Consider the following 56902-nt stretch of genomic DNA (forward strand, 5'->3'; position numbering starts at 1 on the left):
CCCTCGGCGAGGGCGTCGAGATCGGTATTCGGTGGTGGCCGGTGCAGAGTACGCAGGGCGTCGGCCAGAGGGCCGAGCTGGTACTGCGCGATCATCTCGGCCGGCAGCCAGTCCGGCAAGCTGTGCGGCCCGAGGCGGCCCAGGGCCTGCTCGCTGAGCTGGCGCAGGCGCTGCTGGGTCAGACCTTCGGTGGTCGGGTAGATCGGCGTCAGGGTCTGCTCCACCGGCGCCGACTCGTCACCCTGCTGGGCGCGGTATTCCGGGTGATAGATTTCCAGGCCCGTCGCTCCGGGGCGCACTTCACCGTAGCAGCGCAGCGCCGTGCCGCGCTTGAGGCCGTCCTTCTGCGCCTGGCTGAAATGGAAGAAGCGCAGGCTGAGGGTGCCGCTGCCATCCTGCAGGCGCACCAGCAGGCTGCGCCGGCGGCCCATGACCACATCGGCGCCAGCCACGACCCCTTCGACCACGGCATCCTGGCCGGGACGCAAGGCGCCGATGGGCGTGATGCGGGTGCGGTCCTGATAACGCAGTGGCAGATGGAACAGCACGTCCTGCAGATTTTCCAGGCCCACGCGGGCCAGCTTCTCGGCCAGCGCTTCACCCACGCCCTTGAGTGCCGTCACCGGCACCTGCGCCAGTTCGGTCATGCGGAGGGCGCGCGCGCCACCGAACACAGGCGGATGGAGTCGGCGAGGATCTCGATCGCCTTCGGCCTCGGGAAGCTGGCACGCCAGGCAATGGCCACGGTACGGAAAGGCACCGGCCCGGCGAAGGGACGCACCTCGATCACGCCGGGCGCATAGTGGTGGCTGTCCACCGCAGAGAACGGCAGCACCGACACACCAAGCCCCGAGGCGACCATGTGGCGGATGGTTTCCAGCGAGCTGGATTCGACCGTGATGTGCTTGGCCTCATCCTTGCCACGGGTGGTCGGGCAAGCCTCCAGCACCTGGTCGCGGAAGCAGTGGCCTTCGCCGAGCAGAAGCAGGCTCTTGTCGTTGAGCAGCTCGTTCTCGATGGCCTTCTTGGCCGTCCACGGATGGTTGGCCGGCATCAGTACGTAGAAGGGTTCGTCGTACAGCGGCAGGGTCAGCACGTCGGCCTCCTGGAACGGAAGGGCGATGATCACCGCGTCCAGCTCACCGGTGCGCAGCTTGTCGCGCAGCACGTGGGTGAAGTTTTCCTCGATGTACAGCGGCATGTCGGGAGCAACCCGGTGCAGCTGCGGGATCAGATGGGGAAACAGGTAGGGGCCGATGGTGTAGATGGCACCGACCTTGAGCGGCGCAGCCAGCTGGTTCTTGCCGGCCTGGGCCAGCTCGCGGATGCCCTGAGCCTGCTCCAGCACCTTCTGCGCCTGGGCGACGATGCCCTCGCCGGTCGGTGTCAGGCGTACCGCCGTCTTGCTGCGTTCAAAGATCAGAACACCGAGCTCGTCTTCCAGCTTCTTCACCCCGACCGAGAGGGTGGGCTGGCTGACGTGGCAACGCTCGGCAGCACGGCCGAAGTGCTGCTCCTGGGCCAGAGTGACGATGTAGCGCAGCTCGGTGAGGGTCATAGTCAAATTCCATTGATTTGAGGCTAAGCATAGCCTCGCTCGTCAATGGAACCAACCCGGCAAGCGGGTGAAATCGCCCGAATTAGCCGCGTTTAAGCTCATAGACAATAGGCGCCACGATCTCCAGACGGCCATTGCTCAACAGCTCGCTGGGAGGAGGCGGCAACGGCTGAGCACGGCGAATCAGGTCCTGGGTGGCACGATCAAGCAGACGATTGCCCGACGGGCCGACCACGGCGTACTCCAGTACACGGCCCTGGGCATCGACGGTAAAGCGCAGCTTGCAGATGCGCACGCCCTCGCGCTCACGGCGCTTGGCCGCTTCCGGGTAACGCTTGTAGCGGCTGAGATGGCTGAACAGTTCGCTCTGCCAGGTCGGCACCGCCTTGCTCGGCGGGCTGGGCGGCGCGGTCTGGGCAGCCTTGGGCGCACTGGCCGGGCGCTGCTGAGCCATTGGCGGAGTGACGACCGGCGGCTGCGGTTTGGGTTGCACCTTGGGCGGCTGTGGCTTGGGTTTGGGCTTGTAGATAGCCAGCTTCGGCTTGGGCGCCTCCACCAGCTTGGGCTCGGGCGCCCTGACAACCGGCTGCGGCGGGGGCGGCGGTGCCACCACCGGCTGCGGCGCCAGCTCGACCATAATCGCGGCGGGCGGTAGCTCCATCGGCGGCAACGGGGCGTGCCAGAACCAGGCCCAGTAGCCCAGCCCCAGATGCAGGGCTAGGATCAGCAGCAGGCTGAATGCCCAGGTCGGCACCTGGCGCCACGCAAGGCTCACGACCGGCCTGCCGTTTCCAGGCCAACCAGGCCGATCTTCAGGTAGCCGGCGCCGCGCAGGGCGTCCATCACTTCCATCAGGCGCGCATAGTCGACGCCCTTGTCGCCGCGCACGAAGATGGTCTTGTCCTTGTCCTGCGCGGTGCGCTGGTCAAGCTGGGCACCCAGCTCAGCCTGCTCCACCGGGTCTTCACCGAGGAACAACTCGCCGTTGTCCTTGATGCTCAGGTAGATCGGTTTGTCCGGGCGTGGCTGCGGCTTGGCGGTGGAAGCCGGCAGGTCGATCTTCACGTCCACAGTCGCCAGGGGCGCGGCGACCATGAAGATGATCAGCAAAACCAGCATCACATCGATGAACGGCGTGACGTTGATCTCGTGGTTTTCCTGAAGGTCGTCGCCTTCGCTGAGGTGCAGGGCCATGCCGGGCTCAGCCTACCTTGACCACATGCGGCTGCACGCGTTCGGGCTGCTGCGGCTGGTCGAGGTCGCGGCTGACCAGCAGCAGCACCTGCGCCGAGGCATCGGCCACCTGCGCCTTGTAGGCGCTGATCGAGCGGGCAAACACGTTGTAGATGACCACTGCCGGAATCGCCGCCACCAGGCCGATGGCCGTGGCCAGCAGGGCTTCGGCGATGCCCGGCGCCACCACCGCGAGGTTGGTGGTCTGGGTTTTGGCGATACCGACGAAGCTGTTCATGATGCCCCAGACGGTGCCGAACAGGCCTACGAAGGGTGCCGTGGAACCAATGGTAGCCAGTACGCCGGTGCCCTGATTCATCTGCCTGCCACTGGCGGCGACCAGGCGCTCCAGACGGAAGGCCACTCGCTCCTTGATGCCATCCTTGGACTGGGTGCCAGCGGACAGACGCAGCTCTTCCTGAGCGTCAGCGATCAGCGTCTGGCTCAGGCTGCGGTCACCCAGGCCAAGTGCAGCAGCCTGATTCAGGCTGCGCAGGCCCTTGAGAGCAGCCAGCTCGCCACGAAGACGGCGACGCGCGAGAAGAATTTCCAGGCCCTTGGCCAGCCAGATGGTCCAGGTAATCACCGAGGCCAGGGCCAGGCCGATCATCACGCCCTTCACCACCACATCGGCGTTCTGGTACATGCCCCAGGGCGACAGGTCATGGGCAAGCACCTCGCCTTCGCTGAGGCTCTCCTCGCCGCCGGCGGCCGACACGTCCACCGAACCGCCAGCGTCCTCGCCAGTCGCCGGCGCACTAACCGGAGCGGCAGCTGCAGGGGCAGTTACCGGGCCAGTCTCGGCCTGAGCCGGCAAAACGCCCAGCAGCAAACCGCCGAGCAGGACGGACAAGGTGAAGCGACGGGCAATGGCGATAGTCATGAGGCGGCCCTGCGTTGGGTAAATGGCGACACATGGGTGTTGCTGAATATTATTGCAAATCCTTCTCATTAACAGAAGTGCTTTATTCGCAATCTGTACCTGACCTCGCCTGCGGGGTAGCCTGTTGGGGCATTCAACACTGGAGCCACTATGTCCCCGACCCTGTTGATCGCCGGCTGCGGCGATGTTGGCAACCGTCTGGCCGAGTCACCTATTTTGGCCGAGTGGACGCGTTACGGCTTGCGGCGAGATGCCTCGCGACTTTCTGTCGCAGCCCTCCCGGTGCCCGCAGACCTCCAGCAGAGCACGCGGCCGGCAGCCTGGCCAACCGGCGCCATCGACTACCTGGTGTACTGCGTGGCGGCCGGGCAGAGCGACGAAGCCGGTTATCGCGCCGCCTATGTGGACGGCCTGCAACGTGTGCTCGACTGGCTGGCGCAGAGCGGGCAGCGCCCTCGTCGCCTGCTGTTCGTCTCCAGCACCAGCGTCTACGGCCAGCAACAGGGCGAATGGGTCGATGAAACATCGCCGGCACTGGCCGAGGGGTTCTCCGGGCGCATTCTGCGTGAGGCCGAGCAGCTGGCACTGGGCAGCAGCATCCCGGCCAGCGTGGTGCGCCTAAGCGGCATCTACGGCCCCGGCCGGCAGTGGCTGCTCAATCAGGTACGCCAGGGCTACCGGGTCGCGACCGAACCACCGCTGTATGGCAATCGCATCCATGCCGACGATGCCGCCGGCCTACTGGCCTTCCTGCTGGATGCCGACTGGCGCGGGGTGGCGCTGGAAGACTGCTACATCGGCGTCGACGACGAGCCCGCTCCGCTACACGAAGTGGTCGAATGGCTGCGTGGCGAGCTGGGCGTCACCCAGTGGAGCGACACCGCCCAGGTACGTCGTGCCGGCAGCAAGCGCTGTCGCAACAGCCGTGCCCGGGCACTGGGCTGGGCGCCGCAGTATCCCAGCTATCGCGAAGGCTACCGGGCGCTGCTGCAAGGCTGAGGCCCGCGCCCCTCAGCCATCACGACGGCTGGAGGAGCGCACCAGGGCAGCGACCCGCTGCGGCTTGCAGTTGAGGTAGGCCGAGTTCTGCAACCAGCGCCGATCCGGGTACCAGGAAAACATGAACTGGCCGCCCTTGAGCTGGTCGACCACCATGCGCCCGACCTCAGGGCGCACCGCCGGACAACCCAGGCTGCGGCCGATGCGGCCCTGACTGCGCACCAGACGAGGATCAACGTAGCTGGCCGAGTGAATGACGATGGCCCGCTCGCGCGCGCGATCGTTGATACCCGGCTCCAGGCCATCCATGCGCAGCGAATAGCCATGCTTGCCCTGATAACTCTCCGCGGTGCGGAACAGGCCGAGGCTGGACTGGTGACTACCGTCGCTGTTGGAAAAGCGCGTGGCGAGATTCTCCCCGGACTGCCGGCCATGGGCGACGAAGTCGCGCAGCAGCACGCGCTGGCGCTTGAGGTCGAAAATCCACAGACGCCGTGCCGTGGACGGCAACGAGTAGTCGATTACGGCCAGACGCTGGGCCGGCTGGGCGCCGTTGTTGACGGCGCACTGCATGGCCGCCACGGCATGCCGCAGGGCCTCTTTATTGAGGCCGGGGGCCGCTCGCGACAGGCTGTCGAGCAAAGGCTGGTAGGCGGGGCTGCTACTCGCCAACACCGGCGAGGAAAACAGCCAAAGCCCTGCCGCGCACAGGCAGAGCTGGCGAATCAATCCGGACATGCGCAAAAAACCTCTGGTAACGCACTCCCGACTTCCTGTCTGAGTCCCTGGGCCAACCTATACTTTTTCTGGAAAGGCGGTCAGATTGAGCAACACGACCCTTCTGTGACCATGGACTGGAGCAGCACAGTTGTACAAAAAGTGGGCATCTTACCTGAGCATCGGCCTGCTGGCCCTGCCACTGGTCGCACGCAGCGAGAGCTCGACAGGCAGCGCAAGCGACGTCGACAACAACCTGCCCAGCCAGTTGAGCACAGTCTGCGCAACCCTGCCAACCAGCCTGGATACCTCAGCTCAGAGCCTTCTTGCGCAGTTCTACCGGCAACTGGGCGAGCCAACCCTGTGGCACGACGAAACCCGCCTGCAGACCCTGCGCGAGCAATTGCAACAGCTCGCCGATGACGGCCTCGACCCTGGCGACTACCCCCTGCCCACCCAGGGCGAGCCCGTCTGCCGCGAGCTACTGACCAGCCACAGCTTCCTGCGCGCCCTGCAGCACCTGCATTTCGGCCGCCTCCCCCCGGCCCAGCGGGAGCCGCTGTGGCGCCCCGCGGATCAGCCCGGCATCGACCCACAACTGGCGCTGCTGTCCATTGCGCCCTTTGCCGTTGACGACCCGGCCAATGCCTTCGACCTGGCCCGCCCGGCCCTGCCGGCCTATCAGAGCCTGCGCCAGGCCTACGCCAAACTGCGACTGGCAGACCTGCCCAGCTGGCAGCCGATTGCCGCCGGCCCGCTGCTCAAACCGGAGCGCAGCGATCCACGGGTACCGCAGCTGTATCAGCGTCTGCATGAGGCTGGCTATCTGCAGGCCCTGCCGGACCCGGTTGGCGAACGCTACGACAGCACGCTCTTGGCCGCTGTCGAACGCTTCCAGAATGAGCATGGCCTGCAGGCCGACGGCATTATCGGCCCGGCCACCCTGAGCGCACTGAACGTGAGTCCGCTGCAGCGACGCAGCCAGCTGCGGGTCAACCTAGAGCGCCTGCGCTGGCTGCACCGCGATATGCCCAGTGACGGCCTGCTGGTCAACATCGCCGCTGCCGAACTGCGCCTGTACAAGGCCGGCGAGCTGGTGTGGCAGACCCGCACCCAGGTCGGCCGCCCCGAGCGCCGCTCGCCGCAGCTGCTGTCTCAGGTCTCACGCATCACCCTCAACCCGACCTGGAGCGTGCCGCCGACCATCCTGCGCGAGGACAAGCTGCCGGAGATTCGCCGCGATATCGGCTTTCTCGCCAAACATGACATGCGCGTGCTCGACCGCGACGGCAACAGCCTCGATCCGGAGCAGATCGACTGGGACAACCCCGGCAACATTCAGCTGCGTCAGGACGCCGGACCGAACAATCCGCTGGGGCGCATGGCTCTGCGCTTTGCCAACCCTTATTCCGTCTACATGCACGACACCCCCAGCCAGGCGCTGTTCGCCAAGGCGCCGCGCGCCTTCAGCTCCGGCTGCGTGCGGGTCGAAGCCATCAGCGAGCTGGCCACCCTGCTGCTGGCACCGGACGAACTGCCCCAGGTCGAAACCCTCCTGGCCAGCGGCAAGACCCGCGACTACCGCCTGCGCCAGCCAGTGCCGCTACTGATGGCCTACTGGACTGTCGAGGTCGACGCCCAGGGCCAGCCGCGCTTCCTGCCCGATATCTACCAGCGCGACGACGCCCTGGCCGTCGCCCTGGACCGCGCGGCACCCTGACCCGCCTTGGGCTGCACGGCAGCGCGCGGCTGTGTTTAGATGACCCGCTACAGACAAGCGCAATACAACCAAGAGCAACACAACAGGAGTGGTGATTGATGGAAATCGGTGGCGTGCTGTTTCTCTTCGTTGGCCTGGCCGTGGCCATCGTCTTCATGGGCTTCAAGGTGGTGCCGCAGGGCAGCGAGTGGACGGTGGAACGCTTCGGCCGCTACACCAACACGCTCAAGCCGGGGCTGAACATCATCGTCCCGGTGATGGACAAGATCGGCCGCAAGCTCAACGTGATGGAAAGCGTGCTGGACATCCCGCCGCAGGAAGTCATCACCGCCGACAACGCCACCGTGCAGATCGACGCCATCTGCTTCTTCCAGATCATCAACTCGGCTCAGGCCGCCTACGAGGTCAACAACCTCGAGCACGCCATCCGCAACCTGGTGATGACCAACATCCGTACCGTGCTTGGCTCGATGGAGCTGGATGCCATGCTCGGCCAGCGTGACGCGATCAACGAGCGCCTGCTCAAGACCGTGGACGAAGCCACCGCGCCCTGGGGCATCAAGATCACCCGTATCGAGATCAAGGACATCAGTCCGCCCGCCGACCTGATGGCCGCCATGTCCGGGCAGATGAAGGCCGAGCGCATCAAGCGCGCGCAGATTCTCGAAGCCGAAGGCCAGCGGGCCGCGGCCATCCTCACCGCCGAAGGGCAGAAGCAGGGCGACATCCTCAAGGCCGAAGGTCAGCGCGCTGCCGCCTTCCTCGAAGCCGAGGCCCGCGAGCGCGCGGCCAAGGCCGAAGCCGAGGCTACCCGCATGGTGTCCGAGGCCATCGCTGCGGGTAACGTGCAGGCGGTCAACTACTTCGTCGCGCAGAAGTACATCGAAGCCCTGGGCCAGCTGGCCTCGGCCGACAACAGCAAGGTAATCCTCATGCCGCTGGAAGCCAGCCAGGTGATCGGCGCGGTGAGCGGCATCGGCGAAATCGTCAAGGCCACCTTCGACGGCCAGAAGAAGGGCTGACCCATGCTCGACTACCTGCAGCACCTGTCGTACTGGGATTGGCTGGGCCTGGGCACCCTGCTGCTGATCCTCGAGGTGTTCGGCGCCGGCGGCTACCTGCTGTGGGTCGGCATCGCCGCCGCCAGCGTCGGCGTGCTGACCTTCATCTTCCCCGGTCTGGACTGGACCTGGCAGTTCCTCCTGTTCGGCCTGTTCTCGGTGCTCAGCGCCGTGCTCTGGTGGCGGCGCCAGCGTGACAGCGCCAAGACCAGCGACCAGCCGGGACTGAACCAGCGCGGCAGCGAGCTGCTCGGGCGCCAGTTCAGCCTGCACGAGCCGATCATCGCCGGGCGCGGCAAGATCAAAGCCGGTGACACGCTGTGGCTGGTGATCGGTCCCGACCTGCCGGCGGGCAGCTCGGTGCGAGTGATCGGTCAGGAAGGTGTATTGCTCAAGGTGGAAGCCATCAGATAGCACCATCGTTCCAGCTCATGCATGATGTCGCCGCGACGCCCCATAAGAACAAGAGAGTCGACCATGCAGCATGAAATCCTCGCGCCCCTGCCCCTGCACCGCGCCGACGGTCAGCTCAACCAGCCGGGCTGGGCGCGCCTGGCCTACTGGCAATATCAGCGCAGCGCGGTGCCGGCGAGCAGTTGGCGGATCAAGGAGTGGGACTACTACGCGGTGGTTTCGCCCGAGGGTTTTGCCTTCAGCCTGACCGCCAGCAACCTCGGCTATGCCGGCCTCTATGCCCTCTGCGTGGTCGACCTGAATCAGGGCCGTTTCTGGCAGATTGATGCCCTGCAGGCCCTGCCCCTGAGGCGTCACGCCTTTCCGGAAAGCGCAGACAGCGGCAGCATCCGTTTTCGCAACAACAACCTCGACCTGCACATCCAGCGCATCGACGGCGAGCACCGCCTGCGTTTTGCCAGCCCGCGCATGGCCGGCCCGCACGGCAAGGGCATCGACGGTGAGCTGTATTTCCGCCAGCCTCCGCAGGAATCGCTCAACATCGCCACCGCCTGGCCGAACAGCAAGGCCTTCTACTACAACACCAAACTCAACTGCATGGCGGTGAGTGGCGAGTTCCGCCACGCTGGCAAGCATTACCAGTTGAGCCCGGTGCGCGATCTCGGCGTACTCGACTGGGGACGCGGTGTCTGGACCTACCGCAACACCTGGTACTGGGCCTCGGCCTCCGGCTTCGTCGATGGCGAAGCGTTCGGCTTCAACTTCGGCTACGGCTTCAGTGACCGCAGCCCGGCCAGCGAGAACCTGCTGCTGTACCGCGGCCGCGCGCACAAGCTTGACCAGATCATCTTTCACTTCGACCGCCGCAACTGGCTCAAGCCCTGGCGCATCAGCAGCAACGATGGTCGCGTCGAGCTGGAGTTCATTCCGCGGGTCGACCGCAATAGCCACTTCAATGCCCTGCTGATCGCCTCCGAACAGCATCAGGTGTTCGGCCACTACCGTGGCCACGTCACCCTGGACAACGGTCAGGTGCTGCAACTCGGCCACCTGCCCGGCTTCGCCGAGGAAGTGCGCAACCGCTGGTGAATGCCGCGAATGCGCAGCCGTACCCACTGCGGCGCGCCAGCGGCTGCTAGGCTGCGCGCTCCCTCATTTCGACAAGGAGCGTTGCATGCCCTCTTCCCTCTATCCGCTGCGCTGGGTGCTGATCCTACTGATCGCCTTCCAGGTGTTCTGGCTGGCCAGCGACCTGTTCGGCAGCCTGTTCAACCTGCCGCTCTACGAACTGATTCCCGATGCTGCCTGGAGCGCCCTGCGTCTGGGCAGCAACTGCCTGGAGCTGGTGTTCTACGTCATGCTGCTGGGACTGTTGGGCAAGCTGGCATTCAAGCCGGAAGCCTGAACCATATACTGAAACGACAAGGCCGCCCGAGGGCGGCCTTGTCATTGCTGCGGCAGGCTTACTGGTAGTCGGATACCGGTACGCAGGCGCAGAACAGGTTGCGGTCGCCATAGACGTTGTCGACCCGGTTCGCCGTCGGCCAGTACTTGTGCAGACGGGTATGAACGGTCGGGCTGACGGCCTGCTCGATGCTGTACGGACGCTCCCACACGCCGATCACGTCGGCCAGGGTGTGCGGTGCACGCTTGAGCGGATTGTCCTCGGCCGGCCACTCGCCGCCCTGGACCTTGGCGATCTCGGCACGGATGTTGAGCATCGCCTCGATGAAACGATCCAGCTCATGCTTGGACTCGCTCTCGGTCGGCTCGATCATCAGCGTGCCCGGTACCGGGAAGCTCATGGTCGGGGCGTGGAAGCCGTAGTCCATCAAGCGCTTGGCCACGTCTTCCTCGCTGATGCCGGTTTCCGCCTTGAGCGGGCGCAGGTCGAGGATGCACTCGTGCGCCACGCGGCCGTTACGCCCGGAGTAGAGCACCGGGAAGGCTTCGCCCAGGGCCTTGGCCAGGTAGTTGGCGTTGAGGATGGCGACCTCGGTAGCATCGGCCAGCTGCGGGCCCATCATGGCGATGTACATCCAGCTGATCGGCAGGATGCTGGCACTGCCCCAGGGCGCGGCGCTGACCGCGCCGTTGCCCGGGTTCGGGCCCTTGAGCGGCACCACCGGGTGGTTGGCGACGAAGGGCGCCAGGTGCGCCTTGACGCCGATCGGGCCCATGCCCGGGCCGCCACCGCCGTGCGGGATGCAGAAGGTCTTGTGCAGGTTCATGTGCGACACGTCGGCGCCGATATCGGCCGGACGGGTCAGACCGACCTGGGCGTTGAGGTTGGCGCCGTCCATGTAGACCTGGCCGCCGTGGGCATGGATGACCTCGCAGATTTCGCGGATGCCTTCCTCGTACACGCCGTGGGTAGACGGGTAGGTGGCCATCAGGCAGGACAGCTGGTCGCCGGCTTCGGCGGCCTTCTTCTTCAGGTCTTCCAGATCGACGTTGCCCTGCTCGTCACAGGCGACTATGACCACGCGCATGCTGGCCATCTGCGCCGATGCCGGGTTGGTGCCGTGGGCCGAGGCCGGGATCAGGCAGATGTTGCGGTGCGCATCGCCACGGCTCTCGTGGTACTTGCGGATGGCCAGCAGGCCCGCGTACTCGCCCTGGGCGCCGGAGTTCGGCTGCATGCAGATGGCGTCGAAGCCGGTGATGGTGCAGAGCCAGGCTTCCAGCTCCTCGATCATCAGGCGGTAGCCCTCGGCCTGCTCGCGCGGCACGAAGGGGTGCAGGTTGGCGAACTCCGGCCAGGTGATGGGGATCATCTCGCTGGTGGCGTTGAGCTTCATGGTGCAGGAACCGAGCGGGATCATGGCGGCGTTGAGCGCCAGGTCCTTGTTCTCCAGCTGCTTGAGGTAGCGCAGCATCTCGGTTTCGCTGTGGTGGGCGTTGAACACCGGATGGGTCAGGTAGGCGGAGCTGCGCTCCAGGCCAACCGGGATGCCGCTGGCCACACCGGCGGCGTCCAGCGCGGCGACGTCCAGGCCGTGGCCTTCACCGAGGAACACGTCGAACAGGGCCTGCACGGTCTCGGCGCTGCAGGTCTCGTCGAGGCTGACGCCGACCTTGTCGGTGTCCACCGCGCGCAGGTTGATCTGGCGGGCGCGGGCGCGCTCCAGCACGTCGAAGCGCTGCGAGCCGATGGTCACGGTCAGGGTGTCGAAGAACTGCGCGTTGACGCGCTTCAGGCCCTTCTGTTCCAGGCCGGCGGCCAGCAGGGCGGTCAGGCGCTGCACGCGCTGGGCGATGCGCTTCAGGCCCTGCGGGCCGTGGTACACGGCGTAGAAGCTGGCGATATTGGCCAGCAGTACCTGGGCGGTACAGATGTTGGAGTTGGCCTTCTCGCGGCGGATGTGCTGCTCGCGGGTCTGCAGGGCCAGGCGCAGGGCGCTGTTGCCACGGGCGTCCTTGGACACGCCGATGATGCGGCCCGGCATGGCGCGCTTGTAGTCGTCGCGGCAGGCGAAGAAGGCGGCGTGCGGGCCACCGTAGCCCATCGGCACGCCGAAGCGCTGGGCCGAACCGAACACCACGTCGGCACCCAGCTCGCCCGGCGGGGTCAGCAGGATCAGGCTGAGAATGTCGGCCGACACGCAGGCCAGCGCCTGCTGGGCGTGCAGCTGGTCGATCAGCGGCTTGAGGTCGCGGATCTCGCCGAGGGTATCGGGGTACTGCAGCAGGCCACCGAACACCTGATGGTTGCCGAGGTTCTCCACCGCATCCACCACCACATCAAAGCCGAAGGCTTCGGCGCGGGTCTGCACCACGGAGATGGTCTGCGGGTGGCAGTTCTGGTCGACGAAGAACAGGTTGCTCTTGCTCTTGGCCACACGCTTGGCCATGGCCATGGCTTCGGCTGCCGCAGTGGCCTCGTCCAGCAGCGAGGCACTGGCCAGGTCCAGACCGGTCAGGTCGATGGTCAGCTGCTGGAAGTTCAGCAGGGCTTCCAGACGACCCTGGGCGATTTCCGGCTGGTAAGGGGTGTAGGCGGTGTACCAGCCCGGGTTCTCCAGCACGTTGCGCAGGATGACAGTCGGGGTCAGGGTGCCGTGGTAGCCCATGCCGATCAGGCTGGTCCAAGTCTGGTTCTGTGCCGCATAGCCCTTGAGCTTGGCCAGCGCGCCCTGCTCGTCCAGCGCCGCCGGCAGCGCCAGCGGGCCGCCCAGGCGGATGGCCGGCGGCACGGTCTGGGCAATCAGCTCGGCGCGGGTGGCGACGCCGAGGGTGGCGAGCATCGTCTGCTGTTCGTTGGCATCCGGGCCAAGGTGGCGCTGGAGGAAGGCATCCGGCTGCTGCAGCTGGGTGAGGGTCGGGTTCTGCGACATGAAGGTGGACCTCGGAAAAAGACAAAGCCCCGACGAATCAGGGCTTTGCGGAGATAACGGTGATCAGGCGTTGCAGGCGGCAGCGTAGCCGTCGGCATCCAGCAGCTTGTCCAGTTCGGCGGCGTCGGCCGGCTTCACCTTGAAGAACCAGTTGGCGTAAGGATCGGCGTTGACCAGCTCGGGGCTGTCGACCAGCGCCTCGTTGACCGCGACGATCTCGCCGGCGATCGGGGTGTAGATGTCCGAAGCGGCCTTGACCGACTCGACCACACCGGCTTCCTGACCGGCGGCCAGCTCGGCGCCGACTTCCGGCAGCTCGACGAAGACCACGTCACCCAGGGCTTCCTGGGCATGGTCGGAAATACCGACGGTCACGGTGCCATCGGCTTCCAGGCGGGCCCATTCGTGGCTGGCGGCATAACGCAGATCGGCGGGGATATTGCTCATGGGATCATCCTCAAAAAAGTGTCCAACGGCGCGTAGCCGTCAAGAATAGGTCAAATCAGCGCTTTGCCGTGGCGAACGAAGTTGGCCTGCACCACGCGCACGGGGAACCACTTGCCACGGATTTCCACCTCGGCGCGGTCGCCGGTACCCGCCGGCACGCGGGCCAGGGCGATGGATTTGCCGAGGGTCGGGGAGAAGCTGCCACTGGTGATCTCGCCTTCACCGACGCCTTCAACGCGCACCACCTGGTGGGCGCGCAGCACGCCGCGCTCTTCCAACACCAGGCCGACCAGCTTGGGCTGATCACCGGCGGCACGCTGAGCTTCGAGCACGGCACGGCCGACGAACTGGCGCTCGGCCGGCTCCCAGGCGATGGTCCAGCCCATATTGGCCGCCAGCGGCGAGACTTCTTCGGTCATGTCCTGGCCATAGAGGTTCATCCCGGCTTCCAGGCGCAGGGTGTCGCGCGCACCGAGACCGGCCGGCGCGATGCCCGCACCCACCAGCTCGTTGAGGAAGCCCGGAGCCTGTTCGGCCGGCAGCATGATTTCCAGACCGTCCTCACCGGTGTAGCCGGTGCGGGCGATGAACCAGTCGCCTTCCGGCAGACCCTGGAACGGTTTCAATTCATGGATCAGCGCGGCGCGCGCGGCGGAGACCAACTCGGCGGTCTTGGCGCGGGCCTGAGGGCCCTGCACGGCGAGCATGGCCAGACCGGCCTGATGCTGCAGGGCAACGTCGAAGCCAGCGCTCTGCTGCTGCATCCAGGCCAGGTCCTTGTCGCGGGTGGAAGCGTTGACCACCACGCGGTAACCCTCGGCGGTGAGGTAGACGATCAGGTCGTCGATCACCCCGCCCTGTTCATTGAGCATGCCGCTGTAGAGCGCCTTGCCCAGCACCTGCAGGCGCTCGACATCGTTGGCCAGCAAGTGCTGCAGGTAGGCCTTGGCCTGGCTGCCAGTCACGTCGACCACGGTCATGTGGGACACGTCGAACACACCGCAGTCGCGACGCACCTGGTGGTGCTCCTCAACCTGCGAGCCGTAGTGCAACGGCATGTCCCAGCCGCCGAAATCGACGATCTTGGCGCCAAGGGCGACGTGCAGGTCATACAGGGGGGTACGCTGTCCCATGCAAAGCTCCGGAATATCGATCGGATGACGCTCGCCGGCGGACCGGCGAGAAGCGGCGCGCATTGTAGCCGCTGGCGGGGGGTTCGGTCACCCCAGGCGACGGGCGCGCTCCTGCAGACTCAGTGCCCGGGACGCCGCGCCGAGCGGCGGATCAGCAGGATCACCGGTAGAAGACCGACCAGCATCAGGCTCAACGCCGGCAGCGAGGCGCGTGCCCACTCCCCCTCGCTGGTCATCTCAAACACGCGCACGGCCAGGGTGTCCCAGCCGAAGGGGCGCATCAGCAGGGTGGCGGGCATTTCCTTGAGCACATCGACGAATACCAGCAGCGCGGCGCTAAGGACACCCGGCAACAGCAGCGGCAAATAGACGCGGCCAAACAGTCGTAGGCCGCCGGCGCCGAGGCTGCGCGAGGCCTCCGGCAGGGACGGACGAATCCGCGCCAGGCTGCCTTCGAGAGGACCGTAAGCCACCGCCATAAAGCGGATCACGTAGGCCAGCAACAGCGCTGCCAGGCTGCCCAGCAGCAGAGGCTTGCCGGCGCCGCCCAGGGCCTGGGACAACGGGATCACCAGCTGATTATCCAGATAACTGAAGGCCAGCATGATCGACACCGCCAGCATCGAACCGGGCAACGCATAGCCCAGGTTGGCCAGCCCCACCAGGCTGCGCATCGGGCGCGTCGGCGTCTGCCGCCGGGCAAAGGCCAGCAGCAGCGCCAGCGCCACGGTGAACAGGGCGGCCAGGGCGCCGAGGTAGAGGGTGTGGCCGATCAGGCCGAGGTAGCGCTCGTCGATATCGAAACGCCCGCGCTGCCAGAACCACACCAGCAGTTGCAGCAGAGGCACCACGAAGGCGCAGAGGAACACCAGCGCACACCAGCTGCTCGCGGCCAGCGCCTTCCAGCCGCGCAGGCGGTACAGCGCCTGACTGCGTGCGCGCTCCTGCACCGGACGGGTCGCGCCACGGGCACGACGCTCGCCATAGAGCACCAGCATCACCGCCAACAACAGCAGACTGGCCAGCTGGGTCGCGCTCTGCAGGCTGTAGAAGCTGTACCAGGTCTTGTAGATGGCCGTGGTGAAGGTATCGAAGTTGAAGGCCGCCACCGCGCCGAAGTCGGCCAGGGTCTCCATGATCGCCAGCGCCAGCCCGGCACCGATGGCCGGCCGCGCCATCGGCAGGGCCACCCGCCAGAAGGCCTGCCAGGGCGACAGCCCGAGCACCCTTGCCGCCTCCATCAGGCCGCGTCCCTGAGCCAGGAAGGCGCCGCGGGCGAGCAGGTAGACGTAGGGGTAAAACACCAGCACCAGCACCACGATCACACCGCCGGTGGAGCGCACCCGCGGCAGTCTGAGCCCGCTGCCGAACCACTCACGCAGCAGCGTCTGCACTGGCCCGGCAAAGTCCAGCAGACCAATAAAGACAAACGCCAGCACATAGGCCGGGATAGCAAAGGGCAGCATCAGCGCCCAGTCCAGCCAGCGCCGCCCCGGAAATTCGCACAGCGCCGTGAGCCAGGCCAGGCTCACACCGAGGACGACCACGCCGATGGCCACCCCCAACACCAAGGTCAGGGTGTTGCCCAGCAGGCGCGGCAGCTGGGTCTCCCACAGGTGCGCCCAGATCGCCGCATCCACCTCGTGCCAGGCCAGTAGCATGACCGACAGCGGCAGCAGCACCAGCAAGGCAATGGTGGCAGCGATGGGGTACCAGCGGCGCTGGGCGGGATGGGCCACGCAAGATCCTCAACTAGAAAACACGACGCCCCAGCTTGAGCCGGGGCGCCGAGTATAACGGGGAAGATTCAGGCTTGAGTGCGTCTCAGCCGGCGTTGATCAGTTCCAGCCGGCGCGATCCATCAGCATGGTCGCCTCGGCCTGACGCTTGCCGGCCACTTCCATCGGCACACTGTCGGCCTTGAAGCTGCCCCAGGCAGCGACTTCGGCAGACGGCTTGATCGCTGGGTTGGCCGGGTATTCCTGATTCACATCGGCGAACAGGCTCTGCGCCTCGGCGCTGGTCATCCACTCCAGCAGCTTCTGCGCCTCGGCGGCGTGCGGGGCATGGGCGGTGACGCCGGCGCCCGACATATTCACGTGCACGCCACGGTCGGCCTGGTTCGGCCAGAAGGGCTTCACTTTCAGCGACGGCTGCTGCTTGTGCAGACGGCCGTAGTAGTAGGTGTTGGCCATGCCCACGTCGCACTGACCGGCATCGATGGCCTGCAGCAGCGCGGTGTCATCGGCGAACACATCGGTGGCCAGATTGTTCATCCAGCCTTTGATGATTTCCTCGGTCTTGGCCGCACCATGGGCCTCGATCAGGGTGGCGGTCAGCGACTGGTTGTAGACCTTCTTGCTGGTGCGCAGGCACAGACGGCCTTCCCAGTTGCTGTCGGCCAGGGCTTCGTAGGTCGACAGTTCTTCCGGCTTCACGCGCTCGGTGGAGTAGAAGATGGTCCGCGCGCGCAGCGACAGGCCAGTCCAGGCGCCGGTGCTGGAACGGTACTGGGCCGGAATATTCGCCTCGATCACCTCGGACTTGAGCGGCTTGAGCACGCCCTCCTGCTCGGCCTGCCAGAGGTTGCCGGCATCGACGGTGATCAGCAGGTCGGCAGGCGTATTCGCACCCTCGGCTTTGAGGCGCGCCAGCAGCGGCGCTTCCTTGTCGGTGATGAACTTGATCGGCGTGCCGGTCTTGGCGGTATAGGCATCGAAGACCGGCTTGATCAGCTCGTCGATCCGCGCGGAATAAACCACCAGTTCATCGGCGGCCAGGGCCGGAGCGGCAAGGGCAGAAAGACTCAGGGCAGCAAACAGCGACTGGCGGATCGACATGGCAACAGCCTCGGCAGTTGGAAAAGTTGGCGAATGATAGTTACTCCTATTCGCCTTCTCAATCATCTTGCCAGTACAGGCGTTACCGGGTGTTGCGCGAAATCAAGATTGCGGCATGCGCAGAACTGAACTTAAGCGCGCGCCAGATCCGGCAGATCCCCCGACAACCCCAACGCCTGACGCACGAACAGGCTCTTGGCCTCGGGCAGGCCGTCGACCCAGTTGAGGCCGGCATTGCGCGCCCAGCGCAGCGGCAGAGGATCGGCCTGGAACAAACGCTCGAAGCCTTCCATCGCGGCCATCATGGCCAGGTTGTGCGGCATGCGCCGGCGCTCGAAGCGGCTCAGGGTCTTCTCGCTGGTCAGCGACTCGCCACGCTCCAGGGCATGCTGCAGCACCTCGGCCAGCACGGCGGCATCGAGGAAGCCGAGGTTGACGCCCTGCCCGGCCAGCGGGTGAATGGTGTGGGCGGCATCGCCGATCAGGGCCAGGCCAGGCTCGACATAACGCTTGGCATGCCGCTGACGCAGCGGCACGCAGACTCGTGGATCGGCCTGCTGCACTTCGCCCAGGCGCCATTCGAAGGCCTTGCCCAGCTCACGGCAGAAGGCCGCCTCGTCCAGCGCCATCAGGCGCTCCGCCTCGGCCGGTACTGTCGACCAGACGATCGAGCACCAGCGCTCGTCGCCCTCGCGGTTGAGCGGCAGGAAGGCCAGCGGACCGTCATCGGTGAAACGCTGCCAGGCAGTACGCTGGTGCGGCTGGGCACAGCGCACACTGGTGACGATGGCGTGGTGCAGGTAATCCCACTCGCGGGTGGCGCAACCGGCCAGACGGCGTACCGCCGAGTTGGCGCCATCGGCGGCCACCAGCAGTGGCGCGCGCAGTTCGCGGCCATCGCTGAGGGTCAGCAGCCAGTCATCGCCGCTACGGCGCAGCTGCTCCAGACGGGCATTGGGCAGCAGGCCGATGTCGCTGTCGAACAGCGCTTCGAGCAGGGCATCCTGCACCACGCGGTTCTCGACGATATGACCGAGCACCTCGGCATGTACGCTGGCCGCGGCAAAGTGCACCGAGCCGGTTCCCGAACCATCCCACACCTGCATCTCGCGGTAGGGCGAGGTGCGCCGGGCGACGATGCCCGGCCAGGCGCCGAGACGCAGCAGCACACGCCGGCTGGCTTCGGACAAGGCACTGACGCGCGGCTCGAAGGGCGCGCTGGCATCGAAAGGTTTCAGGCTGAGCGGGCCGCCATCCAGCAGCAGGATGCTCAGGCCACTGTCCTTGAGCGCCAGGGCCAGGGCACTGCCCACCATGCCGGCGCCAACGATGATCAGATCCGCACGCATTGCTGTTCCTTAGGCCGCTTGCCGCACGCGCGGCTTGAGCCGCACGTAGAGAGTCTTGTGCACCCGCGCTACCAGGGTGCCGTCGCCATCATGCACGTCGACGTGCAGTTGTGGCAGGTATTTGTCGCCGTCGGCGGTGTGCTGGCGAATCTCGTCAAGCAGTGCTTCGTCGATGCGGAAATCCGCATACACCGGGCCCTTGCCAGGCGCGATGAAGTCGATGCTGGCCGCCTTGTCCCAGACGATGTAATCGCTGCCCAGGTTTTCCATGACCATCAGCATGAAGAACGGATCGGTCATCGAATACAGCGAGCCGCCGAACTGGGTGCCAACATAGTTGCGGTTGTACCAGCCCAGCCCCATTTTCACCCGCACCTCGCGGAAGTCCCCAGCGATATGCTGGATGCGCACACCCGCGCCCAGGTAGGGCGGGTAGAAGTTCATTGCCCAGCGCAGCAGGCGCGCCTTGCGGGCCAGTTTGGCTTGTCTCATCACGTCTCTTCACGGGGCGCCAGCACGGCACCCGACAGCAGAATCATCTGCGACCGCATCATTATTAGAGCGGCCGCGTGCCCAGGCCCATGGCCTGGCGGGCAAACCAGTGTTTGGCCGGCGGCAGCAGGTCGAGGCCGAGCAGGCCCAGATTGCGCCCCGCCACCAGCAGCGGCTGAGCAGTGGAGAACAGCCTGGTCACCTGATCGGAAAAGCCCACGGTCAGTTGCTGGTCGAGGCGCTGACGCTGCAGGTAGTCCTGCAGCACGCTGAAATCGCCGGGAGTCGCCGGGCTGTCCAGCAGGGCTTCGGCCAGCGCCAGAGTATCGCGCAGCGACAGGTTGTACCCCTGTCCGGCGATGGGATGCAGGCTGTGCGCGGCATTGCCCAGCACCACCAGATGAGGCCGCACCTGCTCGCTGGCCTCGACCAGACTGAGCGGATAGAGATGCCGGGCGCCGACCTGAGTCAGGGCGCCCAGGCGATAGCCGAACACCTGTTGCAGCTCGGCGAGAAACTCGCGATCGGGCAACGCCGCCAGGCGCTGGGCGTCACCACCCTGACGTGTCCAGACCAGCGCGCTGCGGTTCTCCGACAGCGGCAACAGGGCCATCGGGCCTTCGTCGGTGAAACGCTCGAAGGCCTGCCCCTGATGGGCCTCGGCCGTGCTGATATTGGCGATCAGGGCGCTCTGCCCGTAAGGCGTGGCTTTCACCGCAATGCCCAGTTGCTCGCGCAGGCCGGAGCGGCCGCCATCGGCCAGCACGGCCAGGTCGCAGTCGAGCTGGCTGCCGTCATTCAGGGTCAGGCGATAACCGTCGCCGAGTGCCTGCAGGGCCGTGACTTCCGCCGGGCAGCGCCACTCGACCACCTCGGCATCCAGCGCCTGCCACAGGCACTGGCCGAGCCAGGCGTTCTCCACCACATAACCCAGCGCCGGCACGCCCTCGCTCTCGGCGCTGAGGCGGGTGGCGCCGAAGCGGCCACGGTCGGAGACGTGGATCTGGCGAATCGGCTCGGCACGGGCACTCAACGCTGGCCACAGGCCAAGGCGCTCGTAGATCTGCCGGGTACCGTAGGACAGCGCACTGGAGCGCGCGTCGTAACTGGGCTGGTAACTGTTGCCGGGGGCGAAGGGCTCGATCAGCACGATGCGCCAGCCACGCTGCCGGGCACCCTCCTGCAGAGCGAGAGCAAGGGAGGCGCCGACCAGACCGCCCCCGATAATCGCCAGCTGCACGCGGCTCATATCAGGCCGCCTGCTCGCGCGCGGCGGCCATCAGCGCTTCGATCTCGGCGACCGTCTTGGGCACACCGCCGGTAAGAATCTCGCAGCCAGTCTTGGTGACCACCACATCGTCCTCGATACGCACGCCGATACCGCGCCACTTCTTCGCCACGCGCTCGTCGTCAGCGGGGATATAGATGCCCGGTTCGACGGTCAGGGCCATGCCCGGCTCCAGCACGCGCCACTCGCCGCCGACCTTGTAGTCGCCGACATCGTGCACATCCATGCCCAGCCAGTGGCCGGCACGGTGCATGTAGTAGGCCTTGTAGCTTTCCGTTTCGATCACCTCGTCCAGCGTGCCGGCGAGCAGGCCCAGCTCCAGCAGCCCCTCGGCAATGACCCGCACGGTAGCCTCGTGGGCCTCGTTCCAGTGCTTGTCCGGGCCGATGGCGGCGAAAGCGGCTTCCTGGGCCTTGAGCACCAGCTCATAGATGGCCTTCTGCTCCGACGAGAAGGTGCCGTTGACCGGGAAGGTGCGGGTGATGTCGCTGGCGTAGCAGTCGATTTCGCAGCCGGCATCGATCAGGATCAGATCGCCATCCTTGAGCGGCGCATCGTTCTCGCGGTAGTGCAGGATGCAGGCGTTGCGGCCGCCGGCGACGATTGAGCCGTAGGCCGGCATCTTCGAGCCGTTCTTGCGGAAGATGTATTCCAGCTCGGCTTCCAGATGGTATTCGCTCAGGCCCGGGCGGGCCGTCTGCATGGCACGCACATGGGCCGCCGCGGAAATCTCGGCGGCCTCCTTCATCACCTTCACTTCGGCCGCGCTCTTGTACAGGCGCATGTCGTGCAGGAGATGGTCAAGGGCGACGAATTCGTTCGGCGGCTGCGCGCCCTGGCGGGCCTTGGAGCGGATCACGTTGATCCACTCCATCAAGCGGTGATCGAACTCCTGATTGCAGCCGATGGCGTAGTACACCCGCTCGCGCCCCTCGATCAGGCCGGGAAGGATGTCGTCGATATCGTTGATCGGGAAGGCATCGTCGGCGCCGAACTGGGCGATGGCGCCGTCCTGCCCGGCGCGCAGACCGTCCCACAGCTCGCGCTCGGGATCACGCTCGCGGCAGAACAGCACGTACTCGCCATGCTCGCGCCCGGGGATCAGCGCCAGCACCGCTTCCGGCTCGGGAAAACCGGTGAGGTACTGGAAATCGCTGTCCTGACGGTAGATGTGCTCGACATCGCGGTTGCGGATATAAACCGGCGCGGCCGGCAGGATGGCGATGCTGTTGGGCTCCATCTGCGCCATCAGCGCCTTGCGCCGGCGGGCATATTCAGCCTTGGGAATGCGCTGCATGGACAGGTGCTCGCTTAATGCAGAGAAGGTTTTTCGCTGGCCGCCGGCGCCGCCTTGGCGCACTCGGTGAACAGCAGCAACGGCGCCACGCGCAGGTACTCCATGACTTCCATGTAATCGTTCTCGCCGTCCTCGGTCTCATCCAGGTCGTTCTGTACCTGAGCGATGGAGGCCAGGTCCTGCAGCACTTCCATGGCCTCGGCCGACAGCGCGGCATCGCCGGCGGTCAGGCCGAAACCGCCGAGGAAGCCCTGGCACCACTGGCCCATGGCCACGGCACGCTCGGCCAACGGCGCGTCGTCGGACGGCAGCAACAGCACCACGGCCATCTCACTACCGGTCAATTCGGCCTTGACCATTTCCTGCAGGCCGATCAGCGCGGCGCGCACATTGTCCTGCGGTGCGCTGCCGAGCAGTTCGGCCGCATCCACCAGCCAGGGCTCGGACTCGAACCCGGCACCGGCACAGCTGCGACCGAGCAGCAGGCCGTGCAGTTCGGCGGGAGAAACAGCCTGGCCCTGGCTGGCCAGCAAGGCGGCGAAGGCGGCATAAGGGGTAGTGGCGGACATGACAGAACTCTTGGCAGATGACGCGCGATACAGGCAGCGAGACGGGTGCCCGCCGGCGTCGGAAAGAATCGGTAACCAGCCAGACGCGCCAATGGCGGCAAATGCCAATCAGCCCGTAGGCACCATCAGACGGCATGGCTAGAATGATGGCAGTATCCTAATCGACATAGCCCCCCACGCCTAGCGAGAGCCCATGGAAGACGCCGACCTGCACGCACTGACGGCGAAAGTCGAACTGCTGATTCAGCAGCTCGCTACCCTCAAGGCCCAGAACCGCCTGCTGCTGGCCGGCGAACGGGCGTGGCGCGAAGAGCGCTCCCAACTGATCGAAAAGAACGAAATGGCCCGGCACAAGGTCGAAGCGATGATCACCCGCCTGAAGGCCCTGGAGCAGGACTCATGAGCCAAGCCAACACCGTCACCCTGCAGATTCTCGACAAGGAATACCGCATCGCCTGTCCGGCGGAAGAGCGCGACAACCTGGAAAGCGCCGCCCGCTATCTGAATGACAAGATGCGCGAGATCCGCTCCAGCGGCAAAGTCATCGGTGCCGACCGCATCGCCGTGATGGCGGCGCTGAACATCACCCACGAACTGCTGCACAAGCAGCAGCAACTGACCAGCGAAGCTGCCGCCCAGCGGCATCAGGTGCGCGATCTGTTCGAGCGGGTCGAACATGCCCTGGCCGCCGATCCGAACAGCCACGAAGCCTGATGGCAAGCGTGGCGATTGCGGTATACTCGCCACAGCTCCCTGGTGTGTTTGCCAGTCGGTGATGTCCCTGAGCCGATACGCACAACCACGGGGGTTGCATGTTGGGGCCGGTGCGCATGTCCGCCTGACGGAAAGCCTTAACGCCTCCTGCAACCTCCACCTTGAACTTTCGGGTTCAAGGGCTAAACCGACAGCGGCACGACCGGGGAGTCGCTACCTACCATGATCGAAGCCGGCACCCTCAGCCGCCCGCAACTGCGCCGCCTGCTGCGCAACACCCGCCGCAACCTCTCGCCCCTGCAGCAACGCCTGGCCGCCCGCAATCTCTACCGCCAGCTGGCCCAGCATCCCGAATTCCGCCGCGCCCGTCGTATCAGCCTGTACCTGGCCAATGACGGCGAGATCGACCCTGCCCTGCTCCTCGCCGAAGCCCTGCGCCGGGGCAAACAGGTCTACCTGCCGGTTCTCAAGGCCTGGCCGCGCACCCAGATGAGCCTGCAACGCCTGTTGCCAGGAGAGCGCCTGCAACGCAATCGCTTTGGTATCGCCGAACCCAGGGCAAATCCGGCCCGGCAGATTCCCGTGTGGAGCCTCGGACTGATGCTGCTGCCGCTGGTGGGGTTCGATGAACATGGCGGCCGCCTGGGCATGGGGGGCGGTTTCTACGACCGCAGCCTGGCCTACCTGAAACGCCGCACGCACTGGCGCCAGCCACGGCTGATCGGCCTGGCCCACGAATGTCAGAAGGTGGATCGGCTGGCACTGGCCAGCTGGGATATGCCACTGACAGCGACAGTCAGCGACAGACAGTGGTATCGCCCGGGCACTGAGCCGAGCTAGCAGACAGGCGAGTCATCGCCCGAGAGAAAAGAAATTGCTGCGCATCCCTGCGCCAGACAGCAGCGGTCAGGGCTGCTGGACGGTCTGCGGAGCGTCCTGACGATCCCACAGACTCTGGGTGTAACCGGTGGTCACCACCCCAAGGCCAAACACGATGGCCAATACCCACAGAAGATCTGGCTTGCGCTTCATCGATTGCCTCCCCCTTAAAAGGCAAACTGACCACGATGGTCGACAGCATTGTTTTTATTGTTAGGTCGCACGGCAGTGCCAAGCTTAATCCCCCGCATTGTCTGACAACGTGAAGCGATGTGCAATTTTTCGCCACGATCGCCGCAGAACAGGCAAGATCTGCCGGAAGTGCCCCAAGGATCCGTACAGGAAAACCCCATGCCCCAGTACTGGCTGATGAAATCCGAGCCTGACGAACTGTCTATCCGCGACCTGCAGCGCCTCGGGCAGGCGCGCTGGGATGGCGTGCGCAACTATCAGGCGCGCAACTTCGTGCGCGCCATGCAGCCCGGCGACCTGTTCTTCTTCTACCACTCCAGTTGCCCGCAGCCGGGCATTGCCGGTATCGGCCGGATTGTCGGCGAGCCCTACCCCGACCCCACCGCACTGGAGCCCGCCAGCCATTATTTCGATGCCAAGGCCAGTGCCGAGAAAAACCCCTGGAGCGCCCGCGATGTGGCCTTCGTCGAAACCTTCGCCGAGGTGATCCGCCTGCCCCGCCTGAAAGCCTGCGCGGCGCTGGCCGAACTGCCACTGGTGCAGAAGGGCACGCGGCTGTCGGTGATGCCGGTCACGGCCGAGCAGTGGCAGGCCATTCTCGACTTGCGCTGAAGCTGTCCGGGCGGGCAAGTTAGCCGCCTGGCATTGACCTTTATCATGACGCTGCGCCGCTCAAGTCCGGGATAATCAGCGCAGCCTCGTCCGGAGTCACCCCATGTCGCACCGCCCTGCCCGCCTGCTCGCCATCCCCCTGGTCGCCGCCCTGCTTGGCGTGGGAGCCTTCGGCTACTGGAAGTCCATCCATGACCGCCTGCCCGAAGGCATCAGCCAGGGCAACGGCCGCCTGGAAGCCACCGAAGTGCAGATCGCCAGCAAGTACCCGGGCCGTTTGGCCGAAGTGCGGGTCGACGAGGGCGACCGGGTGGAGAAGGGCCAGCTGCTGGCCCGCCTCGATACCCGCACACTGGAGGCCCAGCGCGATCAGGCCAGCGCCGAAGTGCTGCGGGCCCGGGAGAACCTCGCCGCCGCCCTGGCCACCGTGGACCTGCGCGCCAGCGAACTGCGCCTGGCCGAACAGGAGCTCAAGCGTTTCCGCGAGCTGTTCCAGCGCGGCCACACCAGCCGGCAGATGCTCGACCAGCAGCAGAACCGCCACGACACGGCCAGCGCCGCCCTGAATGCCGCCAATGCCCAGGTCAGTGCCGCGCGCGCCGCCATTGGCGCGGCCGAGGCGCAGGTGGCGCAGCTGACCAGCGAGATCGACGACAGCAGCCTGCTCGCGCCGATGCCCGGCATCGTTCAGCTGCGCCTGGCCGAGCCCGGCGAGGTGCTGGGTGCCGGCGGCCGCGTGCTGCTGCTGATCAACCCGGCCGACCAGTACATGAACCTGTACCTGCCCGCCGCCCTCGCAGGTCGCCTGGCCCAGGGCGACGAAGCGCGCATCGTCCTCGACGCCCTGCCCGAGCAGGCGCTGCCAGCCAAGGTCAGCTATGTCGCCAGCAAGGCGCAGTTCACCCCCAAGGAAGTCGAGACCCGCGACGAGCGGCAGAAGCTGGTGTTCCGCGTCAAACTGCGCCTGACCGACCCGGCCGCCGTACCCCAGGCCAAACCCGGCATGCCCGGCGCCGGTTACGTGCGCAGTGCCGACGTGGACTGGCCGGCCAACCTGCAGTGAACGGCCGTGAACACTCCGAGCCTCGCGCATGACTGAGCTGGCACTGCGGGCCAGCGGCATCGGCCACGCCTATGGGCGGCAGACGGCGCTCAGCGACATCGGCTTCAGCCTGCCAGCCGGCAGCCGCTGCGGCCTGATCGGCCCGGACGGCGCCGGAAAATCCAGCCTGCTTGGCCTGATCGCCGGGGTAAAAACCCTGCAACAGGGCACGCTGGAGGTACTCGGCGGCCCGATCGACCAGCGTCGTCACCGCGCCAGCCTGTACCCACGCATCGCTTTCATGCCCCAGGGCCTGGGCCACAACCTCTACCCCGAACTGTCGATCCGCGAAAACATCCGTTTCTTCGCCACCCTGTTCGGCCTGTCGCGCACCCAATGCGACGAGCAGATGGCCCGCCTGCTGGCCGCCACCGACCTGGACCGTTTCGCCGAACGCCCGGCCGGCAAGCTCTCCGGCGGCATGAAGCAGAAACTCGGCCTGTGCTGCGCGCTGATCCACGAACCGGACCTGCTGATCCTCGACGAGCCGACCACCGGGGTCGACCCGCTGTCGCGCCGGCGCTTCTGGGAGCTGGTCGAGCGGGTACGCAGTGAGCGCCCGCAACTCACCCTGCTGGTGGCCACCGCCTACATGGAGGAAGCCGCGCAGTTCGAACACTGCCTGATGCTTGACCAGGGCCGCCTGCTGGCCGCCGGTCTGACCGCGGATCTGGCCGCCAGCACCGCCAGCGGCAAGCTGGATGATGCCTTCACCCATTTCCAGGGCGGCAGCGCACGCCAGCACGTGCCACTGGAAATCCCGCCGCTGGCCATCTCCCCGGAGACTGGCGGCGAGCGCGAGATTGCCATCGAGGCGCATGACCTGACCCTGCGCTTCGGCGACTTCACCGCGGTCAAGCAGGTCAACTTTGCCATCCGCCGCGGCGAGATCTTCGGTTTCCTCGGCTCCAACGGCTGCGGCAAGACCACCACCATGAAGGTGCTCACCGGCCTGCTGCCGGCCAGCGAGGGCAGCGCCAGGCTGCTCGGCCAGGCGGTGGATGCAGGCGACCTGGCCACGCGCAAGCGCGTCGGCTTCATGTCGCAGAGCTTCTCCCTGTATGGTGAGCTCAGCGTGCGGCAGAACCTCGAACTGCACGCCCGCCTGTTCGACTTGCCCAAGGCCGAGAGCCAGGCACGCAGTCAGTCCCTGATCGAACGCTTCGACCTCGGCGCCCATGCCGACGATCAGGCCGGCGAACTGCCACTGGGCCTGCGCCAGCGCCTGTCGCTGGCCGTGGCTGTGATCCACCGCCCGGAAGTGCTGATCCTCGACGAACCGACTTCCGGGGTCGACCCGGCCGCGCGCGACGACTTCTGGCGCCTGCTGGTGGAACTGTCCCGCGAACAGGGCGTGACCATCTTCCTGTCCACCCACTTCATGAACGAGGCCGAGCGTTGCGACCGCATCTCGCTGATGCACGCAGGCGAAGTGCTGGCCTGTGACACGCCGGCGGCCTTGCAGGCGCAACTGGGCGGCGACAGTCTGGAAGAAGCCTTCGTCCACTGCCTGGAGCAGGCTCAAGGGGACACTGCCGTCAGCAGCGAGCTGCCCGCCGGCACCAGCACCCAGCCGGACAACCCGCGCGGTTTCAGCCTGCGCCGGCTGCTGGCGGTATCCAGCCGCGAGGGCAAGGAGCTGCGCCGCGACCCGGTGCGCCTGGCGTTTGCCCTGGTCGGCGCGCTGTTCATGATGGTGATCTTCGGCTACGGCATTTCGCTGGATGTCGAGGACCTGGCCTTCGCCGCCTTCGATCAGGACAACTCCACGGAAAGTCGTGCCTACCTCGAAGCCTTCCGTGGCTCACGCTACTTCGCCGAACACGCGCCGATCCACTCGCCACAGGAACTGCACCGGCGCCTGCAACGCTCGGAGATCAAGCTGGCCCTGGAAATTCCGCCGGGCTTCGGCCGCGACCTGCAGGCCGGGCGGCAGCCACAGATTGGCGTCTGGCTGGACGGCGGCATGCCGTTTCGCGCTGAAACCAGCCGCAACTATGTCGAGGCCGTGCACCTGCTCAACCTGCAGCGCATGGCCGAGGAAAGCAGCCAGCCAACAGCCAGCGCCGAGCCGGCCAAGCTGGAGGTGCGCTTTCGCTACAACCAGGACGTGATCAGTGTTAACGCAATCGGCCCCGGGGTGATGGCCCTGGTGCTGGCCATGATTCCGGCCATGCTCACCGCCCTCGGTGTGGTGCGCGAGAAAGAGCTGGGCTCGATCACCAACTTCTACGCCACGCCGCTCAGCCGCCTGGAGTTTCTCCTCGGCAAGCAGCTGCCCTACGTGGCGTTGAGCCTGCTCAACCTGGCCCTGCTGGTCGCGCTCAACCGCTGGCTGTTCGGCGTGCCGTTCAAGGGCAGCGCGGCGACCCTGGCACTCGGCGGCCTGCTCTATGTGCTGGCCTGCACGAGCCTGGGGCTGCTGATCTCGTCGTTCACCCGCACGCAGATCGCCGCCATCCTCGGCACCATGATCATCACCACCCTGCCGACCATCCAGTTTTCCGGCCTGATCGTGCCGCGCTCGTCACTGGAGGGCGGCGCCGCGCTGATGGGCAATCTGTTCCCGGCCGGCTACTTCCTCGACATCGCCGTCGGCACCTTCACCAAGGCCCTCGGCCTGGCCGAGCTGTGGCCCAAGTGCCTGGCGCTGCTGGGCTTCTTCCTGGCGTTCAGCGGCCTCAGCCTGCTGTTGCTGAAGAAGCAGGAGGCCTGAGATGAGACAGAAGCTGGCGCACATCTTCCGCCTCGGCCTCAAGGAGCTGACCAGTCTGCGCCACGACACCGTGCTGCTGCTGTTTCTGGTCTACGCCTTCAGCGTGGCCATCTACATGCCCGCCGCCGGCTCCCTGCTCGGCGTGCACAACGCCAGTGCCGCCTTCGTCGACGAGGACCACAGCCAGATTTCCCGGCGCCTGGCCGAGTCCCTGCAGATGCCCGAGTTCCAGCCGCCGCTGATGCTCAGCCATGACCAGATCGATGCCGCGCTGGACAGCGGCCGGCAGACCTTCGTGATCAACGTGCCGGTGAATTTCCAGGCCGACCTGCTAGCCGGGCGCCAGCCGGAACTGCAGGTGAACATCGATGCCACCGCCATGAGCCAGGCCTTCATGGGCGCCGGCTACATCCGCCGCATCTTCCAGAGCGAGCTGTACGCCTATACCCAGCAGTCGCCGCAACAACCGGCGACCCTGGCCAGCCGCGCGCTGTTCAACAGCAACCTGGAAAGTGGCTGGTTCCTCGGGGTGATCCAGATCGTCAACAACGTCACCATCCTGGCCATCATCCTCACCGGCACCGCGCTGCTGCGCGAACGCGAGCACGGCACCCTCGACCATCTGCTGGTACTGCCGCTGACGGCGCTGGAGATCATGCTGGCCAAGGTGTGGAGCAACGCGCTGGTGGTGGTGTGCTGCACTTGGCTGGCCCTGGAGCTGATCGTGCGCGGCGCGCTGGGGGTGCCGCTGACCGGCTCGATGCCGCTGTTCCTCGGCGTCACCGCGCTCTACCTGTTTGCCTGCACCTCGCTGGGCATCTTCCTCGCCACACTGGCGCGCTCGATTCCACAGTTCGGTCTGCTGGCGATCCCGGTGATCATCCCCATGCTGATGCTCTCCGGCGGCACCACGCCACTCGACAGCATGCCGGTCTGGCTGCAGAACCTCATGCAGTTCTCGCCCTCGACCCACTTCGTGACGCTGTCGACCTCGATCCTGTTCCGCGACGCCGGCGTCAGCGTGATCTGGCCGGACATCGCCGCGCTGGCCGGGATCGGCCTGGCCTTCTTCCTGATCGCCCTGGCGCGCTTCCGCCGCACACTGGCGGCATGAAAAAACCGCTGCCAAGGCAGCGGTTTCGGGACACTCAGACGGCGTGAAACGTCAGGGCTGAACGATCAGGTTGTTGAACAGCAGATCGTCCACCAGCGGTTTGCCGGTTTCCTGCTGCAGCACCTGCTGCACCTGCTTGAGCGCTTCCTGACGCAGCGCTTCCTTGGCCTGCACGCTGCCCATGCTCTCGTCGGTCTGCTGACTGAACAGCTGCACCAGCTGATTGCGAATCAGCGGCTCGTGGTAAGTCACCTGTTCTTCAACCTTCTTGCCGGTGACGCGCAGGGCGATATCGGCCTTGTAGTACTTCAGCTTCGGGCCCGGGCCGTAGTTGCCGACCAGCGCCGGGGTGAGGCCGACGTAGAGAATCTCCGGCTTTTTCTTCTCGCCTTCCTTGCCCTCTTCTTCCTCGCCACCGCTACTGGCCAGGGCGGTGAACGGAATCAGCAGGGCCAACAGCAACGCAATCGGGGTTTTCACAGCGGGCATTCTCCAGGAGGAATGCTCCTAGCATAGCCATTGTCAGACGCCGGCCCAAGCCCGGTGGTTATGCGCCGTCATCAGGTACAGCCATGCTGATTGACCCACGCCCGGCGCCACCTACACTGGCCCGACAACCTCATAGCCAACTCTTATCAAACCCGTATTAGGAAAACCCCGATGAAAGCCGTGCTGTGCAAAGCCTTCGGCCCTGCCGAAACCCTGGTGCTGGAAGAAGTCGCCAACCTGGAACCGAAGAAAACCGAGGTGGTGCTGGACGTGCACGCCGCCGGGGTGAACTTTCCCGACAGCCTGATCATCGAGGGCAAGTACCAGTTCAAGCCGCCATTCCCGTTCTCCCCGGGTGGCGAGGCGGCCGGCGTGATCAGCGCCGTCGGCGAGAAGGTCAGCCAGTTCAAGGTCGGCGACCGGGTCATGGCCCTCACCGGCTGGGGCAGCTTCGCCGAGCAGGTCGCCGTGCCGGCCTACAACGTGCTGCCCATGCCGCCGAGCATGGACTTCACCACCGCCGCCGCCTTCAGCATGACCTACGGCACCTCGATGCACGCGCTCAAGCAGCGCGGCAACCTGCAGGCCGGTGAAACCCTGCTGGTGCTCGGTGCCTCCGGAGGTGTCGGCCTGGCCGCCGTGGAAATCGGCAAGGCCATGGGAGCCACCGTCATCGCCGCCGCCAGCAGCGCGGAGAAGCTCGCCGTGGCCAAGGCCGCCGGCGCCGATCACCTGATCAACTACAGCGAGCAGAGCCTGAAGGACGAGCTGAAGACCCTGACCAAGGGCCAGGGCGTTGACGTGATCTACGACCCGGTCGGCGGTCCGCTGTTCGAGGAAGCCTTCCGCAGCATCGCCTGGAACGGCCGCATGCTGGTGATCGGCTTTGCCAGTGGCGAAATCCCGGCCCTGCCGGCCAACCTGCCGCTGCTCAAGGGCGCCGCGCTGATCGGCGTGTTCTGGGGCGCCTTCGCCCAGCGCCAGCCGCAGGACAATGTGGCCAACTTCCAGCAGCTGTTTGCCTGGTACGGCGAAGGCAAGCTGAGGCCCCTGGTGTCGCAGACCTTCCCGCTGGAAAAGGCCGGCGACGCGATCGACACCCTGGCCAAGCGCAAGGCGGTGGGCAAGGTGGTGGTGACCACGCGCTAAGGCGCCGCTCGCCCAGCAAAAAGGCCGCCTCAGAGGCGGCCTTTCCATTTGTGCATGCCGTCAGTCGCGCGGCGCGTAGGCGAACACATCGGCGCGCATCTGATGGGCATCCATGCCGGCCTCGACCAGCGCATCGAGGGTGCCGTAGACCATCTGCGGCGAACCGCTGGCATACACGTGCAGCGCCTTGAGGTCGGCAAAGTCCTCGCGCACCGCCTGGTGCAGCAGACCCTGACGCCCCGCCCAGCCCGGCTCGTCGCTGACCACGCGGTGCAAGGTCAGGTTGGCCAGCCCCTGCCACTCGGCCCAGTGCGGCAGCTCATAGAAATCCGCCGCCGTGCGCGCACCCCAGTACAGATGCACCGGCTGGGCGAAGCCAGCCGCGCGGCAATGTTCGATCAGGCTGTGCATCTGTGCCATGCCGGTGCCAGCAGCAATCAGCACCAGCGGCCCGGGCGGCAGCTCGGCCAGATGGGTATCGCCAAACGGCAGCTGCACACGGGCCAGGCCCTCGGCCTGCAAACGGGCCAGCAGGCGCTGGGCCGACTCCTCACGGGCGAGGATATGCAGTTCCAGCTCGCGGCCGCAGTGCGGCGCCGAGGCAATGGAGAAGGCCGCAGGCTCATCGCCGGGCCGCTCGATCAGCAGGTACTGCCCGGCGTGATAGCGCGGCGGTTTGCCCGCCGGGGCGCGCAGACGCACGCGAAAGACATCGCCACCCACGGGCACGCATTCGGTCAGTTGGCAGGCCAGACTGCGCACTGGCAGCACGCCGCGCTCGCGCACGCCGTCCCAGTGCAGCACGCAGTCTTCCAGCGGCTCGGCCATGCAGGCCAGCAGTTCGCCGTGATCCAGCTCGGCGCCGGCCTGACGCACACGGCCTTCGACCAGCAGCGCGGCACAGATATGGCAGTTGCCGTTGCGGCAGCTCTGCGGGCAGTCATAGCCGAGGCGCCGGGCACCATCGAGAATGCGTTCGCCCGGCGCCGTTTCGATCTGCGCCCCGGTCGGCTGGAGAGTGATTTTCATCCATCGATCCCGAGCTGCGCCCACAGCTCATCGACGCGCCGGACCACCGCCTCGTCGCGCTCGATCACCCGGCCCCATTCGCGGCTGGTTTCGCCCGGCCACTTGTGGGTGGCGTCCAGGCCCATCTTGCTGCCCAGGCCCGAGATGGGCGAGGCGAAGTCGAGGTAGTCGATCGGCGTGTTATCGATCATCACCGTGTCGCGCTTGGGGTCCATACGCGTGGTGATGGCCCAGATCACGTCGTTCCAGTCGCGGGCGTTGATGTCGTCGTCGGTGACGATGACGAACTTGGTGTACATGAACTGGCGCAGGAACGACCAGACGCCGAGCATCACCCGCTTGGCATGGCCGGGGTACTGCTTCTTCATGGTCACCACCGCCATGCGATAGGAGCAGCCTTCGGGCGGCAGGTAGAAGTCGGTGATTTCCGGAAACTGCTTCTGCAGGATCGGCACGAACACCTCGTTCAGCGCCACGCCGAGAATCGCCGGCTCATCCGGCGGCCGGCCGGTGTAGGTGCTGTGGTAGATCGGCTTGCGCCGCTGGGTGATGCGCTCGACGGTGAACACCGGGAAGGTATCGACCTCGTTGTAGTAACCGGTGTGATCGCCATAGGGGCCTTCCGGCGCGGTCTCGCCCGGGTAGATATGCCCTTCCAGCACGATCTCGGCACTGGCCGGCACCTGCAGGTCGGAACCGATGGCCTTGACCAACTCGGTCTTGTGGCCGCGCAGAAGGCCGGCGAAGGCGTATTCGGAGAGGGTATCCGGCACCGGCGTGACCGCACCGAGAATGGTCGCAGGGTCCGCGCCCAGGGCCACGCACACGGGGTAGGGCTTGCCGGGAAACTTCTCGCACCACTCGCGGAAATCCAGAGCGCCGCCACGGTGGCTGAGCCAGCGCATGATCACCTTGTTGCGGCCGATGACCTGCTGACGATAGATGCCAAGGTTCTGCCGCTCCTTGTTCGGACCCTTGGTGATGGTCAGACCCCAGGTGATCAGCGGCGCCACATCGCCCGGCCAGCAGTGCTGGATCGGCAGCTGGCCCAGATCGACATCGTCGCCTTCGATGATTTCTTCATGGCAGGGCGCGTCCTTGAGCACCTTCGGGCCCATGGCCAGAACCTTCTTGAAGATCGGCAGCTTGCTCCAGGCATCCTTCAGACCCTTGGGCGGCTCGGGCTCCTTGAGAAACGCCAGCAGCTTGCCGATTTCACGCAGCTCGGACACCGCCTCGGCGCCCATGCCCAGTGCCACGCGCTTGGGCGTGCCGAACAGGTTGCCCAGCACCGGGGTGGAGAACCCGGTGGGGTTTTCGAACAGCAGCGCGGGGCCGCCCTTGCGCAGGGTGCGGTCACAGATTTCGGTCATTTCCAGCACCGGGGAAACCGGCGTGGCGATGCGCTTGAGTTCACCGCGCTGTTCCAGACCGCGGATAAAGTCGCGAAGGTCGCGATACTGCATGCTTGAGCCTCACAGGGGGCGCGCAAAAAGGCCTGACTTTAGCGCCAAAGGCCTAAAGTTTAGCGCCGAAGTCAGCTATTCAGAAGAAGGCAGACACGACAAGGCCGGGTTGCCCCGGCCTTGTTGGGTGAAACGCGCAACCGCTGGGGTTACTTGCGCTTCATCGACAGGAAGAACTCATCGTTGGTCTTGCTGTCTTTCAGCTTGTCGAGGAGGAACTCGATGGCGGCGATCTCGTCCATCGGGTGCAGCAGCTTGCGCAGGATCCACATGCGCGACAGCTCTTCCTCACCGGTCAACAGCTCTTCGCGGCGGGTGCCCGAACGGTTGATGTTGATGGCCGGGAACACGCGCTTCTCGGAAACACGGCGATCGAGGATCAGCTCCATGTTGCCGGTGCCCTTGAATTCCTCGTAGATCACTTCGTCCATCTTCGAGCCGGTTTCCACCAGCGCAGTGGCGAGGATGGTCAGCGAACCGCCTTCCTCGATGTTGCGCGCGGCGCCGAAGAAACGCTTGGGCTTCTCCAGGGCATGGGCGTCGACACCGCCGGTCAGTACCTTGCCGGAGCTCGGGATCACGGTGTTGTAGGCACGCGCCAGACGGGTGATGGAGTCGAGCAGGATGACCACGTCCTTCTTGTGCTCGACCAGGCGCTTGGCCTTCTCGATCACCATCTCGGCGACCTGCACGTGGCGGGTCGGCGGCTCGTCGAAGGTCGAGGCAACCACTTCGCCGCGCACGGTGCGCTGCATCTCGGTCACTTCTTCCGGGCGCTCGTCGATCAGCAGAACGATCAGGTGGCACTCGGGGTTGTTGCGCGTGATGTTGGCCGCGATGTTCTGCAGCATGATGGTCTTACCGGCCTTCGGCGGTGCGACGATCAGGCCACGCTGGCCCTTGCCGATCGGCGCGCAGAGATCGATCACGCGCGCGGTCAGGTCTTCCTTGGAGCCGTTGCCGGCCTCCATCTTCAGACGCTTGGTCGGGAACAGCGGCGTCAGGTTCTCGAAGAGAATCTTGCTCTTGGCGTTTTCCGGACGATCGAAGTTGATCGTGTCGACCTTGAGCAGGGCGAAATAACGCTCGCCTTCTTTCGGCGGGCGAATCTTGCCGATGATGGTATCGCCGGTGCGCAGGTTGAAGCGACGGATCTGGCTGGGCGAGACATAGATGTCGTCCGGGCCGGCCAGATAGGAAGAGTCGGCGCTGCGCAGAAAGCCGAAGCCATCCTGGAGAATCTCCAGCACGCCGTCCCCGGAAATTTCTTCACCGCCTTTGGCGTGCTTTTTCAGCAGCGCAAAGATGATGTCCTGCTTGCGCGAACGGGCCATGTTTTCCAGGCCCATTTGTTCGGCCATTTCCAGCAGTTCGGGAATCGGCTTTTGCTTGAGTTCGGTCAGATTCATAGGAATGACGTAAATAAGAAGAGAGGGAAGAAAGCATTGAGCTTTGGGGTGCCGTGCCGCGTAGGAAGCGACAGGTTCGCGGTACGTATTCGAATTGGTATCGTCGGCGACGGCAGGAGAGGCAACCGTGTTTCACACGTTGCTGGCCGAATGTAGCACCGCGTCTACGGGTGCGTCCAGCCTTGATCAAGAAAAAGCCCCGCAGTGTGCGGGGCTTTTTCCTGGAGTCTTACAGGTTGGCGTCGATGAACGCGGCCAGCTGCGACTTCGACAGGGCACCGACCTTGGTGGCCTCGACATTGCCGTTCTTGAACAGCATCAGGGTCGGGATGCCACGCACGCCGAACTTCGGCGGGGTGTCCTGGTTCTCGTCGATGTTCAGCTTGCAGACTTTCAGCTTGCCCTGATAGTCCTTGGCGATCTCGTCCAGCACCGGGGCGATCATCTTGCACGGACCACACCATTCGGCCCAGTAGTCGACCAGTACCGGACTCTCGGACTTGAGCACGTCTTGCTCGAAGCTGGCGTCGGACACGTTGACGATATGCTCGCTCATAGGAAATCTCCGGTTGCGCATACGCGAGTAAAAAACAGCGGCCATCATAGCCGGCCTTGCGCCATCTCGAAAGGCACTGACTATTGAGTCTCACTATCGGCACGCAAGGTTTTGCCGATCAAGTACAGCTTGTCGCATTGGCCTGTCCCCCGCTTCGTGGCAGGATGGCGGGGTTTTTCCACGAGAGCCGTCGCATGCCACATACCCCTGCCGAAGCGTTCTCCCTGGTCGCCGCCATCGACCTCGGATCGAACAGTTTCCATATGGTCTTGGCCAAGGTTGATCACGGCGAAATCCGCATTCTTGAGCGCCTGGGCGACAAGGTGCAGCTGGCCGCCGGGCTCGACGAACAGCGCCTGCTGAGCGAAGAAGCCATGCAGCGCGGTCTCGACTGCCTGCGCCGCTTTGCCCAACTGATCATGGGCATGCCGCAAGGCTCGGTGCGCATCGTCGGCACCAACGCCCTGCGCGAAGCCCGCAACCGCAGCGAATTCATCCGCCGCGCCGAAGCCGTACTCGGCCATCCGGTGGAAGTCATCTCCGGCCGTGAAGAAGCGCGCCTAATCTACCTCGGCGTATCCCACAGCATCGCCGACACCCCGGGCAAACGCCTGGTCTGCGATATCGGCGGCGGCAGCACCGAGTTCGTCATCGGCCTGCGCTTCGAGCCGCTGCTGCGTGAAAGCCTGCAGATGGGCTGTGTCAGCTACACCCAGCGACACTTCAGGGACGGCAAGATCACCCCGGCACGCTATGCCCAAGCCTATACCGCCGCACGTCTGGAGCTGATGAGCATCGAGCACGCCCTGCGCCGCCACGGCTGGCAGGACGCAGTCGGCGCCTCCGGCACCATCAAGGCTGTGGGCCTGGCGATCAAGGGCCTGGGACTGAGCAACGGTGAAGTCACCGCCGACGGCCTGGCGCTGCTCAAGCGCAAGCTGTTCAAGCTCGGCGAGGTAGACAAGATCGAGCTCGACGGGGTCAAGCCGGACCGCCGCAGCATCTTCCCAGCCGGCCTGGCCATTCTCGAAGCCATCTTCGATGCCTGCGAACTGCAGAGCATGAGCCATTCCGAAGGCGCCCTGCGTGAAGGCGTGCTCTACGACCTGCTCGGGCGCCATCACCACGAGGACGTTCGCGAGCGCACCCTCAGCGCTCTGCAGGAGCGCTACCACGTCGACTTGGAACAGGCGGCACGGGTCGAGGCCAAGGCGCTCTCGGCACTGTCACAGGTGGCACCCGCCTGGGGCCTGGACGACGAATGGCACCGCGACCTGCTGGTGTGGGCCGCCCGCGTGCACGAGATAGGCCTGGACATCGCCCACTACCACTACCACAAGCACGGCGCCTACCTGATCGAGCACTCCGACCTGCCGGGCTTCTCCCGCCAGGATCAGCAGATGCTCGCCCTGCTGGTGCGCGGGCACCGGCGCAATATCCCGGCGGACAAGCTGGGCGACTTCGGCCACGAGGGCGACAAGCTTGTCCGCCTGTGCATCCTGCTGCGCTTTGCCATCCTCTTCCACCATATCCGTGGCACCCAGGAAATGCCTCAGGTGCAGCTACTGGCCGAGCCACGCAGCCTGCAAGTGCGGTTCCCGGCCGGCTGGCTGGCGGCCAACCCGCTGACCCAGGCCGACTTCGAGGCCGAGGCCGTGTGGCTGCAACGCACCGGTTACCAGCTGCATATCCACTGAGTTTTGGCGGCGCAATGAAAAAGGGCGAACCCATTGGTTCGCCCTTTTTGCAATTGCCGGCTCCCGGCAAATACCGACTCAGCGCACCGGCAGCGGCGTGGTCAGGCGCTCCAGCAGCTGCCCCTGGGCGCTGCGCGCATGCTGGTTGCCGGTCGGGTGCAGGCGCTGGTAGGTGCCATCGCTCTGCAACACCCAGGCCTGGGTGTTGTCCGTCAGGTAAGATTCCAGCTCCTTCTTCACCCGCATCAGCAGTTTCTTGCCTTCCACCGGGAAGCAGGTCTCCACACGCTTGTCGAGGTTGCGCTCCATCCAGTCGGCACTCGACAGATAGATCTTTTCCTCACCCTCATTGAGGAAGTAGAACACCCGCGTGTGCTCCAGGAAGCGGCCGATGATCGAGCGCACATTGATGTTGTGCGACACCCCCGGCACGCCTGGGCGCAGGCAGCACATGCCACGCACCACCAGATCGATGCGCACCCCGGCCTGACTGGCCTTGTACAGCGCACGGATGATCTTGGCATCGGTCAGCGAATTGAACTTGGCGATGATGTGCGCTGGTTTGCCCTCGGCCGCCACGGCGGTTTCCTTGGCGATCATGTCGAGCAGGGTCTTCTTCAGCGTGAAAGGCGCATGCAGCAGCTTCTTCATGCGCAAGGTCTTGCCCATGCCGATCAGCTGACTGAACAGCTTGGCGACGTCCTCGCACAACGCATCATCGGAGGTCAGCAGGCTGTAGTCGGTGTACAGACGGGCGTTGCCGGCGTGGTAGTTGCCGGTGCCCAGGTGCGCGTAGCGGGTGATCTCGCCATTCTCGCGGCGCAGGATCAGCATCATCTTGGCGTGGGTCTTGAAGCCGACCACGCCATAGATCACCACCGCACCAGCGGCCTGCAGACGACTGGCCAGGGCCAGGTTGGATTCCTCGTCGAAGCGCGCGCGCAGCTCGATCACCGCGGTGACTTCCTTGCCGTTGCGGGCCGCCTCGACCAGAGCATCGACGATTTCCGAGTTGGCCCCGGAGCGATACAAGGTCTGCTTGATCGCCAGCACGTGCGGGTCTTTTGCCGCCTGGCGCAACAGGTCGACCACCGGGGTGAACGACTCGAACGGGTGCAACAGCAGGATGTCCTGCTTGCTGACCACGCTGAAGATGTTCTCGCTGTTCTGCAGCAGTTTGGGGATCACTGGTGTCAGCGGCTTGAACTGCAGCTCCGGGTGGCTGTCCAGGCCGGTGACGCTGAACAGACGGGTCAGGTTGACCGGACCGTTGACCTGATACAACTCGCTCTCGGCCAGGTTGAACTGCTTGAGCAAGTAGTCCGACAGGTGTTTCGGGCAGGTGTCGACCACCTCCAGGCGCACCGCATCGCCGTAACGGCGGCTGAACAACTCGCCGCGCAGCGCGCGCGCCAGGTCTTCCACGTCCTCGGCATCCACCGACAGGTCGGCGTTACGGGTCAGGCGGAACTGGTAGCAACCCTTGACCTTCATGCCCTGGAACAGATCGTCGGCATGGGCATGGATCATCGAGGAGAGGAATACGAAGTTGTCGCCCGGGCCACCGACCTCCTCCGGGATGCGGATCACCCGCGGCAGCAGACGCGGCGCCGGGAGAATCGCCAGGCCGGAGTCGCGACCGAAGGCATCCACGCCTTCCAGCTCGACGATGAAGTTCAGGCTCTTGTTCACCAGCAGCGGGAACGGGTGCGTTGGGTCGAGGCCGATCGGCGTCATGATCGGCGCGATCTCGTCACGGAAGTAACGACGCACCCAGGCCTTGATCTTGGTCGACCAGTTGCGCCGACGCACGAAGTTGACGTTGTGCTTGGCCAGTGCCGGCAGCAGCACGTCGTTGAGGATGGCGTACTGACGCTCTACCTGCACATGCACCAGCTCGCTGATGCGCGCCAGCGCCTGGTGCGGCTGCAGGCCATCGGCGCCGGCCTGCTCGCGGGCGAAGGTGATCTGCTTTTTCAGCCCAGCCACGCGAATCTCGAAGAACTCATCCAGGTTGCTGGAGAAGATCAGCAGGAACTTCAGGCGCTCCAGCAATGGGTGCGACTCATCCAGCGCCTGCTCCAGCACGCGGATGTTGAACTTCAGCTGGGAAATCTCGCGGTGGATGTACAGGCTGCTGTCGTCCAGATTAGTCACCAGCGGCGCCGCCACCGGCTCCGGCACGGCCTCCACGACGGGGGCTTCTGGCAGAGCCACAGGCTCCTGCACCTCGGCGGTCGACAGTTCCACTTCCTTGAGTCCTTCGGTATTCATCGGTGTTCCCGTGGGGTGATGCTCACCCGTTTTTCAGTAATTGCGCCGCGCGCTTGGCGAAGTAGGTAAGGATGCCATCGGCACCCGCGCGCTTGAAAGACAGCAGCGATTCGAGGATCACCGCTTCGCTGAGCCAGCCATTCTGGATGGCCGCCATGTGCATCGCGTACTCGCCGCTGACCTGATAGACCATGGTCGGCACGCGGAATTCCTCTTTGACCCGCCAGAGAATATCCAGGTAGGGCATGCCCGGCTTGACCATGACCATGTCGGCACCTTCGGCGAGGTCGGCGGCCACTTCGTGCAGCGCTTCGTTGCCGTTGGCCGGGTCCATCTGGTAACCGAGCTTGTTGCCCTTGCCGAGGTTGCCGGCCGAGCCGACCGCATCGCGGAACGGGCCATAGTAGGCGCTGGCGTACTTGGCCGAGTAGGCCATGATGCGCACGTTGACGTGATCGGCCAGCTCCAGCGCCTCGCGGATCGCCTGCACGCGGCCGTCCATCATGTCCGAGGGAGCCACCACCTGGGCACCGGCCTCGGCATGGGACAGCGCCTGCTTGACCAGCGCATCGACGGTGACGTCATTCAGCACATAGCCGTTCTCGTCGATGATGCCGTCCTGCCCGTGGGTGGTGAACGGGTCCAGCGCCACGTCGGTGATGATGCCCAGCTCAGGGAAACGGGCACGCAGCGCACGGGTCGCGCGCTGGGCAATGCCGTCCGGGTTCCACGCCTCGCTGGCGTCCAGCGACTTCTTCTCCAGCGGCGTCACCGGGAACAGCGCCAGCGCCGGAATGCCCAGCGCCACCAGCTCCTCGGCCTCCTGCAGCAGCAGATCGATGGACAGGCGCTCCACACCCGGCATCGACGGCACGGCTTCGCGGCGGTTTTCACCGTCGAGGACGAATACCGGCAGGATCAGGTCATCCACGCTCAGGCGGTTCTCGCGCACCAGGCGGCGGGAGAAATCGTCACGCCGGTTGCGGCGCAGGCGGGTGGCAGGAAACAGGCGGTTGGCGGGGGTGAAACTCACGGCGAACTCCAGAGCCCAGACGATATGGGCGCAGCGTGGCAGGTATAACGCGACATTATGAACAATAGATGAAGGCGTGCACCGATCTTAGACAGGACAGCTCTGCGACAGGGTGCCACAGATTGGCCGGTACGCGTCAGCCGGCCGCATGCTGGCGCTGCAGCTGTTGCGGGGTGCAGCCCCACCAGCGGCGGAAGGCCCGGTAGAACGGCGACAGCTCGACGAAGCCGCAGCCCCGCGCCACTTCGCGAATGCTCAGGCCCTGCAGCAGCAGTTGCTGGGCGCGCTGCCGGCGCACCTCATCGAGCAGCGGGCGGAAACCCTGACCCTGTGCCGCCAGGCTACGCTGCAAGGCAACGCGTTCCTGCCCCAGCGCCGCTGCACAGGCGGCCAGACTGCATTCACCCTGTCCCAGCTGACAGGCCAGCCAGTACAGCACGCGGTTGCGCAAGGTATTGCCCTGCAGCTCGGCCAGCTGCGCATCAGCATGGGCCCGCAGCACCACAAAGATCGCCGGCGCGGCATTGCGCGACGGCCGGCTGAGCAGCGCCGCGGGAAACCACAGGGCATCGTGACTGGCCAAAAACTGCGGCAGCAGGCCGAACAGCCGGCGGTGCTCGGCCGTGCGGGCCGGCGCGGCATGACGGAAGGTCACCGCCGTGAGCTGGAACTGCCCCTCGCACAACTGCTGCAGGTGCTTGCAGAAAAGCAGCGCCAGACACTCCATCTGCTGACGCAGGGAGCCATGACCGAGGTAGTCCAGATCGAGGATCAGCACCGCGCTGTCGCCTTCCACGCGCAGGCCGGCGGCAAAGCCTCCGGAAATGATGTGCTGGTAACGCACGAACACCTCCAGCGCCTCCTGCAGGTCGCGGCTGGCCTGCTGCAGGTAGCTGACCACATCCAGCGGGCGCGGACGCATCACCTCGCCGAGGTGAAGGCCGATATCGACGTCGCCGCTCAGCGCCGGCAGGGCCTGCCAGAAGTACGGCGCCATATCGTGCGGACGCCGCTCCTGGCTGTTCGGCGGCGACAGGGGCAGGTGCGGGTAGGCCTGCCGGTAGATCTGCACCGGGTTAAGACCGAGGCTTTCCAGCCCTTCGTAAAGCAGCCGGCGCAGCACGCCGGAATGAGTCAGACCGGCAACGTCGTCGAGCATGGCGGCTTCCTTGTGAATTGACCAAATATCTTGCTTTTGCGTTTTTAATGTCAATGCCAGCACCACGACCAACCCGCACAATCGCGGCACAATAAAAACCGACAAGGCGCCTCCCGATGAAACGCACGCTGTCCGTCCTGGCCATCGCCATTGCCGCCGCCTCCGCCGTTGGCGCCTGGTATCTGCAGAGCAAACAACCCCAACGCGAGGGCGAGCAGACGCTCAGCCAGCTGCAGGCGCCGGTCAGCGTGCGCTACGACGAGCGCGGCGTGCCGCATATCCGCGCGCAGAATCAGGCCGACATGTACCGCGCGCTGGGTTACGTGCATGCCCAGGACCGCCTGTTCCAGATGGAGATGATCCGCCGCCTGGCCAATGGTGAACTGGCCGAGGTGCTGGGCAGCAAGCTGGTCGACACCGACCGCCTGTTCCGCACCCTGCGCCTGCGCGAGCATGCCCGCCGCTATGTGGCCAAGGTCGACCCGAACAGCCCGCCAGTTCAGGCCCTGCAGGCCTATCTGGACGGCATCAACCAGTACCAGGCCAGCCACCCGGCGCCGCTGGAGTTCGACATCCTCGGCATTCCCAAACGCCCCTTTACCGCCGAAGACACCATGGCCGTGGCCGGTTACATGGCCTACAGCTTCGCCGCCGCCTTCCGCACCGAGCCGGTACTGACGCAGATCCGCGACCAGTTGGGCGCCGACTACCTGAAGGTCTTCGACCTCGACTGGCACCCCGAGGGCGTGCTCAGCCAGCCGCTGGCCGCCGCCGACTGGCGCGACCTGAACAGCCTGGCTCAGCTCAGCCACCAGGCCCTGAGTGCCGCCGGCCTGCCGCAGTTCGAGGGCAGCAATGCCTGGGCCGTGGCCGGCAGCCGCACGGCCAGCGGTAAACCCCTGCTGGCGGGTGACCCGCATATCCGCTTCGCCAACCCGGCGGTGTGGTACGAGGCCCAACTGGAGGCGCCGGACTTCAAACTCTATGGCCACTTCCAGGCCCTCAACCCCACGGCCTCACTGGGCTTCAACGAACAATTCGCCTGGAGCATCACCATGTTCCAGAACGACGACCTCGACCTGATTTCCGAGAAGGTCAACCCGGACAACCCCGATCAGGTCTGGTACCAGGGCCAGTGGGTGAATCTCGAACACAGCGAGGAGATCATCAAGGTCAAGGGCGAAGCCGATGTGAAGCTGGCCCTGCGCCGCTCGCCCCACGGCCCGCTGATCAATGATGCCCTGCCCACGCCCAAGGGGCAGACGCCGATCGCCCTGTGGTGGGCCTTCCTGGAAACCGAGAACCCGATTCTCGACGCCTTCTACCAGCTCAACCGCGCCGACACCGCAGCCAAGGCCGCCGCCGCGGCCGAGAAGATCGAGGCCCCCGGCCTCAACGTGGTCTGGGCCAATGCCGCCGGCGACATCGCCTGGTGGGCCGCCGCCAAGCTGCCGCAACGACCGGCCGGGGTGAACCCGAACTTCATCCTCGACGGTGCCAGCGGCGAGGCCGACAAGCCGGGTTACTACCCGTTCAACGCCAACCCGCAGGAACTCAATCCGCCACGCGGCTACATCGTCTCGGCCAATCATCAGCCGACCCCGGCCAGCGGCATCGCCATTCCCGGCTACTACAACCTGGCAGACCGCGCCAGTCAGCTTGACGACCAGTTGGCCAAACCAGACGTCCGCTGGGACCTTAAAAACAGTCAGGCCCTGCAGCTGGATAACGGCAGCGGCTATGCCAAACGCCTGCTGGCGCCGCTGCTGGGCGACCTGCGCGCTGCCGCCGGCACGCCGGACGAACAGGCGCTGGTCGAAGAACTGGCCGCCTGGGACGGCGATCATCGCCTCGACTCGCGCCCCGCGACGCTGTTCAACCAGTTGGTCTACCAACTGGCGCGCGAAGCCATGCACGACGAACTGGGCGATGCCTTCTTCGACAACCTGCTCTACACCCGCGTGCTCGACAGCGCCCTGCCCCGCCTGGCCGCCGATGCACAGTCGCCCTGGTGGGATCAGCGCGACAGCAACGCCCGCGAAGACCGCCCCGCCATCATCAAGCGCGCCTGGCAGGCCAGCCTCACGCATCTGGATACGGTGATGGGTGACGACCGCAGCCAGTGGCAGTGGGGCAAGGCCCACAGCCTCACCCACGGCCACCCGCTGGGCCTGCAGCCGCCGCTGGACAAGGTGTTCAATGTCGGCCCGCTGCCCGTACCGGGCGGCCACGAAACGCCGAACAACCTCTCGCACAAGGTTGGCCCTGCACCCTGGAGCGTGGTCTACGGCCCCTCGACCCGGCGCCTGATCGACCTCGCGGACGCCAGCCGCAGCCTGGGCATCAACCCGGTGGGGCAAAGCGGCGTGCTCTTCGATGCGCACAACCGCGACCAGGCCGAGCCCTATGCCCGCGGCGAGTACCAGCCGATGCACAACGCCGAAGCCGATGTGGCCCGCCACAGCCGCAGCGAACTGACCCTGCAACCTACTCGTTAAACACCCGTAGGCGCCCACGGGCGCCTGCTGCTGCGCCTGAGAAATGCCATGAAACGCCTGTTACTGATGCTGCTGACGGCCCTGCTGATCCTCGTCTGCGTGCTGGTCGGCCGCCCCCTGCTGCTGCCAGAAGCCCAGTTGAACCGCGACAGCGTTCAGCTGCCGGTGGCGATCGATGCCCAGCGCGCCGCCGAGAGCCTGGCCGCCGCCATTCGCCTGCCGACCATCTCCCACCAGATTGGCGCTCCGGCAGCCCAGCTGGAAGCCAGTCAGGCCGCCTTTGCCGGCCTGCGTCAGTGGCTGGTTGAGCGCTACCCGCGCGTCAGCCAGCAGTTGCTGATGGAAGAGACCGGCAGCCAGAGCCTGCTGCTGCGCTGGCCGGGGCTGAACCGCCAGCTGCCGGCCGTGCTGCTGATGGCCCACCAGGACGTGGTGCCGGTCGTGCCGGGCAGCGAGGCCCAATGGACTCACCCGCCCTTCGCCGGGATCATCGCCGACGGCTATGTCTGGGGCCGTGGCGCCATCGACACCAAAGGCTCGCTGGTGGCCATGCTGGAAGCCTGCGAGGCCCTGCTGGCTCAGGGGTTCACGCCGCCCCGCGATGTGCTCCTGGCCTTCGGCCATGACGAGGAGATCGGCGGTTCGGGCAACCGTCGCCTGGCGGCTCAGCTCAAGGCACAAGGCCAGCGACTGGCCTGGGTCAACGACGAAGGCGGCTTTATCGTGCGCGGCCAGGTGCCCGGCGTCAGCCAGGATGTGGCCGTCGTCGGCATCGCCGAAAAGGGCTACCTCAGTGTGCTGCTAAAAGCCAAGGCACAGGGCGGGCACAGCTCGCAGCCGCAACCCTTCGCCGAAACCGCCGTGGGACGCCTGAGCCAGGCCCTGCAACGCATCGCCGCCAAGCCCTTTTCCCGCGACCTGGAGGGCCCGACGCGGCAGCTGCTGGACAGCGTCAGCCCCGCCCAGTCGTTCGGCTATCGGATGGTGTTCGCCAACCTGTGGCTGTTTGCGCCACTGGTGGAGCAGCAGATGAGCGCCACCCCGGCCGGCGCGGCCCAGCTGCAGACCACCCTGGCGCCGACGCTGTTGCGCAGCGGCGTGAAGGAGAATGTGTTGCCGTCCGAAGCCCGCGCCATTCTCAACCTGCGCCTGCACCCGCGTGACAGCATCGACGGCGTTCTCGCCCATCTGCGCGAAGCCGTGAACGACCCGCTGGTGACCGTGCAGGCGATGCCCGGCGGCCGGGAAGCGTCAAAGGTTTCGGATGCGCAGGGCGCGGCCTTTAAGCAGTTCGCCGAGGTCATCCGGCAAAGCTTCGGCAATACCCTGGTGGCGCCCAACCTCACGGTCGGCGGCACCGATTCGCGCAGCTACGAAGGGCTATCGGACAACATCTTCCGCTTCAGCCCGCTGCTGATGGAGCCGGGCGATCTGGCGCGCATGCACGGCGACAACGAGCGGGTGGCCATCACCACCCTGGCCAACGCGGCCGGCTTCTACTACCGCCTGCTGGGCAGCCTCACGGGCGAGTAGCGCGGCGGTCGGCGCGGTCGTTGCCCCACTTGATCCACACATGCACCGGGATGCCGGCCAGCAGTAGCAGGGTGCCGAGATACACCGTCTCGGCACCGGCGCCGTAGATGGCCCAGCCGCTGTAGAGAAAGCCCAGCCCGCCGAGCATGCTGACCTTGAGCAGCGCCGCACCACGCAGGCCTTCCGTGCCCTTGAGGCGGATCATCAGCTCGGCCAGTGCGCAGAAGGCATAGGGCACCAGGCTGGCCATCACCGCCAGCAGGATGATGGCGTTGAAGGCTCCCACCAGACCGTGGGCGAAGTTCATCACCACCAGGATCGAGGCCAGCAGGTTGGAAAACACCAGCGCGTTGGCCGGCGTGCCGAAGCGCGACAGATGGCCCAGGCTGTGCGGAAATACCCGGTCCAGCGCCGCGCCGTAGGGCACCTGACCGGTCAGCAGGGTGAAACCGTTGAGCGTGCCGAAGGTGGCGATCACCGCCCCCACCGCCACCAGCACACCACCGACGTCGCCCCACATCAGTCGCGCCACATCGGCCAACGGCGCACTCGAGGCACTCAGTTGTTCGGCCGGCAGCACGCCCATGGTCACCGCCGACACCGCCATGTACACGCTGGCCGCCAGCAGCACGCCAAAGATGGTCGCCCTCGGAATGGTGCGGGCCGGATCGACCACTTCACCGGCCGGCACGGTGGCCGATTCCAGGCCGAGGAAGGCCCACAGCGTGATCGCTGCAGCCGCCGAGATCGCCGCCAGGTCAGACTGGCCGCTGCGGTTGATCACCGCGAAATTGGGCGGCTCCACCCACCACCAGCCCAGCACGCCGATCAGCAGCAGCGGCACCAGCTTGAGCACAGTGGTCAGCACCTGCACGGCACCGGCCTCCTTTACCCCGCGCACATTGATCAGGGTCAGCAGCCAGATGGCCGCCAGCGCGGTGAGCAGGCTGTAACCGGAGGATTCGCCAATGGCCGGCACCAGAAAGCCGACATAACCGGCCAGCGCCACGGCCACCGCCGCGTTGCCGGTCCACAGGGTAATCCAGTAGCCCCAGGCGATCAGAAAGCCGGCGAACTCACCGTACCCCGCCTCGGTGTAGGCATAGGGGCCACCGGTCTTGTGCACCAGCTGCGACAGGCGCCCGAACAGCACCGCCAGCACCAGCGCACCGCAGGAGGTCAGCAACCAGCCCCCCAGAGAAATGGGGCCGAAGGAGGCCAGCGAGGCCGGCAGCAGGAAAATCCCCGAGCCGATCATGTTGCCCACCACCAGGGCGGTACAGGCGATCAGGCCAAGGCCCTTAGCGGAGGGAGCAGATGACGGTTGCACAGCCATGGACGCATTCCTTGAGTCGGTTGGCTGCAGTGTAGGCCGCCAGGCAGGGGCTCATGCAATGCCCACAAACAACAACCCCGCCAGCAGGCGGGGTTGTTGATCAGCGAAGGAGGCGGATCAGGCGGCTTTCTGCTGCCAGGACACCGCTTCCTCGGCCATGGCCTGCTGGATGGCGCGCTTGCGGCGCTCCTCGGCACGGCGGCTGAAGTACCAGGCGAAGAAGGTGAACAACGACACCGACAGCAGCACCAGGCTGGCAACCGCGTTGATCTCCGGCTTCACACCCATACGCACGGCGGAGAACACTTCCATCGGCAGGGTAGTCGAGCCTGGGCCCGATACGAAGCTGGCCAGCACCAGGTCATCCAGCGACAGGGCGAAGGACATCATGCCGCCCGCTGCCAGTGACGGTGCAATCATCGGGATGGTGATCAGAAAGAACACCTTCCACGGCTTGGCACCCAGGTCCATGGCCGCCTCCTCGATGGACATGTCCAGTTCACGCAGGCGCGAACTCACCACCACCGCCACATAGGCCGAGCAGAAGGTGGTGTGGGCGATCCAGATGGTCAGCACGCCACGCTCGGCCGGCCAGCCGATGATCTGCGCCATGGCCACGAACAGCAGCAACAGCGACAGACCGGTGATCACCTCGGGCATGACCAGCGGCGCGGTGACCAGGCCACCGAACAGGGTGCGCCCCTTGAAGCGTGGGATGCGGGTCAGCACGAAGGCCGCCAGGGTACCCAGCGCCACCGCCGCCACGGCGGTGTACAGGGCGATCTCGATAGAACGCATCACGGCGCCCATCAACTGGCTGTTGTCGAGCAGGCCGGCATACCACTTCACCGACCAGCCGCCCCACACGGTCACCAGCTTGGAGCCGTTGAACGAGTAGATAACCAGGATGACCATCGGCAGGTAGATAAACAGCAGGCCGACCCAAAGCATCAGGGTGGAGAAACTGAAGCGCTTCATACCTTGCCCTCCAGTTCCTTGGCTTGGTTACGGTTGAACCAGATGATCGGCACCATGAGGATGGCCAGCATGATCACCGCCAGGGCGGACGCCACCGGCCAGTCGCGGTTGTTGAAGAACTCCTGCCACAGCACCTTGCCGATCATCAGGGTCTCCGGGCCGCCGAGCAGTTCCGGAATCACAAACTCGCCCACCGCCGGAATGAACACCAGCATGCTGCCGGCGACGATGCCGTTCTTCGACAGCGGTACGGTGATTTTCCAGAACGCGGAGATGTTGCGGCAACCCAGGTCGGCCGCAGCCTCCAGCAGGGTCAGGTCATGCTTGACCAGGTTGGCGAACAGCGGCAGCACCATGAACGGCAGGTATGAGTAGACGATACCGATGTACACCGCGACGTTGGTGTTGAGGATCTGCAGCGGCTCGCTGATCAGCCCCAGCTGCATGAGGAAGCCGTTGAGCAGACCATTGGTGCTGAGGATGCCCATCCAGGCGTAGACGCGGATGAGGATCGCTGTCCAGGTCGGCATCATGATCAACAGCACATAAACCGTCTGCATTTCCTTGTCGGCACGGGCAATGGCATAGGCCATCGGATAGCCGATAAGGAGACACAGCAGGGTGCTGATCGCCGCCATCTTCAGCGAACCGAGGTAGGCCGAAACGTACAGGTCGTCCTCGGTGAGCAACAGGTAGTTGCCCAGGTTGAGCACCAGCGAGATCTGGTTGTCGACCCAGCTCCAGATTTCGGTGTAGGGCGGGATGGCCACGTCCGCTTCGGCAAAGCTGATCTTCAGGACGATGAAGAACGGCAGCATGAAGAACAGGAACAGCCAGAAGAATGGCACTCCGATAACGAAGTGCCGCCCCCTCGGCAGGAGGCGTTTCAGGGTGCGTTTGCTCATGACCGCAGTACCACTCCGCTGTCGTTTTCCCAGTGCACGAAGACCTGATCACCCCAGGTCGGCCGGGTGCCACGGCGCTCGGCGTTGGTCATCACCGCCTGCACCACCATGCCGCTGGGCAGTTCGATGTAGAACACCGAATGGCCACCGAGGTAGGCGATGTCCTGCACCCTGCCCACCGACCAGTTGCTGTCGTCGGCCGGCTGCTCGGTGGTGACCCAGAGCTTTTCCGGACGCAGGGCGTAGGTCACGCGCTTGTCTTCCAGGGAGGTGCTGACGCCGTGGCCGACGTAGATCGGGCGCTCTAGCTGGGGACAGGCGATCACCGCGTGGTCTTCCATGTCCTGGACCACTTCGCCCTCGAACAGGTTGACGCTGCCGATGAACTCGCACACCAGGCGGTTGATCGGGGTTTCGTAGATGTCCACTGGGCTGCCGATCTGCTCAATGCAGCCCAGGTGCATGATGGCGATGCGCTCGGCCATGGTCATGGCCTCTTCCTGATCGTGGGTCACCATCACGCAGGTCACGCCGACGCGCTCGATGATTTCCACCAGCTCCAGCTGCATCTGCGAACGCAGCTTCTTGTCCAGCGCGCCCATCGGCTCGTCGAGCAGCAGCAGCTTGGGACGCTTGGCCAGGGAGCGGGCCAGGGCCACGCGCTGGCGCTGGCCACCGGACAGCTGGTGCGGCTTGCGTCGGGCGTACTGGGTCATGTGCACCAGCTTGAGCATCTCGGCCACGCGCTTGTCGATCTCGTCCTTGGGCAGACCATCCTGCTTAAGGCCGAAAGCGATGTTCTGCTCCACGCTCATGTGCGGGAACAGCGCGTAGGACTGGAACATCATGTTGATCGGCCGCTCGTAGGGCGGCAGGTCGGTGATGTCCTGGCCATCCAGATAGATGCGACCTTCGGTCGGCCGCTCGAAGCCGGCCAGCATGCGCAACAGAGTCGACTTACCCGAACCAGAGCCGCCGAGCAGGGCGAAAATCTCGCCCTTGTTGATGGTCAGGGACACCGAGTCCACTGCCGCCGTCTCGTCGAACTTCTTGGTCACCCGGTCGATTTTTACCAGCACCTCTTTAGGCTGCTGGTCGCCGGTGAGGGCTTTCTTGTAAGCACCGGAGGCTATTGCCATTACCACACTCCCACTGTGCGCAGGCCGAGAAGGCCGCGCCTTTTGTCGTTGAGGGCCGCCCGCGACCCTTGGTGTTTTGTCCGGCGGGGCCCCCTATCCGGGAAGGCCACCGCGTCGATACCTTCGGGAGACCGTGTCCGGCACCTTGCCAGACACATCCCCCCTCCCCCACACGGGGATGGCGACAGGCTTGTGTCGCCGGCTTGCTCCATCAAAATCTGGCGGTCCCTGGCGGGCGCAGTGCGCCCTCACAGCAGGTAATGCCCGCCCGGCCAGTGCTGGCTGGCCAACCGCGCCGGATCAAGGCCCACGCGGTCACGCATTCGGAGGTTGCCGGCCTGTTCAAGAGACCGGCAACCGGGTCACACTGTTACTTGCCGGACTTGATCTTGGTCCAGCTGCGAGTCATCGCACGCTGCACCTTCGGCGACTGCTCGGCAAAGGTGTAGAGCTTGGCGCTGGCCTCGGCAGTCGGGTAGATGCCCGGGTTGGTACGGATCTCTTCCGACACCAGTGGCGTAGCGGTGGCATTGCCGTTCGGGTAAGCAACGTAGTCGGAGACTGGCGCGATCACTTCCGGAGTCAGGATGTAGTTGAGGAAGGCATGTGCGGCATCGCTGTTCTTCGAGTCCGCCGGAATCGCCATCATGTCGAAGAACGCGGCTGCGCCTTCTTTCGGGATGGTGTAGGCGACTTTCACGCCGTTCTTGGCTTCCTCGGCGCGGGCCTGGGCCTGGAACACGTCGCCGGACCAGCCGACGGCCACGCAGATGTTGCCGTTGGCCAGGTCGGAGATGTACTTGGAGCTGTGGAAGTAGGTGATGTACGGACGCACCTTCATCATCACTTCTTCAGCCTTGGCCACGTCCGCCGGGTTGGTCGGGTTCGGGTTCAGCCCCTGATAGTGCAGGGCCGCGGCCATGATTTCCTGCGGAGCATCGAGCATGGACACGCCACACTCCTTCAGCTTGGCCATGTTTTCCGGCTTGAACACGGTTTCCCAGGAGTCGATGGTGTCGACGCCAAGGGCAGCCTTGACCTTGTCCGGGTTGTAGCCGATGCCGGTGGTGCCCCACAGGTAGGGGAAGGCGTACTGGTTGCCCGGATCGGCGGTTTCCAGCGACTTCATCAGATTCGGATCGAGATGCTTCCAGTTCGGCAGTTTGGACTTGTCCAGTTTCTGGAACACGCCTGCCTTGATCTGCTTGGCGAGGAACTGGTTGGACGGAACCACGACGTCATAGCCGGACTGGCCGGTGAGCATCTTGGCTTCGAGGGTTTCATTGGAGTCGAAGACGTCATAAACCACTTTGATGCCGCTGGCCTTCTCGAAGTTGGCCACGGTGTCTTCAGCGATGTAGTCCGACCAGTTGTACACGTGTACAACCTTGTCTTCCGCCTGGACGGCGCCAACCAGGGCGGCGGCGACGGAAAGAGCGAGGGCGGTCTTGCCAATCATCTTCTTCATGCGTAGAGCTCCAATTGTTTTTTGATTAATCCGGAAGGCGCGCAGCCTAGCTGCGGCACCTCCCGGTGAGCCTGGCCAACGCACTGGCGCAGAGTCTCGCAAGGTCTAGCCTGGGGCTCAACCCTGCAGATCACGATAGGCCAGGTCGAGGCACATGCGCGCTTTCTCCACCAGCTCATCGATTTCTTGCTTGGTAATGACCAGCGGCGGAGCAATGATCATGGTGTCGCCCACGGCGCGCATGATCAGACCGTTACTGAAGCAGTAGCCGCGGCAGGTCATGCCGGCAGCCTTGTCGCTCGGGTAACGCTCGCGAGTCGCCTTGTTCTTCACCAGCTCGATGGCACCGAGCATACCCACGCCACGGACTTCACCCACCAGCGGGTGATCAGCCAGCTCACGCAAACGTGCTTGCAAGTACGGTGCCGTTTCGTTCTTGACCCGCTCGATGATCTTTTCTTCCTTGAGAATGCGCAGGTTTTCCATACCCACCGCCGCCGCCACCGGGTGACCGGAGTAGGTGAAGCCGTGGTTGAAATCGCCACCCTCGTTGATCACCTGAAACACCTTGTCGCTGACGATCAGGCCGCCCATCGGCACGTAGCCGGAGGTCAGGCCCTTGGCGATGGTCATCAGGTCCGGCTTGTTGCCGTAGTAATCGCTGCCAAACCACTCGCCGGTACGGCCAAAACCACAGATCACTTCGTCGGCCACGAACAGGATGTCGTACTTGGCGAGAATCTCGCGGATGCGCGGCCAGTAGGTGTCCGGCGGGATGATCACGCCGCCGGCGCCCTGGATCGGCTCGGCGATGAAGGCGGCGACCTTGTCTTCGCCGACTTCGAGAATTTTCTTTTCCAGCTGATCGGCGGCCCAGATGCCGAACTCGTCCGGGGTCATGTCGCCACCCTCACCGAACCAGTACGGCTGCGGGATGTGCACGATGCCCGGAATCGGCAGGTCGCCCTGCTTGTGCATGCCGGCCATGCCGCCCAGGCTGGTGCCTGCAACGGTGGAGCCGTGGTAGCCGTTGATGCGGCCGATGATGACCTTCTTGCTCGGCTTGCCCTTGAGGTCCCAGTAGTGGCGGACCATGCGCAGCATGGTGTCGTTGCCTTCGGAACCGGAACCGGTGAAGAACACATGGTTCATGCCTTCCGGCGCCACGTCGGAAATGGCCTTGGCCAGCTCCAGCACCGGCGGGTGAGCGGTCATGAAGAAGGTGTTGTAGAACGGCAGCTCGCGCATCTGCTTGCTGGCGGCCTCGACCAGTTCCTCGCGGCCGTAACCGATGGCCACGCACCACAGACCGGCCATGCCGTCGAGGATCTTGTTGCCCTCGCTGTCCCACAGGTGAACGCCTTCGGCCTTGGTGATGATGCGCGGCCCATTTTCATGCAGCTGCTTGTAGTCAGTGAACGGCGCCAGGTGGTGGGCGCGGCTCAGCTCCTGCCATTCACGGGTTTTCGGGTTGTTCACTGTGTTACTCATCTCAACTACTACCTATGTCGTGCGAGCCGGGGGTTCGGCGCCGCAAAAAAGAGGGGCTGACACGGAGCGGGGATCACCCGCTCCGGCCACCGGATCAAACGGACAGCAGGAGGAACTCGCGTTCCCAGGAGCTGATGACCCGCTTGAAGTTTTCATGCTCGGCACGCTTCACCGCCACGTAGGCACGCATGAAGCGCTCACCGAGGTATTTCTCGCCTTCCTTGCAGGCCTCCATGCGCTCCAGGGCGCTTTCGATGGTGACCGGTAGACGCAGGTTGCGGCGCTCGTAACCACGGCCCTTGACCGGCGCGCTGGGCTTGATGCCTTCAGCCATGCCGATGAAGCCGCACAGCAGGGATGCCGCCAGCACCAGATAGGGGTTGGCGTCGGCACCGGCCAGGCGGTTCTCCACGCGGCGGTTCTGCGGACCGGCTTCCGGCACGCGCAGACCCACGGTGCGGTTCTCCTCGCCCCACTCGACGTTCACCGGCGCCGAGGTATCGGGCAGGAAGCGGCGGAACGAGTTGACGTTGGGCGCGAACAGCGGCAACAGCTCGGGAATGAACTTCTGCAGACCGCCGATGTGGTGCATGAACAGTTCGCTCATGGTGCCGTCGGCATTGGAGAACAGGTTCTTACCGGTCTTGATGTCCACCACACTCTGGTGAATGTGCATGGCGCTGCCCGGCTGATCGGTGATCGGCTTGGCCATGAAGGTCACCGCCACGTCGTGCTTGAGCGCGGCTTCACGCATGGTGCGCTTGAACACGGTGATCTGGTCGGCCAGGTGCAGCGCGTCGCCGTGACGGAAGTTGATTTCCATCTGCGCCGGGCCGTCTTCGTGGATCAGGGTGTCCAGATCCAGGTCCTGCGCCTCGCACCAGTCGTAGACGTCTTCGAACAGCGGGTCGAATTCGTTGGCGGCGTCGATGGAGAAGCTCTGACGACCCACTTCCGGACGACCGGAGCGACCCACCGGTGCTTCCAGCGGGAAGTCCGGGTCGGCGCAGCGCTTGGTCAGGTAGAACTCCATCTCCGGCGCGACGATCGGCTGCCAGCCCTTATCGGAATACATCTTCAGGACTTTCTTGAGGACGTTGCGCGGCGACAGCTCGATCGGGTTGCCCTGCTTGTCGAAGGTGTCGTGAATCACCATCGCCGTCGGCTCGATGGCCCAGGGCACAACAAATACGGCGTTCTCATCCGGACGGCAGAACATGTCGATGTCCGCCTCGTCCAGCAGCTCGTAATAGATGTCGTCATCGACATAGTCGCCGGTGACGGTCTGCAGGAGCACACTCTCGGGGAGGCGCATGCCCTTCTCGTCCAGGAATTTGTTGGTCGGCGCAATCTTGCCGCGCGCGATACCCGTCAAATCGCTGATCAAGCATTCAACTTCGGTGATTTTGCGTTCTTTCAGCCAGCTGGTCAGCTGGTCGAGCTTGGTAGTCATAAAGACCTCAGGGTTTATAGAGCGGCTACTGCGGACCGGTTAAAGCCTAGCGAAACCTCCCAGTTTCACCGACCGGTTGCTCACCTACTCACGTTGCCCCGCCCTCTTCCTGCAAGCCTCACCAAAGGCCTGGAAGATGGCGAGATAATTCGGGTTGGATCGTACCTGCCATTCCGGGTGCCATTGCACCCCAAGTGCGAAGCTTTGTGCACCCTCGACAGAGAAGGCTTCAACCAACCCGTCAGGCGCCAGAGCTTCCACGCGAAGGCCCGGCGCCAGACGTGCAACGCCCTGGCCATGAATCGAATTGACATCTATCTGCGCTGGCAAGCCGAGGCCAGCGAGAATGCCACCGGGCTGCACCTGCAGCGCGTGACGGGGAGCGTATTGCACTTCCACCGGCTGCTCGGCCGGCTCGCGATGATCGAGCATGCCGGCGACCTCATGCACCTTCTGGTGCAGAGTGCCGCCGAATGCCACGTTGATTTCCTGGAAGCCGCGGCAGATGCCCAGCAGCGGAATGCCGGCGCTGATCGCCTTGCGAATTAGCGGCAGCGTGGTGCTGTCGCGCGCCGGATCGCTGTGGGAGTCCGGGTCGCTGGCGGTGCCTGAATAATGATGGGCTTCGATGTTCGACGGCGAGCCGGTACACAGCAAGCCGTCTAGACTGTCGAGCAGAGTGTCCTGGTCCAGCAGCTCGCCCAGAGCCGGAATTACCAGAGGCTGGCACGCCGCGCCGACAACAACGGCACGGACATACTTGTCACCAGCGATATGGTAAGGGTGCAGACCGATCTGCCTGGTGCAGGCGGTAACACCTATTAATGGCAGGCGAGCCATGAGACACCCGTTTTATTGATGTTGGTGGGTTGGCCCGAGATTAACCCTGTTCAAATTTTTACACAACCACCCTGTAAAAAATTGAACACGCCCCTCGCTACACCCCACCGTGTGCGCCCTGCAGCAGACTGTCCACAGGGTAAAAATGCCCCAAAACTGGCGCTGCCGCCCCGTTTTAGGGCAAAATGCCCGGCTATTGACAGGCCGTAGTGTTTGAGATTGACTCACACCCATGCGCTTGCATGATTGAAATTTTTAACAAAAAAGGTGTTGCATCATGTCGGTACCCACCAGTGCCGTTACGCTGAACGAAGCGAATGAGTTCCTTAAGGAACATCCTGAGGTCCAGTTCGTCGACCTTCTTATTGCCGACATGAACGGCGTCGTTCGCGGCAAGCGCATTGAGCGCGCTAGCCTGCACAAGGTCTATGCCAAAGGCATCAACCTCCCCGCATCCATCTTCGCCCTCGACATCAACGGCTCCACCGTTGAAAGCACCGGCCTCGGCCTGGACATCGGCGATGCCGACCGCATCTGCTTTCCGATCAACGGCACCCTGTGCAACGAACCGTGGCAGAAGCGCCCGACTGCCCAATTGCTGATGACCATGCACGAACTCGATGGTCAGCCGTTCTTCGCCGACCCGCGTGAAGTGCTACGGCAGATCGTGCAGAAATTCGACGACCTCGGCCTGACCATCTGCGCCGCGTTCGAAATCGAGTTCTACCTGATCGACCAAGAGAACGTGAATGGCCGTCCGCAGCCGCCACGCTCGCCAATGTCGGGCAAGCGTCCGCAGTCGACTCAGGTCTACCTGATCGACGACCTCGACGAGTACGCCGACTGCCTGCAGGACATCCTCGAAGCCGCCAAGGAGCAGGGTATTCCCGCCGACGCCATCGTCAAGGAAAGCGCCCCGGCACAGTTCGAGGTCAACCTGCATCACGTCAATGACGCGATCAAGGCCTGCGACTACGCCCTGCTGCTCAAGCGTCTGATCAAGAACGTCGCCTACGACCATGAAATGGACACCACCTTCATGGCCAAGCCCTACCCCAACCAGGCGGGCAACGGGCTGCACGTGCACATCTCGCTGCTGGACAAGAAGACCGGCAAGAACATCTTCACCACCGACGACCCGCTGCAGAGTGCCACCCTGCGCCATGCCATCGGCGGCGTACTGGAAACCATGCCGGCATCGATGGCCTTCCTCTGCCCCAACGTCAACTCCTACCGCCGCTTTGGCGCACAGTTCTATGTGCCCAACGCGCCGAGCTGGGGCGTGGACAACCGCACCGTGGCGGTCCGCGTACCAAACGGCAGCCCGGACGCCG

The 56902-nt window shown here is 65.0% G+C and carries 51 protein-coding genes and 1 other RNA gene (2 of these 52 only partly in view); 19 read left to right on the forward strand and 33 right to left on the reverse strand.

From position 1 onward, the window contains the following. The 5 genes from recG to exbB all read right to left on the reverse strand — a co-directional run. Positions 1-647, reverse strand: the 5' end (the start) of a protein-coding gene (gene recG, locus HNP49_RS14765) for an ATP-dependent DNA helicase RecG (RefSeq protein WP_184684507.1). The gene continues 1429 nt to the left of window position 1, outside the view; only the first 647 of its 2076 coding nucleotides appear in the window; its start codon is at positions 645-647; its stop codon lies beyond the left edge, outside the window. After that, the gene (locus tag HNP49_RS14770; protein ID WP_184684510.1) at positions 644-1558 is read right to left on the reverse strand and encodes a hydrogen peroxide-inducible genes activator; all 915 of its coding nucleotides are present in this window, start codon (positions 1556-1558) and stop codon (positions 644-646) included. The genes recG and HNP49_RS14770 overlap by 4 nt, the downstream gene beginning before the upstream one ends. A gap of 82 nt (positions 1559-1640) precedes the next feature. Then, entirely contained in the window at positions 1641-2333 is a 693-nt protein-coding gene (locus tag HNP49_RS14775) for an energy transducer TonB (protein ID WP_184684512.1), read from the reverse strand. Beyond that, positions 2330-2752, reverse strand: coding sequence for a TonB system transport protein ExbD (gene exbD, locus HNP49_RS14780; protein ID WP_184684514.1), 423 nt, complete (start codon positions 2750-2752; stop codon positions 2330-2332). Before exbD ends, HNP49_RS14775 begins: the two co-directional genes overlap by 4 nt. Before the next feature lie 7 nt (positions 2753-2759). Continuing rightward, positions 2760-3674 carry a tonB-system energizer ExbB gene (exbB, locus tag HNP49_RS14785; protein ID WP_184684516.1) on the reverse strand — a complete coding sequence of 305 codons (915 nt, stop codon included), beginning with the start codon at positions 3672-3674 and terminating at the stop codon, positions 2760-2762. 150 nt (positions 3675-3824) lie between these two features. Here exbB and HNP49_RS14790 point away from each other — a divergent pair, with 150 nt between their 5' ends. Next, positions 3825-4673 carry an NAD-dependent epimerase/dehydratase family protein gene (locus HNP49_RS14790; RefSeq protein ID WP_184684518.1) on the forward strand — a complete coding sequence of 283 codons (849 nt, stop codon included), beginning with the start codon at positions 3825-3827 and terminating at the stop codon, positions 4671-4673. A gap of 12 nt (positions 4674-4685) precedes the next feature. On the opposite strand, the gene HNP49_RS14795 is transcribed toward HNP49_RS14790, so the two are convergent. Beyond that, positions 4686-5411, reverse strand: coding sequence for a murein L,D-transpeptidase catalytic domain family protein (locus HNP49_RS14795; protein WP_184684520.1), 726 nt, complete (start codon positions 5409-5411; stop codon positions 4686-4688). Between the two features lie 130 nt (positions 5412-5541). Between HNP49_RS14795 and HNP49_RS14800 the strand changes: the two genes are divergently transcribed. The 5 genes from HNP49_RS14800 (at position 5542) to HNP49_RS14820 (ending at position 9990) form a co-directional block, all read left to right on the forward strand. Continuing rightward, complete coding sequence (locus HNP49_RS14800) at positions 5542-7110, forward strand: murein L,D-transpeptidase (RefSeq protein WP_184684522.1); 1569 nt, start codon at positions 5542-5544, stop codon at positions 7108-7110. 98 nt (positions 7111-7208) lie between these two features. Then, positions 7209-8132, forward strand: a complete 924-nt coding sequence (locus tag HNP49_RS14805; RefSeq protein ID WP_184684524.1) for an SPFH domain-containing protein — start codon at positions 7209-7211, stop codon at positions 8130-8132. Positions 8133-8135: 3 nt separating this feature from the next. Beyond that, a complete protein-coding gene (locus tag HNP49_RS14810; protein WP_184684526.1) occupies positions 8136-8585 on the forward strand; it encodes an NfeD family protein in 450 nt (149 codons plus the stop codon). Between the two features lie 63 nt (positions 8586-8648). Beyond that, complete coding sequence (locus HNP49_RS14815; RefSeq protein WP_184684528.1) at positions 8649-9674, forward strand: DUF2804 domain-containing protein; 1026 nt, start codon at positions 8649-8651, stop codon at positions 9672-9674. An 85-nt stretch (positions 9675-9759) separates the two neighbouring features. Beyond that, entirely contained in the window at positions 9760-9990 is a 231-nt protein-coding gene (locus HNP49_RS14820) for a hypothetical protein (RefSeq protein WP_184684530.1), read from the forward strand. Between the two features lie 58 nt (positions 9991-10048). On the opposite strand, the gene gcvP is transcribed toward HNP49_RS14820, so the two are convergent. The 10 genes from gcvP to HNP49_RS14870 form a co-directional block, all read right to left on the reverse strand. Continuing rightward, complete coding sequence (gcvP, locus tag HNP49_RS14825) at positions 10049-12922, reverse strand: aminomethyl-transferring glycine dehydrogenase (protein ID WP_184684531.1); 2874 nt, start codon at positions 12920-12922, stop codon at positions 10049-10051. Between the two features lie 63 nt (positions 12923-12985). Further along, positions 12986-13369: a glycine cleavage system protein GcvH gene (gcvH, locus tag HNP49_RS14830; protein ID WP_184684532.1), complete on the reverse strand. Its 384-nt coding sequence runs from the start codon at positions 13367-13369 to the stop codon at positions 12986-12988. Positions 13370-13419: 50 nt separating this feature from the next. Continuing rightward, positions 13420-14502: a glycine cleavage system aminomethyltransferase GcvT gene (gene gcvT, locus HNP49_RS14835; RefSeq protein WP_184684534.1), complete on the reverse strand. Its 1083-nt coding sequence runs from the start codon at positions 14500-14502 to the stop codon at positions 13420-13422. A gap of 119 nt (positions 14503-14621) precedes the next feature. Then, positions 14622-16241 carry an iron ABC transporter permease gene (locus HNP49_RS14840; protein ID WP_184684535.1) on the reverse strand — a complete coding sequence of 540 codons (1620 nt, stop codon included), beginning with the start codon at positions 16239-16241 and terminating at the stop codon, positions 14622-14624. Positions 16242-16340: 99 nt separating this feature from the next. Then, complete coding sequence (locus HNP49_RS14845) at positions 16341-17342, reverse strand: extracellular solute-binding protein (protein WP_184684536.1); 1002 nt, start codon at positions 17340-17342, stop codon at positions 16341-16343. A gap of 131 nt (positions 17343-17473) precedes the next feature. After that, on the reverse strand, positions 17474-18691 hold the full coding sequence (locus HNP49_RS14850) for a 2-octaprenyl-3-methyl-6-methoxy-1,4-benzoquinol hydroxylase (RefSeq protein WP_184684537.1): 1218 nt from the start codon (positions 18689-18691) through the stop codon (positions 17474-17476). Between the two features lie 9 nt (positions 18692-18700). Then, the gene (locus HNP49_RS14855) at positions 18701-19183 is read right to left on the reverse strand and encodes a DUF4442 domain-containing protein (protein WP_184684538.1); all 483 of its coding nucleotides are present in this window, start codon (positions 19181-19183) and stop codon (positions 18701-18703) included. A gap of 64 nt (positions 19184-19247) precedes the next feature. Next, a complete protein-coding gene (gene ubiH, locus HNP49_RS14860) occupies positions 19248-20432 on the reverse strand; it encodes a 2-octaprenyl-6-methoxyphenyl hydroxylase (RefSeq protein WP_184684539.1) in 1185 nt (394 codons plus the stop codon). Between the two features lies 1 nt (position 20433). Continuing rightward, a complete protein-coding gene (gene pepP / locus HNP49_RS14865; protein ID WP_184684540.1) occupies positions 20434-21768 on the reverse strand; it encodes a Xaa-Pro aminopeptidase in 1335 nt (444 codons plus the stop codon). Between the two features lie 14 nt (positions 21769-21782). Beyond that, entirely contained in the window at positions 21783-22337 is a 555-nt protein-coding gene (locus HNP49_RS14870) for a YecA family protein (RefSeq protein WP_184684541.1), read from the reverse strand. 193 nt (positions 22338-22530) lie between these two features. Between HNP49_RS14870 and HNP49_RS14875 the strand changes: the two genes are divergently transcribed. The 4 genes from HNP49_RS14875 to HNP49_RS14890 all read left to right on the forward strand — a co-directional run bounded on the left by HNP49_RS14875 (position 22531) and on the right by HNP49_RS14890 (position 23891). Further along, on the forward strand, positions 22531-22740 hold the full coding sequence (locus HNP49_RS14875) for a TIGR02449 family protein (RefSeq protein WP_095941181.1): 210 nt from the start codon (positions 22531-22533) through the stop codon (positions 22738-22740). Beyond that, positions 22737-23051, forward strand: a complete 315-nt coding sequence (locus HNP49_RS14880) for a cell division protein ZapA (protein WP_184684543.1) — start codon at positions 22737-22739, stop codon at positions 23049-23051. The genes HNP49_RS14875 and HNP49_RS14880 overlap by 4 nt, the downstream gene beginning before the upstream one ends. A gap of 33 nt (positions 23052-23084) precedes the next feature. Continuing rightward, positions 23085-23264: non-coding RNA, 6S RNA (gene ssrS, locus HNP49_RS14885), on the forward strand. A gap of 9 nt (positions 23265-23273) precedes the next feature. Next, positions 23274-23891 carry a 5-formyltetrahydrofolate cyclo-ligase gene (locus tag HNP49_RS14890; RefSeq protein ID WP_184684544.1) on the forward strand — a complete coding sequence of 206 codons (618 nt, stop codon included), beginning with the start codon at positions 23274-23276 and terminating at the stop codon, positions 23889-23891. Positions 23892-23957: 66 nt separating this feature from the next. On the opposite strand, the gene HNP49_RS18720 is transcribed toward HNP49_RS14890, so the two are convergent. Continuing rightward, positions 23958-24083 (reverse strand): hypothetical protein, encoded by a 126-nt coding sequence (locus tag HNP49_RS18720; RefSeq protein ID WP_260407202.1) that lies wholly within the window; start codon positions 24081-24083, stop codon positions 23958-23960. A gap of 198 nt (positions 24084-24281) precedes the next feature. On the opposite strand from HNP49_RS18720, the gene HNP49_RS14895 reads away from it, so the two are divergent. The 4 genes from HNP49_RS14895 (at position 24282) to HNP49_RS14910 (ending at position 29666) form a co-directional block, all read left to right on the forward strand. Then, positions 24282-24734, forward strand: coding sequence for an EVE domain-containing protein (locus HNP49_RS14895; protein ID WP_184684546.1), 453 nt, complete (start codon positions 24282-24284; stop codon positions 24732-24734). 103 nt (positions 24735-24837) lie between these two features. Then, a complete protein-coding gene (locus HNP49_RS14900; protein WP_184684547.1) occupies positions 24838-25797 on the forward strand; it encodes an HlyD family secretion protein in 960 nt (319 codons plus the stop codon). A gap of 28 nt (positions 25798-25825) precedes the next feature. Beyond that, on the forward strand, positions 25826-28552 hold the full coding sequence (gene rbbA / locus HNP49_RS14905) for a ribosome-associated ATPase/putative transporter RbbA (protein ID WP_184684550.1): 2727 nt from the start codon (positions 25826-25828) through the stop codon (positions 28550-28552). A gap of 1 nt (position 28553) precedes the next feature. Next, positions 28554-29666, forward strand: a complete 1113-nt coding sequence (locus tag HNP49_RS14910) for an ABC transporter permease (protein ID WP_184684552.1) — start codon at positions 28554-28556, stop codon at positions 29664-29666. A 51-nt stretch (positions 29667-29717) separates the two neighbouring features. Here HNP49_RS14910 and HNP49_RS14915 read toward each other — a convergent pair whose 3' ends face one another. Next, positions 29718-30146: a flagellar basal body-associated FliL family protein gene (locus HNP49_RS14915; protein WP_184684554.1), complete on the reverse strand. Its 429-nt coding sequence runs from the start codon at positions 30144-30146 to the stop codon at positions 29718-29720. A 180-nt stretch (positions 30147-30326) separates the two neighbouring features. Here HNP49_RS14915 and HNP49_RS14920 point away from each other — a divergent pair, with 180 nt between their 5' ends. Beyond that, positions 30327-31304 carry an NADPH:quinone oxidoreductase family protein gene (locus HNP49_RS14920; protein ID WP_184684556.1) on the forward strand — a complete coding sequence of 326 codons (978 nt, stop codon included), beginning with the start codon at positions 30327-30329 and terminating at the stop codon, positions 31302-31304. Positions 31305-31364: 60 nt separating this feature from the next. Here HNP49_RS14920 and HNP49_RS14925 read toward each other — a convergent pair whose 3' ends face one another. The 4 genes from HNP49_RS14925 to trxA form a co-directional block, all read right to left on the reverse strand. Further along, positions 31365-32333, reverse strand: a complete 969-nt coding sequence (locus HNP49_RS14925; protein ID WP_184684558.1) for a CDP-6-deoxy-delta-3,4-glucoseen reductase — start codon at positions 32331-32333, stop codon at positions 31365-31367. Continuing rightward, complete coding sequence (ubiD, locus tag HNP49_RS14930) at positions 32330-33799, reverse strand: 4-hydroxy-3-polyprenylbenzoate decarboxylase (RefSeq protein WP_184684560.1); 1470 nt, start codon at positions 33797-33799, stop codon at positions 32330-32332. Before ubiD ends, HNP49_RS14925 begins: the two co-directional genes overlap by 4 nt. A 149-nt stretch (positions 33800-33948) precedes the next feature. Next, a complete protein-coding gene (gene rho, locus HNP49_RS14935) occupies positions 33949-35208 on the reverse strand; it encodes a transcription termination factor Rho (protein WP_184684562.1) in 1260 nt (419 codons plus the stop codon). Positions 35209-35437: 229 nt separating this feature from the next. Further along, positions 35438-35764 carry a thioredoxin TrxA gene (gene trxA, locus HNP49_RS14940; RefSeq protein WP_095941170.1) on the reverse strand — a complete coding sequence of 109 codons (327 nt, stop codon included), beginning with the start codon at positions 35762-35764 and terminating at the stop codon, positions 35438-35440. Positions 35765-35958: 194 nt separating this feature from the next. Between trxA and ppx the strand changes: the two genes are divergently transcribed. After that, positions 35959-37461, forward strand: a complete 1503-nt coding sequence (gene ppx / locus HNP49_RS14945) for an exopolyphosphatase (protein WP_184684564.1) — start codon at positions 35959-35961, stop codon at positions 37459-37461. Between the two features lie 78 nt (positions 37462-37539). Here ppx and ppk1 read toward each other — a convergent pair whose 3' ends face one another. From ppk1 to HNP49_RS14960, 3 genes are all read right to left on the reverse strand, one after another. Beyond that, positions 37540-39735: a polyphosphate kinase 1 gene (ppk1, locus tag HNP49_RS14950; RefSeq protein ID WP_184684566.1), complete on the reverse strand. Its 2196-nt coding sequence runs from the start codon at positions 39733-39735 to the stop codon at positions 37540-37542. A 22-nt stretch (positions 39736-39757) separates the two neighbouring features. Next, complete coding sequence (gene hemB, locus HNP49_RS14955) at positions 39758-40768, reverse strand: porphobilinogen synthase (protein WP_184684569.1); 1011 nt, start codon at positions 40766-40768, stop codon at positions 39758-39760. Between the two features lie 136 nt (positions 40769-40904). Then, complete coding sequence (locus HNP49_RS14960) at positions 40905-41927, reverse strand: AraC family transcriptional regulator (RefSeq protein WP_184684571.1); 1023 nt, start codon at positions 41925-41927, stop codon at positions 40905-40907. Between the two features lie 116 nt (positions 41928-42043). Between HNP49_RS14960 and HNP49_RS14965 the strand changes: the two genes are divergently transcribed. Together HNP49_RS14965 and HNP49_RS14970 are read left to right on the forward strand one after the other, a co-directional pair. Further along, positions 42044-44425: a penicillin acylase family protein gene (locus HNP49_RS14965; RefSeq protein ID WP_184684573.1), complete on the forward strand. Its 2382-nt coding sequence runs from the start codon at positions 42044-42046 to the stop codon at positions 44423-44425. Between the two features lie 48 nt (positions 44426-44473). After that, positions 44474-45958 (forward strand): M20 family peptidase, encoded by a 1485-nt coding sequence (locus HNP49_RS14970; RefSeq protein WP_184684575.1) that lies wholly within the window; start codon positions 44474-44476, stop codon positions 45956-45958. Here the strand turns inward: HNP49_RS14970 and HNP49_RS14975 are convergent. From HNP49_RS14975 to HNP49_RS15010, 8 genes are all read right to left on the reverse strand, one after another. Further along, positions 45945-47294 (reverse strand): amino acid permease, encoded by a 1350-nt coding sequence (locus HNP49_RS14975; protein ID WP_184684577.1) that lies wholly within the window; start codon positions 47292-47294, stop codon positions 45945-45947. The two genes, HNP49_RS14970 and HNP49_RS14975, sit on opposite strands and share 14 nt — an antisense overlap. A 117-nt stretch (positions 47295-47411) precedes the next feature. Beyond that, the gene (locus HNP49_RS14980) at positions 47412-48272 is read right to left on the reverse strand and encodes an ABC transporter permease subunit (RefSeq protein WP_184684578.1); all 861 of its coding nucleotides are present in this window, start codon (positions 48270-48272) and stop codon (positions 47412-47414) included. Next, the gene (locus HNP49_RS14985) at positions 48269-49150 is read right to left on the reverse strand and encodes an ABC transporter permease subunit (RefSeq protein ID WP_184684651.1); all 882 of its coding nucleotides are present in this window, start codon (positions 49148-49150) and stop codon (positions 48269-48271) included. The genes HNP49_RS14980 and HNP49_RS14985 overlap by 4 nt, the downstream gene beginning before the upstream one ends. Positions 49151-49173: 23 nt before the next feature. Continuing rightward, on the reverse strand, positions 49174-50316 hold the full coding sequence (gene potA, locus HNP49_RS14990) for a polyamine ABC transporter ATP-binding protein (RefSeq protein ID WP_184684580.1): 1143 nt from the start codon (positions 50314-50316) through the stop codon (positions 49174-49176). A 370-nt stretch (positions 50317-50686) separates the two neighbouring features. Then, entirely contained in the window at positions 50687-51784 is a 1098-nt protein-coding gene (locus HNP49_RS14995; protein ID WP_184684582.1) for an extracellular solute-binding protein, read from the reverse strand. Positions 51785-51901: 117 nt separating this feature from the next. Next, positions 51902-53275, reverse strand: a complete 1374-nt coding sequence (locus tag HNP49_RS15000; RefSeq protein ID WP_184684584.1) for an aspartate aminotransferase family protein — start codon at positions 53273-53275, stop codon at positions 51902-51904. A gap of 94 nt (positions 53276-53369) precedes the next feature. After that, entirely contained in the window at positions 53370-54728 is a 1359-nt protein-coding gene (locus HNP49_RS15005) for a glutamine synthetase family protein (RefSeq protein WP_184684586.1), read from the reverse strand. Positions 54729-54812: 84 nt separating this feature from the next. Beyond that, positions 54813-55568, reverse strand: a complete 756-nt coding sequence (locus tag HNP49_RS15010) for a gamma-glutamyl-gamma-aminobutyrate hydrolase family protein (protein ID WP_184684587.1) — start codon at positions 55566-55568, stop codon at positions 54813-54815. A 277-nt stretch (positions 55569-55845) separates the two neighbouring features. Here HNP49_RS15010 and HNP49_RS15015 point away from each other — a divergent pair, with 277 nt between their 5' ends. Then, positions 55846-56902: the 5' portion of a glutamine synthetase family protein gene (locus HNP49_RS15015; protein WP_184684589.1), read on the forward strand. Its footprint extends 323 nt past the window's final position; only the first 1057 of its 1380 coding nucleotides appear in the window; it begins with the start codon at positions 55846-55848; its stop codon lies beyond the right edge, outside the window.

Origin of the sequence: Pseudomonas fluvialis (assembly GCF_014207935.1) — a bacterium.
GTDB lineage: Bacteria > Pseudomonadota > Gammaproteobacteria > Pseudomonadales > Pseudomonadaceae > Aquipseudomonas > Aquipseudomonas fluvialis_A.

Bases quoted from the DNA above. Each gene is read 5' to 3' on its own strand.
- HNP49_RS14770 (WP_184684510.1), bottom strand. From the start codon at position 1,558: ATGACCCTCACCGAGCTGCGCTACATCGTCACTCTGGCCCAGGAGCAG.
- exbD (WP_184684514.1), bottom strand. From the start codon at position 2,752: ATGGCCCTGCACCTCAGCGAAGGCGACGACCTTCAGGAAAACCACGAG.
- exbB (WP_184684516.1), bottom strand. From the start codon at position 3,674: ATGACTATCGCCATTGCCCGTCGCTTCACCTTGTCCGTCCTGCTCGGC.
- HNP49_RS14790 (WP_184684518.1), top strand. From the start codon at position 3,825: ATGTCCCCGACCCTGTTGATCGCCGGCTGCGGCGATGTTGGCAACCGT.
- HNP49_RS14795 (WP_184684520.1), bottom strand. From the start codon at position 5,411: ATGTCCGGATTGATTCGCCAGCTCTGCCTGTGCGCGGCAGGGCTTTGG.
- HNP49_RS14805 (WP_184684524.1), top strand. From the start codon at position 7,209: ATGGAAATCGGTGGCGTGCTGTTTCTCTTCGTTGGCCTGGCCGTGGCC.
- HNP49_RS14810 (WP_184684526.1), top strand. From the start codon at position 8,136: ATGCTCGACTACCTGCAGCACCTGTCGTACTGGGATTGGCTGGGCCTG.
- HNP49_RS14815 (WP_184684528.1), top strand. From the start codon at position 8,649: ATGCAGCATGAAATCCTCGCGCCCCTGCCCCTGCACCGCGCCGACGGT.
- HNP49_RS14820 (WP_184684530.1), top strand. From the start codon at position 9,760: ATGCCCTCTTCCCTCTATCCGCTGCGCTGGGTGCTGATCCTACTGATC.
- gcvP (WP_184684531.1), bottom strand. From the start codon at position 12,922: ATGTCGCAGAACCCGACCCTCACCCAGCTGCAGCAGCCGGATGCCTTC.
- gcvH (WP_184684532.1), bottom strand. From the start codon at position 13,369: ATGAGCAATATCCCCGCCGATCTGCGTTATGCCGCCAGCCACGAATGG.
- gcvT (WP_184684534.1), bottom strand. From the start codon at position 14,502: ATGGGACAGCGTACCCCCCTGTATGACCTGCACGTCGCCCTTGGCGCC.
- HNP49_RS14845 (WP_184684536.1), bottom strand. From the start codon at position 17,342: ATGTCGATCCGCCAGTCGCTGTTTGCTGCCCTGAGTCTTTCTGCCCTT.
- HNP49_RS14850 (WP_184684537.1), bottom strand. From the start codon at position 18,691: ATGCGTGCGGATCTGATCATCGTTGGCGCCGGCATGGTGGGCAGTGCC.
- HNP49_RS14855 (WP_184684538.1), bottom strand. From the start codon at position 19,183: ATGAGACAAGCCAAACTGGCCCGCAAGGCGCGCCTGCTGCGCTGGGCA.
- ubiH (WP_184684539.1), bottom strand. From the start codon at position 20,432: ATGAGCCGCGTGCAGCTGGCGATTATCGGGGGCGGTCTGGTCGGCGCC.
- pepP (WP_184684540.1), bottom strand. From the start codon at position 21,768: ATGCAGCGCATTCCCAAGGCTGAATATGCCCGCCGGCGCAAGGCGCTG.
- HNP49_RS14870 (WP_184684541.1), bottom strand. From the start codon at position 22,337: ATGTCCGCCACTACCCCTTATGCCGCCTTCGCCGCCTTGCTGGCCAGC.
- HNP49_RS14875 (WP_095941181.1), top strand. From the start codon at position 22,531: ATGGAAGACGCCGACCTGCACGCACTGACGGCGAAAGTCGAACTGCTG.
- HNP49_RS14880 (WP_184684543.1), top strand. From the start codon at position 22,737: ATGAGCCAAGCCAACACCGTCACCCTGCAGATTCTCGACAAGGAATAC.
- HNP49_RS14890 (WP_184684544.1), top strand. From the start codon at position 23,274: ATGATCGAAGCCGGCACCCTCAGCCGCCCGCAACTGCGCCGCCTGCTG.
- HNP49_RS18720 (WP_260407202.1), bottom strand. From the start codon at position 24,083: ATGAAGCGCAAGCCAGATCTTCTGTGGGTATTGGCCATCGTGTTTGGC.
- HNP49_RS14895 (WP_184684546.1), top strand. From the start codon at position 24,282: ATGCCCCAGTACTGGCTGATGAAATCCGAGCCTGACGAACTGTCTATC.
- HNP49_RS14900 (WP_184684547.1), top strand. From the start codon at position 24,838: ATGTCGCACCGCCCTGCCCGCCTGCTCGCCATCCCCCTGGTCGCCGCC.
- rbbA (WP_184684550.1), top strand. From the start codon at position 25,826: ATGACTGAGCTGGCACTGCGGGCCAGCGGCATCGGCCACGCCTATGGG.
- HNP49_RS14910 (WP_184684552.1), top strand. From the start codon at position 28,554: ATGAGACAGAAGCTGGCGCACATCTTCCGCCTCGGCCTCAAGGAGCTG.
- HNP49_RS14920 (WP_184684556.1), top strand. From the start codon at position 30,327: ATGAAAGCCGTGCTGTGCAAAGCCTTCGGCCCTGCCGAAACCCTGGTG.
- HNP49_RS14925 (WP_184684558.1), bottom strand. From the start codon at position 32,333: ATGAAAATCACTCTCCAGCCGACCGGGGCGCAGATCGAAACGGCGCCG.
- ubiD (WP_184684560.1), bottom strand. From the start codon at position 33,799: ATGCAGTATCGCGACCTTCGCGACTTTATCCGCGGTCTGGAACAGCGC.
- rho (WP_184684562.1), bottom strand. From the start codon at position 35,208: ATGAATCTGACCGAACTCAAGCAAAAGCCGATTCCCGAACTGCTGGAA.
- trxA (WP_095941170.1), bottom strand. From the start codon at position 35,764: ATGAGCGAGCATATCGTCAACGTGTCCGACGCCAGCTTCGAGCAAGAC.
- ppx (WP_184684564.1), top strand. From the start codon at position 35,959: ATGCCACATACCCCTGCCGAAGCGTTCTCCCTGGTCGCCGCCATCGAC.
- ppk1 (WP_184684566.1), bottom strand. From the start codon at position 39,735: ATGAATACCGAAGGACTCAAGGAAGTGGAACTGTCGACCGCCGAGGTG.
- HNP49_RS14960 (WP_184684571.1), bottom strand. From the start codon at position 41,927: ATGCTCGACGACGTTGCCGGTCTGACTCATTCCGGCGTGCTGCGCCGG.
- HNP49_RS14965 (WP_184684573.1), top strand. From the start codon at position 42,044: ATGAAACGCACGCTGTCCGTCCTGGCCATCGCCATTGCCGCCGCCTCC.
- HNP49_RS14970 (WP_184684575.1), top strand. From the start codon at position 44,474: ATGAAACGCCTGTTACTGATGCTGCTGACGGCCCTGCTGATCCTCGTC.
- HNP49_RS14975 (WP_184684577.1), bottom strand. From the start codon at position 47,294: ATGGCTGTGCAACCGTCATCTGCTCCCTCCGCTAAGGGCCTTGGCCTG.
- HNP49_RS14980 (WP_184684578.1), bottom strand. From the start codon at position 48,272: ATGAAGCGCTTCAGTTTCTCCACCCTGATGCTTTGGGTCGGCCTGCTG.
- potA (WP_184684580.1), bottom strand. From the start codon at position 50,316: ATGGCAATAGCCTCCGGTGCTTACAAGAAAGCCCTCACCGGCGACCAG.
- HNP49_RS14995 (WP_184684582.1), bottom strand. From the start codon at position 51,784: ATGAAGAAGATGATTGGCAAGACCGCCCTCGCTCTTTCCGTCGCCGCC.
- HNP49_RS15000 (WP_184684584.1), bottom strand. From the start codon at position 53,275: ATGAGTAACACAGTGAACAACCCGAAAACCCGTGAATGGCAGGAGCTG.
- HNP49_RS15005 (WP_184684586.1), bottom strand. From the start codon at position 54,728: ATGACTACCAAGCTCGACCAGCTGACCAGCTGGCTGAAAGAACGCAAA.
- HNP49_RS15010 (WP_184684587.1), bottom strand. From the start codon at position 55,568: ATGGCTCGCCTGCCATTAATAGGTGTTACCGCCTGCACCAGGCAGATC.